Below are 57671 nucleotides of genomic sequence, written 5' to 3' on the forward strand. Positions count from 1 at the left end.
TCCTTCCCCATCTCGGACATCGAGGTCTTCCACACGGACCGCGGCAGCGAGTTCGACAACGCCGAGATCGACCTGATGCTCGAGGCCTTCGGCATTGAGAGGTCGCTGTCGGCCAAGGGCTGCCCCTACGACAACGCCGTCGACGAGTCGACCAACAGGATACTGAAGGCCGAGCTCGTCCACCGCGAGACGTTCGGCACGACGCGCGAGCTCCGGGCCAAGCTCTCGGACTACGTGCACTGGTACAACAACTTCAGGATCCACTCGACGCTGGGTTACATGTCTCCGGTCGAGTTCAGGGAGGCGGGGCTGTCCCTCCCGGAATCGTCCAAATAGGTGTTGCCAATCCAACGCGGCGCTCGACATGGAGCGCGCGATCGAGGCGTCCCTGGAGGAGAACTGCCCCGCGCTGCTGGCGATGTACGGGTGCGGGCCCGTGAGCGCCGCCAAGCTCGCGGTCGCGGCCGGGGACAACCCGGACAGGCTGCGCTCCGAGGCGTCGTTCGCGGCGATATGCGGGGCCTGCCCCGTCCCCGCCTCGAGCGGCAAGACCGTGAGGCACAGGCTCAACAGGGGCGGCGACCGGCAGGCGAACAGCGCGCTGTACGAGATCGCGAGGCAGAGGGTCATGCGCGACCCCGAGACCGCCGAGTACGCCGAGAGGGCCAGGGGGCGGGGAAAGAGCGACAGGGAGGTCATGAGGTGCCTCAAGCGCTACGTGGCCAGGGAGGCGTACCGGGCGCTGATGCACCCGCACGAGGTCAGGAGACCCGAGGACGCCTCGGAGCTCGTGGCGGCCAGGCGCGCGGCGAAGGTCAGCCAGGTGAGGGCGGCGACCATATTGGGAACCAGCGAGAGGTGCATCTCGATGCTGGAGAGGGGCCAAAGGGAGCTCAAGCCCATAAGGAGGGCCTACGAGGCATGGGTCGAGGCCGGACTTCCGCTCGATTGGGACAGGCAGGCCTTCGAGGCGGAGCGAAAAATGGATTCTAAAAAAGGCCTTGCCAAATAGGAGCGTCAGCACGAAGCCCCCTTATCCGCAGCTCCGAAGGAGCAGGATAAGGGGGCTTCAAGTGCGAGGACGCATTCAGAGGGAAACCCGTCGGGCCCCGGTGAGAGCCACAGGGCTATCGATTACCCCGTGTTCTGCAGACCTGCCGAGACGCCGGTCACAGTCGAAAGAATCAGGCTCATGTACTCGGCCTTCTTCTCCTCGGCCATCTCGTCCTGGTTCATACGCACCTCGCGAAGGGCGCGGACCTGGGCGATGGACAGGGCGTCGACGTAGGGGTTACGCACGCGAACGGCACAGCCGAGCACGCGACGACGCTGCAGCGGCCACTCGTCACCGACGATGGCAAGGACCCACTTACGGGTGAGCTGCATCTCGGTAAAGACCTTCTTGGACAGATCATCGCGGTCGCCCAGATGCAGATACATCTTGGCAATGCGCTGATCGGTCTTAGCAATCGACATCTCGATGTTATCGATAAAGGTGCGGAAGAACGGCCACTCCTGGTAGGCAGCCTTGAGCTGGTCAAGATCGCCCAGCTGCTCGCAGGCGGTGCCCAGGCCGTACCAAGCGGCCAGGTTAATGCGTGCCTGGCTCCAGCTGAAAATCCACGGAATGGTACGCAGGTCGTCGAGCGACTTGGCACCCAAGCCGCGCTTGGCGGGACGCGAGCCAATCGGCAGCAGACCGACCTCGGTCAGCGGCGTCACAGTCGAGAACCACGGTGCAAAGTCCTCGGTGTTCAGCAGGTCCAGATAGCGCTCGTGGCTTGCGGCGTTGAGTTTCTCGGCCATATCCCAGAACTTCTGCGTGGTCTCGGTGTTGGTCTTCTCGACGCTCGGGGCCGACTGCAAAAGCGTTGCGGCGGCAACGGACTCAACATGGCGCTGAGCCAGCGTGCGGTTGCCGTAACGGGCAAAGATGACCTCACCCTGCTCGGTGAGCTTAAAGAAGCAGTTGACCGAACCCTTGGGCTGCGCCAGTACGGCCTTGTTGGCCGGGCCGCCACCACGGCCCACGGCACCGCCGCGACCGTGCATGAGCACCAGGTCGATATCGTTCTTCTCGGCCCACTTGGCGATGCGCTCCTGCGCGGAGTGCAGCGCAAGCATGGCCGTGGTAGGACCGGCATCCTTGGAGGAGTCGGAGTAACCCAGCATAACCTCCATGCGGCGGTTGGTCTGGGCAAGACGCTTCTGCACCACGGGCAGCGTAAGCATCTGGTCGAGCACGTCAACACAGCCCTCGAGGTCCTCGAGCTGCTCGAACAGCGGGATCACGTCGAGCTCGGGAACGTCCTCCTCGTGTGCGAAGGACAGATGGGCCAGCTCAAAGACGTCGGCCACATGCTGGGCACTCTTGGTAAACGAGATGATGTAGCGGTGTGCCATCTTCTTACCGTAGCGCTTTTGGATGGAGCCGATAGCGCGGAAGGTGTCGATGACCTCGCGCGTCATGGGCTGCAGGTCGCCATGGATACCGTTTTCGTGGATGTCCTTGAGGGCGCGGGCATGCACCACGGAGTGCTGACGGAACTCCATCTCGACCATATGGAAGCCGAAGGACTCGACCTGCCAGATGATGGTCTGCACCGGGCCGTAGGCGGCACGGACGGCACCGCAGGCAGCCAGCGAACGCTGAACGACGCGCAGGTCATCCAGGAACTCGTCGGCGCTGTGATACATGGTGTCGGTGATACGGCGTACGGTGGCGTTCAGACGGTCGGCCATGACGAGCATGACGGCGCGATGCGGCTCGTGCTCGGAGATAAGCTCGGCGCGGGCCGTGTAATGGGCACTCATCTCGACCTGATGGTTCCACAGGTTGATGAGCTCGGCAGACGGCTTGCTGTAGGTGGCCTCGAGCGTGAGGTTGCGGCCGATGCGGCGGCACTTGTCCTCGAGCTTGAGCACCATGTGGGTGAAGTACTTGGCGGCGACCTCACGGCTCACCTTGGCGGTAACGTTGGGGTTACCGTCGCGGTCGGAACCGATCCAGCTGCCGGGATGGAAGAACGCCGGGCACAGCGGCGGCACGGTACCGGCCTTGTCACCCAGCACCCAGTCGTCAAAGCGACGATAGATGACGGGGATGACGTCGAACAGCGTGTTATCGAAGATGTCGATGATGGTATCGGCTTCCTCGACCGGCGTGGGCTTCTTGAGCGCGATGGGGCTCGTACGCACCAGGGCGTCGATCTCCTGCAGCATATGGCGCTCGTTCTCCACCAGGTCGGAGCCGCCCAGACGCGGACGCTCCTCCAGCAGGTTAGAGATACGGCGAATCTTGCCCTCGACGGCCTTGCGACGTGCCTCGGTGGGATGCGCGGTAAAGACGGGATGGAACTCAAGCTTGCCGAGCAGCTCGTTGGCGCCCTCGACACCCATCTCATCCACCAGCTGGTGATAGGCGACGGTGAGTTCGTTGGCGGGATCGACCTCGGTATCGGTCGATGCGCCGGCCTCACGCTCGCGCAGCTGCTTCACACGGTAGTTCTCCTCCGACAGGTTTGCCAGATGGAAGAAGCTCGTAAAGGCGCGGACGATAACCTGCTGCTTATCGAGCGGTAGGCTGTCGATCAAATCGACGACCTCGCGAAACGCCACAGCAGTGGGCTCGTCGGCGGTGGGCACGCCCTGCTCGTCGACGGCCTCGTCGGCGGCACGGCTACCGGGGTTGCCGGCATTGGCCACGATCTCGGCCGACAGAATCTTGTCGAACAGGTCCGCGATCTCGGGATCATACTCGCTAAGCACACGGCGCTCCAGGCGCAGGAACAGCGCAAGGTTGTCGCGCAGCTCCTCGGGAATCTCAATCTCGGCGAGACGCTCCCTGGACTCGGCATTCGAGCCGATTCGGTTAACGAGGCGGTTGACCACGGCAGCGACGCGCGCCGCGGCTTCGGGTACAGACTGGTTGCTTAGGTTCTCAGCCACGTTTCCTCCCATTCCTCCTTCTATGCACGTAACATGCGGTATTCATTATAGGCACTTGAGAAATACTTTCGACACTGATTGCGCTTTACCACACAAAAGTATTTTCTGCATTGCAAGGCTTTTTGCCCCAAATGGTCGTATTTCTCGGTGGGCGGCATATGCAAACGGGGACATTCCGCATAAAAGCGAAACACCCCCGTAACAATCGTTCGCCGCGAGCGGGACGCGTTAGCGGACCCGCAGCTCAAAATGATGCCCTACAGGCGCTCGCGAACCGACTCGACAACGTTGGACAAATCGACCAGTACCTCGTCATGGCTCTGCATGTCGCGCACCTTGACCTTGCCGGCGGCAAGCTCGTCGCCGCCCAAGACCAAAATGAGCTTAGCGCCCACCTTGTCGGCCTGCTTAAACTGAGCCTTGAGCGAACGACCCTGATAGTCTGCCTCGGTCACGATGCCTGCGGCGCGAAGCTTCTGCGTAATGGCAAAAACGTTCTGACGCAGTTCCCTGCCGGCGTTGGCAACGTAGACACACGGAGCCTCATCGGCACCCAGGTCGCTGCCAAAGGCCTGCAGGGCCAGCAGGGCGCGCTCAAAACCGACGGCGAAGCCGACACCGGCTGTGGGCTTGCCGCCCTCGAGCTCGACCAGGCCGTCGTAGCGGCCGCCGCCACCGATGGAGCCGACGCCGGCGCCGGGGGCCTCGACCTCAAAGACGGTACGGGTGTAGTAGTCCAGGCCGCGCACCAGGGTGGGATCCTCGACATACTCGATGCCGGCGGCATCCAGATAGCGCTTGACCTGCTCGTAGTGCTCGCGGCACTCGTCGCACAGGTTGTCACCCATCAGCGGGGCCTCGGCCATGATCTCGCGGCAATGGTCGTTCTTGCAGTCGAAGGCGCGCAGCGGGTTGAGCTCGGCGCGCTCGCGGCACTCATCGCACATCTCGTCGGCGTGATCGAGAATGAACTGCTTGACCTGCTCGCGATAGGCCGGACGGCACTGGGCATCACCCATCGAGTTAATGAGCAGACGGAGCTTGGAAAGATCGAAGCCCAGACGCTTGTAGAACTCCATGAGCATAATGATGCACTCGGCGTCCGCAGCCGGATCGGGAGCACCGAGCCACTCGATGCCCACCTGATGGAACTGACGCAGGCGGCCCTTCTGGGGGCGCTCGCCGCGGAACATGGCCTCGGCATAGTAGGCCTTAAACGGCGTGGAGCCCTGGGGCACCAGGTTGTTCTCCACGACGGCGCGCACCACGCCGGCAGTGCCCTCGGGACGAAGCGCCAAGCGCTGTTTGGGTTTGAGCTTGGCATCGGTGCCCTCGGTAAAGACACGCTCCAGGTTGGCGCCGCTAAACACGCGGAACATCTCCTTGCGCACGACATCGGTCGACTGGCCGATGCCGTGGACAAACACGTCCACCTGCTCGATCGCGGGCGTCTCGATGGGCTTAAAGCCAAACGGCTCGAACACGCCGGCAGCGATCCGCTGCATCTTTTGCCAGGCGCGCATCTCGGCGCCGATAAGGTCGCGGGTTCCCTCCGCCTTCTGTGCCTGCATGGGCAAACACCTTTCTTTTAGTATCGCGTCATAGGTAGTGGTCATTATACGGCACAAAAACAAAACGCGGCGACGCGTCTGACCGAACGAGGGTATGGGGGCTCGTTCGGCCAGACGTGCCGCCGCTGCAGCCGATCCGCTTTCCTCCGCCCCCCCTCGAATCACACAATCTGTTGGGGACAGAGGAAAACGGATCATTTTGTATGCCCGTGGCCGCCTTGGAAACCGAATGATGGTACGAGCATCCATTCGGCTTCCAAGGCGGCCACGGACAGAACACGGGGCGAGCAGAAAAGAGCGACGGACGTCTACTCCCCCGCCACGCTCGCACGCAGCTTAGCGGCGATGGGCTCGGATGCCAGCAGGAATACGAGCATGACCACAGAACACACCAGGCACACGATCCAGGTGCTCGCAAAGGAGCCCGTGGCATCGAACAGCACGCCCGAGACAATGGCACCCACGGTGCCGCCGACCATCTCGAGCGAGGTAATGGTGCCCGTGACCTTGCCCAGATCGGCCATGCCAAACTGCTTGGACGCGGCGATAGTGGGCGTGATGGTGCCCATGCACGTTCCGACACCAAAGCTCACGGCAGCCACGATGGGACCAAGATCGGTCGCGGGGAAGCACAGGGCGACGCAGGCGATAATGCACGCAACGGATCCCAACACGTTGCCAAAACGTAGGCCAAAGCGATCGTAAATGACGCCGAGCGAAATCTTGGCGATAACGACGGTGACCATATAGGCCGAAAGCACAGTGCCCGCCCACACGGGGTCGTGACCGCCCGTGACAATCTTGGCGCCGTTGACGGTAACGCTCGTCATGTTGGTGACCTGGTTGGGCAAGATGGCACCGTTAACGAGGCCCATAAAGAGAAAGGCGACGACAAGCAGCCAAAACGCCGGGCTCTTCTTGATGCGAGACCAACCGACGTTAACCTCGGGAGCCGTGTGCTCGTCCTTGTCGCCAGCTGTCGAGCCGGACGGATCGCCCGGGTTCTCGCCGAGCGGCTTAAGGCCTATCTCAGAAGGCTTGGTGCGGAAGGAATAGGCCGTGATGGGCAGCGCCGCCACCATGCAGATGGCCGCGAGCACCAGGAAGGCGGAACGCCAGCCAACGCTCACGATAAGCGAGCTCACGGTGGGAGACAGAACAGCGCCTCCAAAGCCCGAGCCCGAAAGTGCTATGGAGATCGCAAGACCTCGCTTGGCCGTAAACCAGTTGGCGGTCACAAGGCTAATGAGCAGGCGGGTCGAGGCGACGGCAAAGCAGCCCGAGACGGCAAAGAGCACGTAGACCTGCCACAGCTCACCGACAAAGCTCATCCCGGCAAGAACGGCAGAGGTGGCGATAACGGTAAGGGAACCCAAGATGCGACCGCTCACTTTGTCGGCAACATGGCCAATGACAAGCGAGCCGACAACGCTCACCACGGTTGAGATGGCGTTGGAGATGTTGTACTGAGCAAGGGAAATGCCCAAGTCGCTCACGATAAGCGGCTGAAACAGGCTCATGCAGTTAACGAAAATCGTGTAACACGTGGCCATGATGACAAAGCCGGAAGCCACGACGAGCCAACCGGGGAAGAATTTATGCTGCTGGGACATGGATTACTCCTTGTGGTCGGCGATATAGCCCAGGGCGACCGCCGCATAAGCCGCGGCGCCGAGCGGCAACTCGGCATCGCTAAAGCGTGCCTTGGGATGGTGCTGGGCAAAGTGCTCGTCCGTATCGGTCACAGCCGCACCGAACGTAAAGTACGCGCTCGGTATCTCGCTCGAGATAAGCGCAAAGTCCTCGCTCGCCATGGCATGGAACAGAGGCAGGAAGGCGGCCTTGGGCAACGTCGCACCCACATAGCCAAGCGAAGCCTGGGTCATATCGTCATCGAGCACGAGCGGGGGAACATCCGAGAGCGTCTCGATAGTCGCCGGCGTACGATAAGTCGTGGCAACGCCTTTGACGACCTCCGCGATGCGGGTCTTGAGGTGCTCCATGAGCTCAACGTCAAAGCCGCGCAATGTTCCCTCGAGCACGCAGGTGTCGGGAATCACATTGGCCGCTTGGCCACCGGCAAACTTACCCACGGTGAGCGCGACCTCCTTGGCCGCCGGCACCTCGCGAGCGATAAGCTCCTGGAGCGCCAGGTGCACATGCACGCCTGCCGTGATGGGGTCGATGCAGATCTCGGGACTCGAACCGTGGCCGCCCTTGCCCTGCAGCGTAATGCGGAAACCGTACACGCCCGAAAGCGCCGGGCTGCCGTAGAGCACCAGGCCAAGCGGCGACTGGCTGTTGACATGCATGGCAAAAGCCGCCTGAGGACGCGGGTTCTCGAGCAAGCCGTTGGCGATGGCAGCACGTGCCCCCTCAAAGGTCTCCTCACCCGGCTGGAACAACAGCTTGACGGTGGCATTGGCGTCGACAAGCGCGGCCTCGCGAGCCTTGAGCAGGCGCGCCGCACCAAGCAGCGCCGTCGCGTGCATATCGTGACCGCAAGCATGCATGCAGCCATTGGTAGATGCAAAGGGCTCGCCGGATTCCTCGACAACGGGCAGGGCATCCATGTCGCCGCGCAGCATAACGACCGTACCGGCCTGTTCGTCCGTGCAGACGCCATTGCCCTGGGCCACGGCGGCACCGGCACCGACAAGGCCCACAACGCAGGAACCATCGACGAGCGTGGAAAATGGGATGTCCATCTCGTTCAGGCGCGCTTGGATATACGCAGAGGTCTGTGGGAGGTCGTTACCGAGTTCGGGCATCCGATGCAGATCGTGACGCCATGCGGCAAGCTCATCGGCAAAAGCCTGAGCCTCTTTGACCAGACCGTCGCCAATGGCGGCTTGCGCCGCAGCTGAGGTCTGAAGCGCTGGTTGTGGTTGGAAATCGGACAGAGCTGGTGCCATAGATGCCCTCCAGTAAAGTTTTAGCAGCAAGCACTTTCATACTCTAAAGTGCAGGGCATAACTTTAAAGGCGACGCATAAAAAACGCCGCCCCAGAGGGACGGCGCAACAGATTGTTTACAAACGCGCTCGCGGCTTTTTACGCAAAAAGTCAAAGTGCGTCTCGCTCAAGATAATCGACAGGAAGATGAGCGCAAAGCCGGCAAGCAAACGCGAGGTGAGCACCTCCCCCATCAGCAGCACCGAGAATAGCACGCCCGATGGCGACTCCATCGAAAGCAGTAGTGAGCCCGTCGAGGCCGGGACATGCGCCAAACCCACGTTTTGGATGAGCAAACCCACGCATGTGCAGCCCACCGAGAGAAATGCCATCACGCCAATAAAGCTCGGCGTCCACACGGATAAAGGCGCCTGGGTCTCGAACGGCAGCGAAGAGATCAGGCACAGCACACCGTTGCCCGCAAACATCCAAAACGTGATGACGTTGATGTCCATCTTGCGACCGTACTTAGCGGCCACCGCCATCTGGATGGCAAAGAAGACCGCGCCGCCCAGCGTAATAACATCGCCGACATTGAACTCGACGCTATCAAGCGCCACCAAGCCAATGCCCGCCAGACACAGCAACGCGGCACCCAAGTTGTAACGGGTAAGTTTTTCGCCGCTTAGGACATAGCTCGCAAACGGAACCAAGATGCAGTACGTGCCCGTCAAAAACGCGCTTTTGCCTGCCGTGGTCTGCGCCAGGCCAATCGTCTGCAAACCGTAGGCACCCCACATGAGCGCGCCCATGCCAAGTCCAACAATCAGATTTCGAGCGTTGAAATGGGCAACAATGCGCTTGTGGAAGACGGCAAGCATGACCAGCGACGCCGGAAGAAAGCGAATGTAGAGCAGCTCGAACACCGGAATGGTATCGAGCGCGTCCTTCATGGTGGTAAAGGAATAGCCCCAGATGACCGCTATCGAAAGCAGCAATACCTTCCAGAACAGCGGCGAGCGCGCACCGGCACCGCGAGAGGCACCGCCGGCACCCAGGTCTTCGCGGGCTACAGGGCTATCGGGCATATTTTCGATTTCAATAGCGGCATGATGGGCCATAGGGCATCCTCGCGCTCGGTCTGGGCGTGGTGTCCGCACGCGCGCGACCGCATGCCGCCTCATGGTCAAATAAAAACGGGACGCGCCGGACCCCCGGCACGCCCCGCAACTGTAGCAACAATCAAGCAGCCCACGCAATTCAGCCCACTAAAGTATCGAACACAAAAGCCTCGATGCTCCGGCAACATCAGCGTTCACATTGTTGCGCTAGATTAATTTAGTACTCTCCAGCTTTTCGATAATCCAGTCGTTGGCTTTGATGACCGGACGACGGAAGACCACACCCAGGGCCAGCGACGGAATCAGATAGCTCGCCAGAATACCCAGCTCAACCCAGTACTCCATATGGTAGGCGCCAGCCATGGCGGCATGCATGGCGTTGATGCCATGGGTAAACGGCAGGAACGGATAGATCGCCTGGAACACGGGGCCGGTCATCTCGATGGGGAATGTGCCGCCCGAACCACCGACCTGCATGACCAACAGCACGACAGCGAGCGCCTTGCCGATATCGCCAAACGAAACCGTAAGCGTGTAGACGATATTGGAGAACACGAGACTCGCGATCCAGCCCGCCAACACAAACTGCAGCGGGTTGTCGCACTGGATTCCAAAGAACAAGATATCGCCGGCGCACACGAGCGTCGCCTGCAGCAAGGCCAAGCCGCCAAAGAACAAGTAGCGGCCCAAATAGATCTCGTGCAGGCGTACGGGGATGAGCTCGTTGATAAGCTCATCGTCGACCGAGACCTTCATCATGGCTGCCAGCACAATCGAACCCACCCACAGCGACAGAATCGTATAGAACGGCGCCATGGCCGAACCGTAGTTGCGGATCGGATAGACCGGCTTGCGGTCGAGCGCGACGGGGCCGGAAAGCGACACGGCCAAACCCTCGGGATCGTTGCCGATCATCGTCTTAATCGTCGCAAGATCATCCGACATCAAGGCACCGTCGAGCTCGTCCTTAAACGCGCCGATCTTGTCCGACGCCTCGCCCAGCTGATCGGAAACCTTGTTGACCAGCTTTGCAGCCTTGGAGAGGCCCTTTGCCAGCGAACCGGATGCATCGGTCAGGCCGTCTACGGCGCTATCCAAATCGCCCGAGATACCATCGAGCGAGTCTAGAATGCCCGAGACGGTCTTCTTGAGCTCCTTGGCCTTAACCGAGAACGTGGAATCGTAATCGGATTTGGCGCCCGCAATGCCGGCCTTGGCATCGGCGATGGCCTGATCGACCTCGGCACGCGTGCTGTTGACCTCTGCCATGCTGTCAGAAAGGGACTTAGCAGTTGCCGTCAGGTCCTTGGCGTTGTTGCGATACTCCACCGCGATCCTGCCCAGCGATGTTGCTACAGACTTAAGGCTCTCCTGGAGCTTTTCGTCACTGACCTGCTCGGCAAAGCCGCGGAGCTGGTCGGCCGTGGCGTCGATATCGTCGGCACGTGTATTGAGCGCCGCCGCGGCATCGTTGAGCTGGGACACCGTAAGGTCCACATGCTGGTTTGCGGTGTCGAACGCCTTCGCGAGCTCGGCAGACACATTGTCGAACGAGCCCGCGCTTCCGTCAATCGCCGAGTCAACGGCATCGTTGGCGGCCTTGAGCGCTTCCTTGGAATCATTGATGCCGCTCTTGGCGTGTTCCATCAACTGCTTGGTCGACTCATCGACGGTACCCGTCTGCTGGAGCATACCGCTCGCCGACGTCAGCGAATCGGACGTGGAGCTCAAAATGCCCGCAAGCGACGTTGCGCTGGCCTGAACGCCCTGCAGGTCCTGGACCGAATCGCCGAGCGTCGAGGACAGGTTGGCGATAAAGTTGCTGACCTGGTCGGTGCTCATGTAATCGAGCAGGCTGGACACCGTCTTAAGACCGATGCTCGTAATGGTCTCGGTAAAAGTTTCGTTAACCTGGCTTTGAACGGCGTTCGAACCCTTCTCGGTCACGATCTGCGCGATGGCGTTGGCCTTCTGGTTCTCGTAAAACTCGATATCGGCGTGCTTCACCTCAGTCGAGAAAAGCGTCATCATGTCGGCGCTAAACGTTTTAGGGATAACGACGGCAGCGTAGTACGCGCCCGACTTAACGCCCTCGATCGCCTTATCGCGGTCGTTGAGGACAACCCAGTCGAAGTTCTCGTTGCCGCGCAGGGTGGCGGTTACGTTTTCGCCCACGTTGACCTCGACGGGAATCAGATCGCTCTCGTAGCCCTCGTCGGTGTTGACCACGGCAATCTTAAGATTGCCGGTGTTGCCGTACGGATCCCAGCTGCCGGCGATGTTAAACCACGCGTACAGACACGGCACGATAATGAGGCCCATCACGACAATCAGGCCGATCACGGAGCGAGACACGTTTTGGACATCGCGCTTAAACAGATGCAGGATGTTCTTCATTTATGCCTCACCTCCTTTGGAGTGCTTGCCAAGCGCGGTGGTATCTCCATCATTTGTGGCTGTGCTGTCGCTGCCCTGAGATTTATGGTGCGATCCTATATGCGGCAAGCGGCCCGCGGACTGATCGCCGCCCTTGGCACCACGCTCGCTGGCGTTGAGGCCAAACATGTGGCGGGCGGCAGGAATGGCGGCCGTGTGTTCGCGCATCTCGCGACGCAAGTCCTCATCCGAAAGCGCCGAGATGCGCATCTGGGTATTGAGGCTCGCGCGGATATATTCGATATTGATAAGCCAGCCGCAGATAGCAATAACCGAGATGATCCAAATGACAAGCAGGATGATCTTGCCGTTATTGTCGATATCGAGAACCGTCGACAGGACAAAGAGCAGGACCTGAACGCCCACCACGGCGGCAAAACCGCCCTTGATGTAGTAGGGGTAACGGTGCTCAAAGGTCACCGCATGGTCGAGCAGTTCGCGACGGTACGAATCAGAATCGAGCATGACACGCATGGCCGTGCGCAGCGAGTAGCGCTGGCGCGGCAGGTCGTTGGACTCGCAAATCATCATACCGGTCGTGGAAAGCTGTTTATCAAAGAGCAGGTTAAGGTTGAGCAGCAGCGGACGCAGCTGCAGGCCGATAAAGAGCGCCACGATCAAGAACACGCCCAGAATGCACAGGTTAAACAGGTAGTTGAACGAATACATGCCGCCGACCGTCTCGCGCAGCAGATTGATGCCGTAGGTAAAGGGCAGCAGCGGATGCAGCCACTGGAAGAAGCCGGGCATCATCTCGATGGGGTACATGCCCGAAGAGCCCGGAATCTGCACAATGACCAGGATGACGCCGATCGCCTTGCCGATATGCTTAAACGTGGTGGACAGCGCATAGATGATATTGACGTAGGTGAACGAAATGGCGATGCCGCCCAGCACGAACAGCAGCGGGCTGACGCACTGCACGCCAATCACCAGATCGCCTACCGTAACGATAATGGCCTGGAACGCGCCCAGGATCACCAGTAGCAGCCAGCGGCCAAAGTAGCCCTGACGCGCGGTAAAGCTGCCGATGCCTTCGCGGTCGACCTCGAGCTTGTAGATAGCGATAAGCACGTAGCCGCCCACCCAAAGCGCCAGATTGGTATAGAAGGGAGCGATGCCCGAGCCAAAGCTCTTGACCGGGAAAATTGACTTGGAAGTCAGCTCTACGGGAGATGCCATAAAGTCTGCCACGTCATTGACGTCGACACCCATCAGTTCAGCCAGCTCGCCCATGGACTCGGAGGTCTGCAGCGCCGCAATGTCGTTGGCGGCGGTTGCGAGCTTGTCCTGGACCTTGGCAAGCGAGGCATCGGTCTGGGACAGCGTGGTCTTGGCCTGACCGAGCGTAGCGTTGAGTTGCGAAAGTGTACCGCGCGCACTTGCAATAGCAGGCGTGAGGCCAGACACGATTCCCGTCAGATCACCCGAGACGGCGGCAAATGAATCAAGCGCGCTCGAGGCCTTCGGCAGCGCGTTTTGACCCAGGTCCGTCTGGGCCTGGCCAAGGTTAGTCGCACCGGTCTGGATTGCGTTATTGATAGCGTCGCTGGCACCCGAGACAGCCGCGGCGTCATTCGCCATGGCGCTCGACTGCGCAGACAGACTATCCTTGATGCTCTGAAGCTTTTCATTCTGCTCGCGGAGCAAATCGATGGTCGATACAATGCGCGCGTCAATTTCCTCGGAGCCTGTCGACGTGTCATTAACGAGAATTTCCAAGTGCCCGATAACGGCCTTATTGTGGTCGATCGTCGCCTGGAGAGACTCAAGCGAGTTGTCGATACGGGTGGTCGTAGATGTGACCGTGCCCGTCAGCTTGCCAATCGCAGCGTTCGCGGAGGCTGACGTCTTGGTGAGCGCAAGGCTGCCTTCCGAGAGCGCCTTGGAGAGCGAGGTGATGGAATTACCCGCCGTGGCGCGCGCCTCGCCCAGCAGGTCGTTGCCCTGGGAGATCGCCTGCGTCAGCGACGGCGCCTGACCCTGTAGACCGTCAAGTGCTGCATCTGCCGAGGCAATGGAACCACTCGTCTTATCGATGGCGGCATTCATGTCGCCAATCGAACCACGCACCTCGCCCAAGGTATCGGATGCTTCGGACACCGAACTTGCCAGCGAATCCTGGGTCTGGGTTGCCTTGTCCTTTAAATCGACTCCGGCATCCTTGGCGATACCGGCAACAGTCTCGCCCGCCGTGGAGACAAATTCCGAGTTGATCTGCTCCTCGATGGTGCTTGCACCGGTGTCGGTAACCTTGGGCGCAATAGCGCTCTTCTTCTCATTGACGTAGTACGTAAGCTTGGGCTGATGGTAGTTGCCGTCGAGCATCGAAACCAGGTTATCCGAGAAGTTCTTGGGGATTACGATGGCCGCATAGTACTCACCGCTCTCGACGCCCTCTTTAGCATCGGCCGCCGAATCGACGAAGGTCCAGCCCAGCCGATCGTTCTCCTTGAGCTGATCGACGACCTTATCGCCCGCGTTGAGCTCGCCCACCAAGTCGTTTTGGGTGCCCTGATCGTTGTTGGCGATGGCAATCTTGATACCCTGGGTGTTTCCGTACGGATCCCAGTTTGCCACGATGTTGTACCAGGCATACAGCGAGGGAATAACGCACACGCCGAGGGTAACCACCAGGGCGACGGGATTCACAAGCAGTCGCTTAATGTCGCGCTTAAATATCGCAAAGGAGACCTTTGCATCGGATAGTTTGCTGCCGAGACTCACGCTTGGACCATCCATCCTGTCGTTGAATCGAATCGTACTATCGATAACCATTGTACGAAGGCGTTTTAACGTCTCGATGCACAATGGTATTGAGTTTTGCGGGTAGCAATATACTACGAAGATGAGTTAGCGTACAGTTGTACAGTATCTTTAATTTCAGCAGGTCACAAAACCACAACCCGCACAAATTAGCAACCCAACTAGTCATCGGGGACGTTCTTAAACGACCAGTCAAACAAGAACGCCCCCAATGACTACTTAGGATCACGAAAGCGTCGCTGGTTGAGCATAAGTCAGCGAAAACGCCCCTAAGCGAGCAAGGTGACGTGAAAGAGGAGGGAAGCGTACTTCGGTACGCGACCGACGATTGAACGTCAGATTGCCGCTTAGGGGCGTTTGCAGCGTCGACCGGTCTGCCGTTCGTTAGAACGGCAGAACCAATAGGTTCGTTAGAACGGCGGAACTGAGGGCAGCGTCGAGCCGTTCCGCCGTTCGGCAGAACGGCGGAACCAATTACATAAGCTCGCAGACAGCCGCCGCGAAGGCAACGGGGTCCTCGGGCAAAATACCCTCGACGAGCAGAGCCTGGTCATAGAGCAGGCCGGAGTACTGCTTGATCTTGTCGGCGTCGCCCGCCTTCTGAGCAGCGACGAGCTTGGCAAAGACCGGGTGCTTGGCGTTGAGCTCGAGCACGCGTTGGCTCTTGGGCATACCGTCGGGCGCACCCTCGGGACCCTTCTGAAGCACCTTCTCCATCTCGAGCGAAAGCGGACCCTCGGTGGTGATGCACGCGGGAGCATCGGTCAGGCGCGCAGAGACGGCGACCTTCTCGACCTTGTCACCGAGTGCCTCCTTCATGGCGCTAAAGAGGTCCTCGTTCTCCTTAGTGGCGTCCTCGGCCTCCTTCTTCTCGTCCTCGGTCGCCAGGTCAAGATCGCCGGTAGCGACATTCTTGAGCTCCAGGTGACGATCTTCGACCTCGGGCTCGGCACCGTCGGCAACAGCCTTCTCGGCAGCCTCGCGGGCAGCGTCGTCCTCGTAGATCTTGGGCATATCGACGGCAACGTACTCACGCATAGCCTGGAACGTGAACTCATCCACATCCTGAGTCAGCAGCAGCACGTCATAGCCGCGGTCGAGTACGCCCTTTACCACGGGCATCTTGGTCAAGCGCTCACGCGAGTCGCCGGCGGCGTAGTAGATGGCCTTCTGATCTTCGGGCATGCCCTTGGCATACTCGGCCAGGGTAATCATCTTCTGCTCCTTGGCAGACCAGAACAGCAGCAAGTCGGCGAGCTCATCGGCCTTCATGCCATAGCTCGAATAGATGCCGTACTTAAGGCCACGGCCAAAGTTCTCAAAGAACTTCTCGTAGGCCTCGCGGTCGTTGTCACGCATATCCTCAAGGTCGGCGGTAATCTTCTTTTCCACACGCTTGGCGATGGCCTTGAGCTGACGGTTCTGCTGCAGCGTCTCGCGCGAGATGTTGAGCGACACGTCGGCGGAATCCACGACACCGCGGACAAAGTTATAGTAGTCGGGAAGCAGGTCGTCGCACTTCTCCATGATCAGGACGTTGGAGCTGTAGAGCGCCAGGCCCTTCTCGTAGTCCTTGCTGTACAAATCGAACGGCGCGCGGCCCGGCACAAACAGCAGGGCGTCGTACTCGAGCGTACCCTCGGCGTGGAAGCTGATGGTGCGCGCAGGATCGTCAAAGTCGTGGAACGTAGACTTGTAGAACTCGTCATAGTCCTTCTGCTCAACATCGGAGCTGCGCTTCTTCCAGATCGGCGTCATGGAGTTAACGGTCTCGAGCTCCTGGTAGTCCTCGTACTCGGGCTTGTAATCCTCCGGCGCGTCCTCGGGCTTGGGTTTCTGGCGGCTCTTGGAGACCATCATTTGGATCGGGTAGCGCACATAGTTGCTGTACTGCTGAATCAGGCTCTTGAGGCCCCACTCGGTCAGGAAGCGATCGTAGGTCTCGGCCTCGCCATCGGCGTCGAGCTTCTCGTTCTCGCGCAGCGTCAGGATGACATCGGTGCCGTGCTCGGCGCGCTCGCCGTCCTCGATGGTATAGCCCTCAAGACCGTCGGATTCCCACACATGGGCGACATCCTCGCCATAAGCGCGGCTGACCACCTTCACATGGCTGGCGACCATAAAGGCCGAGTAGAAGCCCACGCCAAACTGACCGATGATGTCGACATCCGAACCCTGCTGCTCGGCGTTCTCTGTCTTAAACTCCTCGGAGCCGGAATGGGCGATGGTGCCCAGGTTGCGCTCGAGCTCCTCGGCGGTCATGCCAATGCCGTTATCCGAGATGGTAATGGTGCGGGCGTCTTTATCAAAGGAGACGCGAATAGCCAGGTCGCCCTGGTCGAGCTTGACGCTCGGATCCTGCAGGCTCTTAAAGTTGAGCTTGTCGACGGCGTCGCTCGCGTTAGAGATAAGCTCGCGCAGGAAGATTTCCTTGTTGGTGTAGATGGAGTTGATCATGAGGTCGAGCAACTTTTTGCTCTCGGTCTTAAATTGACGCATGTGCAGTCCTTTCGCGCTACCCCCGTCCGCAAAAACAGCCCGGTTGCCCGAGCCGTATCGCAGACCTGCTATGTTCAGACTTAGATTTTATAACCCATTAGCGCGCATATATACATGCGGAATCGAAAAACTGTATGTCCGAGCACTCCGATGCGCCAATTGCCAAGAAGTGTCCCCAACTGCCGACAGAAAAGGAACGTCCCTATCTGCCATCTACGCGCTTGGCCATCCAGGCATGGGGTTGGCCCTCGTCTTCGTAGTCAACCGGGGCAATTTGTGTGTAGCCAGCCTTTTCATAGAGCGGCAACACGTATTCCTGCGCGTGCAGCTTAATAAGTTTAGCGCCGGCATCGCGTGCGCATGTATCGCTGGCCTCGACGATCGCGCTTGCCAACCCGCGACGACGCATAGCCGGCAGCACGGCGACGCGCCCCATAATGTAGGTCTCCCCCGCGGCGACGCCTTCGTCCAAGTCGCACGCCGGTGGCACCGGAGCCTCCGCATCTGCCGCGCGCTCCAGCTCCTCGGGAAACACGCGCGAGCAGCCGGTGAGTTGGCCATCCACATACAGCGTCACATGGATGCAGCCCGGGTCCTCGTCAATCTGGTCAAACTCGTTTTCATAGCCTTGTTCGTCCATAAAAACGGCGCGGCGCACCAGCGCCGCGTCCTCAAAGCAACCTGTCTTAAGTTGGATATCCAAGGCGGCCCCTTTATCGGTGTTCTTCGCCTTAGCCATGCCTATTTACCACCTTTCATAGCCGGAATTCGGCCAACAACGGGAATACCCAGGAGCTCTTCTGCCTCTTCGGCACCGCAGATACGCATGTTGAGTATATCTGCCAAAACAACGTAGGCAATTGCGATAAAGACGCCGGCAAGGAACGCAACGGCAACATACAGCAAGCGCTTGGGGCCGCTCGGAGACTCAGGGGTCTTGGCTTCATCGACCACGTTAATGCTCTGGGCGGCGCCAACATTCTGAGCAACCGTGCTTACCGAGTTGGCCATTGCCCTTGCAACCTTGGCCGTCTCCTTGGCATCGGTACCCGTCACCGAAAGCGTAATGACGCGCGTCGTGGTCTCGGACGAAACGGCAATCTTGTAATCATCCAAATCGGAAAGGCCCAGATCCTTGGCAGCACCGCTCTTAACGCTATTGCTGTCGAGCAGCGTGGCGATATCGTTGGAAAGCATCTGGCTCGCCGAAAGGTCGTTATAGCTCATCTGACCGCCGTCGGTCTTAGCGAGAATGCACATGCTCGCCGTGGCGGTGTAGGTATTGTCCATCATGGCAAAGGACGCGATACCCATGACGATCGCACAGACCACCGGAAGGGTAATAACCAGCTTGAGATGCTTTTTAAGCAGCTGGAACAATTCGAGAAGGGTCATGCAGCGTGCCTTTCAGTTCCCGAGTTCGTATTGACAAAACTGTCCATTTGTTATCGCATATTTTCCCATGTCCAAACTCTATACATAAGCTACAGCGCTTATAACAATGTTGCGCAACAATAACGCCGCACCGGCAACCCCGATGCGGCGTTTACATCAAGGCCAGCGGCCAAGCGCTATGCAAACGGCTCTTTCTGCTGTGCGGGAAACGTTACCGTAATGGTGGTTCCCACGCCCGGCTCACTCGACAGGTCAATCGCGGCGTGATGGTACAGAGCGGCGTGTTTGACGATCGCCAAACCCAGGCCGGTTCCGCCGCGCGCCTTAGAACGACTCTTGTCCACGCGATAAAAACGCTCGAACACTTTACCCTGCTCCTCGGGCGCAATACCGATACCCGTATCGGCAACAGACAGGTACGGATGACCCTCGTCATTGGTCCCGCAGCGCAGCGTGACCGTACCGCCAGGTCGGTTGTAGCGAATGGCGTTGCTTGCAAGGTTGTAGATCAGCTCGTCAATCAGGCGCGGCACGCCTTCGATCACCATGGGCTTCGTCTCGTGCCCAATGGTCACATTCGACTGCCGGGCAACTTGCTCAAGACGCTGTTCCACCGTCAAAATGGCGCGAGAGAGCTCGATGGGTTCTGTGGACCCAATGGGCACCGCCTCGCCCTCGGATGCTCGCTCCGCCTCGTCCAAGTTGGAAAGCGTAAGAATGTCGTTGACAAGCGCTGCCAGGCGGCCCGCCTCGCGATAGATGCGGCCACCAAAGTTGCGCAAGTCGTCCTCGCCCTCAACCATGCCGTTTGCAATAAGCTCGGCATAGCCCGAAATCGCGGTAAGCGGGGTCTTGAGCTCATGGGTGATATTGGCCGTGAACTCGCGGCGCATTCGGTCGTTGTCCGCTAGCACCGCCATTTGGCGCTTGAGTTCCTGGCGCTGCGACTCGATACGCTCAAGCATGGGGACCATCTCGGCATAGGCGTGCTCATAGCTACGGCGTGGGTGGTCCAAATCCACCTCTTGCAACGGCGCGATGATTGCACGGGACTCGCGGCGCGCCATAAAAAACGAGAGTACTGCACCCGCTGCTGCGATAAGCAGCATCGGCGCCACCATCGACAGCAAAATCGCCGCAACGCCAGGCTGGGCTTGCGCCAAGCGGACAACCTGGCCGTTATCAAGGGCGACGGCGCGATACAGCATAATCTCGTCGAGCGTAGAGCTTGCGCGCTCCGCGGAACCCAAACCACTCTCAAAGGCCTCGATGACCTCGGGGCGATCGCCATGGTTGGGCAGTGAGGAAGGCGACGCCTCGTTGTCGTAGGCAACCGATCCATCCTTGTTAATCAGCGTGATGCGCAAGTCCTCGCGATCGAGGCTACGCAAGAACGGGATGGGCTCCTGCTGTTCGTCGAGGGCGGCAGCAATGAGCTCGGTTTCCTGCGCCAGATTGGCACTCGTGGCATCCGCCAAGGTGTTTTGCACAAAGAACGCACCCAGCACCGTAAACGCCACGATAACCGCCATGGCGCAAACAAAGATCGTCACAAAAACGCGGTGCGACAGCGTATGTTTTCCCTGGGGGGCGAAGACCACGGGTTACTCCTCCGATGCGGTGGCCGCGGTGTCGTCACCTTCGGCACCGTCACCGGCAGAAGGCTCGGCCAAGCGGTAGCCCACGCCGCGCACGGTCTCGATGGCACTGGCATGCTCGCCCAGTTTTTGGCGAAGCGTCTGCACGTGCACGTCAACGGTGCGCGAACCGCCGTCGAAATCCCAACCCCACACGCTCTGCAGCAACGACTCACGGGTAAAGACCACGCCGGGCTTGCGCATAAGGTACTCAAGCAGGTCGAACTCACGCAGGGTGAGCTTAAGCGGCTCGCCGGCAACGGTTACCTCGCGATGGCTGGGCGAAAGCACGATATCGCCCACGCTGAGCACATCGCTCGCCTGCTTGACCATGCCGCCGCGACGCAGCAGTGCGCGGCAGCGGCTCGCAAGCTCCATGAGCGAAAACGGCTTAGTCAGGTAATCGTCGGCACCGCCATCGAGCGCCATCACCTTGTCGAGCTCGGTATCCTTGGCGGTAAGCATCATGATGGGCACCGTCTCCGTCAGGCGATCGGCACGCAGGCGACGCATAATCGCCAAGCCATCGGTATCGGGCAGCATGATATCGAGCAGCACGGCATCGGGCACCCGCCGCGCCACGGCAGCCTTAAACTCACCGTCGCACGAAAAGCCTTCGGCCTCGATCCCCTGCTTGCGCAGTGCATAGACCGTCAAATCCCTGATGTTGTCATCGTCCTCGACGTAATAGATCATGTTGAACCCCTTTGCGGCCGGCATGACCGCATCTTAATCCTAAAGGTACCTTTACTAGATGGTATCAGCCAAAACGTCCCGTCAAATAATCCGCCGTACGCGGGTCGGTAGGATTTTTGAAAAGCTGAGCGGTGGGCGCGTGCTCCACCAACTCACCTAGCAAGAAAAACGCGACGGAATCGGATATGCGCGCCGCCTGCTGCATATTGTGTGTAACGACCACGAGCGCGCAGGTCTCTTTGAGCTCGCAGGCCAGCTGCTCCACCACGAGCGTCGACACGGGATCGAGCGCCGAGGTCGGCTCGTCCATCAGCAGAATATCGGGCCGCACGGCAAGCGCACGGGCGATGCACAAACGTTGCTGCTGTCCGCCCGAAAGCCCCAGACCAGACTCCTTGAGTTTGTCCTTGACTTCGTCCCACAGGGCAGCGCGGCGCAGGGAATCCTCGACCAGCTCATCCAGCACAGCGCGATCGCGCACACCCATACCGCGGGGGCCATAGGCGACGTTGTCGTAGATGCTCATGGGAAACGGGTTGGGGCGCTGGAACACCATGCCCACGCGCTGGCGAAGGCGGCAGATGTCGTAATCGCCCAGGATATCTTGACCATCGAGCGCAATCTTGCCCTCGATGCGGCAGTCCTTGATGCCGTCGTTCATGCGGTTAAAGCAACGCAGCAACGTCGACTTGCCGCAGCCCGAAGGACCGATAAACGAGGTAATCTGCTTGTCGCGGATCTTGATGGACACATCCTTAAGCGCGTGGTGATCTCCATAGAACAGGTCGAGGCCCTCGACATCGATGCGCGTCGGCGAGGTGGCAAGGTCCTCTGCCGTGGGGCGAGTCGCATCCCCAACTTCGCGCTCATGCGCGGCCTCGGCCTGCGCTTCCATTAGCTCCTCGAGCTCCGTGGGCCCCACAGCCGCAGCAGCCGTCATACCGCATACCTCCACATCGATATCAAATCAGCAGTATCGATAGTAAAAATCGCAGCTCATATATGCGTGAGGGTATTGTCAAGTATTTGTAAGGACCTCCTCGATACGCGACGGGCAATCATATCGACCGTGCACACCCAAGCGTCCGCCCAGACACGAAGATAAACCGCACGCGCCAAACCCCAAGCGACACAGCCGGTAAACGATATACTCTAGAGCCAAAGGAGACCATCCCGTCGAAAGCGAAATCAGTGAAGCATCTCACCCCTCTTGTAAAGCGTTCCGCGCAGCTGACCGTTGGCCTTGCCTGCGCCGTCGCCCTTGTCGCCGGCATTCCGTCCGTCGTCGGTGCCCAAGTGCTCACGACCGATAACATCTGCGGCAAAGCCGCCGATGCACGCGGCATTGCAGCCGAAGACCTGCCCGATATCGATGCCTCCAATGCGTTTGTCATGGGTAAAAACGGCACCGTCTACTATGCCCGTAGCGCCGACGAGCAAGTCAAAATCGCCTCTATCACCAAGGTCATGACTGCAATCCTCGCGGTCGAGAACTGCAAAATGGACGAGAAAATCACCGTGAGCAACGCGGCGGCAACCGTAGGCAACTCGACCGCGGGACTCCTCGAAGGCGACGAGCTCACCGTCGAGCAAGCGCTGCGCGGCCTGATGATCCCCTCGGGCAACGACGCCGCCATCGCGCTTGCCGAACACGTGGGCAAAAAACTTGACCCCAAGACCAAAGATGCCGTCGCTACGTTTGTAAAAGCCATGAACGAGCGGGCCAAGAAGCTCGGCTGCACGGGAACGCTCTTCGAGAACCCGCACGGGCTGGATTTTGACGAATGGGCCGGCGATATGCATTCAACCGCACACGATGTGGCATTGATGATGCAAGAGGCCATGAAGGACGACACGATTCGCGAAGTCATGGCGAGCAAAGATCCCTGGATCGAAGTGACGGGCGCCGACGGCTCCGATCATTCGCATTCCATGGATACGCACAATGTTTTATTGGACCAAGACGGCAATATCGGCGGTAAGACCGGCACCACCGACGATGCCGGATACTGCTTTGCAAGCGCCTACAATCGCGATGGCGACGAGATCTATACCGTTGTCTTGAACTCCAGCACCACCGACCAGCGTTTTGCCGATACGGCCACACTTGCTAGTTGGTATTACGACCACAAGGTAACGGTCGAAATCGCCAATACGCAAAAGAAGACCGCCAACGGAAATCCGCTGATGGCACGTGTCAGTCAAACCGACTGGACAGACAAAACGATCGACGCCACGCTTGCCGACCCCACCGCGCAGGCAACGGTGTTCTCACTCGCCGGCGAAGTGACCGAAAAGGTTAGCTACGATGACCTTTCGGGCACGGTGCATGTTGGCGATAAGGTGGGCAGCGTTACGCTTAAGCAGGACGGCACCAAGATTGCCGTCATGGACCTGGTTGCCGACGAGGAAGGAACGGGGCCCAATCCCATCGAGTGGCTGCTCGTGAAGCTCGACCGCCTGGGCCGCCGCATCGACAACCGCCCGCTCACAGCCGAGAGCGAGACCGTAGCCAAGGCTCCTGAGGTGTAGGGCCAAAGCGTTATCACATCGAACCAAATGAGGCGTCCAACGGGGCGCCTCATTTTTTGAGGGTTCGAATCCCCAGCTAACGTTCTCCATACCAAAAAGGGCCCCTTACGGAGCCCTTCTTCAAATTCGTACTGGCGGAGAGCTGGGGATGTCTGGGCATGCTGCGCATGCCCTCCGGCTTCAAAGCCTGGCGGCTTTTCGCCCACGGGCTACAAACGCTTTCGCGTTTGCTTAACGCCCGTGCCCTCTCGGGTTCGAATCCCCAGTTAACATTCTTCTAATCAAAAAAGGGCCCAAATGGGACCCTTCTTTCAAGTCATACTGGCGGAGAGCTGGGGATTCGAACCCCAGATGCCCTTTTGGGGCATACTCGCTTAGCAGGCGAGCACCTTCGGCCTCTCGGTCAGCTCTCCGTAACAGCCGTTCCATAGTAACCAAACACTCGAATCCGGGCAAGGGGAAATTTTGATAATTGGCCGGCAGGCTTTCCTCCCCCATAAATCAAACCCCTATCCCAACGACCGGCTGAGGGAGCCGAGCTCATCGTTTCCCATCGTGCGCCACATTTGGAAGATGCAGACGCGTGCCAGGAAAAAGAACCCGTTATCAACCAGCTGCACAGCAGCGTCTGCCAGCTGGTTGGACACGGCAGGCACCGGCGGCAGTTCGAGCCCCGCCTTACTGATGGTCTCAACCGCTTCCTCGAACGTCGGTGGCTCATTGACACCCATCTCGTTCATAAGGCCCTGCATTTCCTCCAGTGCATTGCTACCCGACTCCTCGCCGCGCGGTACCAAGCGGTAGCACGCCAACGCCAGCTCGAGCTGATCGCAGTTCCAGTAGGCAAACGCTAGGCGATAGAACAGGTAGCCGATTGAGGAACGGTCACTGGCAATGCGCAGGCCGTGGCGCGCCACCTCAATGACCTCGTCATAGCGCTCCAGACGCGCCAGCACGTTGATGAGTGCAAAGTGCGATTGCATGGATGAGCGCGCCAGATCGTAAAGATGACGCACCTCGGGCAATGCCCGCTCAAAATCCTCCTGCTCGGCGTAAAAGCTGCAAATCTCATGCTGGGCAAAGTACAGCGCATCGGGAGCGCGCAAAATACGAACGGAGCGGTCTTCCTCCATTACCGGCAGCACTATACGCACCAGCTGGTTGTCGCAAAACTGCGTCTGGACCGGTCCTGTCGCCAAAAGCTCGGCAACGGCGCACTTGGCCTCCAGCTCCTCAACAAGACGGGAAAAGCCCTCAAACGCACCCGCGCGGTCGACTTTTGCCTGCTCGCGCAACTCAGCGACGCGCGCCACATACGGGTCATCGCCCTCCTCCATAACCTCAAGCTCGTCAGCCGTATCGGCAAGCAGCAGGTCGCGCAACGCCGGCGGCAGCGAACGGTGGTCGTCACGCGGGCGGGCATGAACCTCAGCGGGCTCAATCGCATCCGGCGCGTCCGACTCATATGCCTCAAGCATGCGCTTGCACGGCATATCATCCATATCCATGCTTTCAAAATTCTTAGCGGCGGGAACGCAATTGGCCAGATAGGCCGCACGCCCAAAGGAATATGTTGCAATGATGCGCTCGCCCTGCTCGCCATCGGGAGCCGCAATCTGAACGTAGCAGCGCGTAATGCGAGCGCCCGAAGCAAAGCAAGCCGCTGCGAGTGTAAGCGCAATGCGCGCATCGTGCTCGGTGGCCCATGCTGCGCGCTTAGGCTCATCCACCTCGCGCCAGGCATCATCTTGAGCATCGTATTCGCGCTGCGGCAAAGCATCGACAACCGTGCGGCCAAATCGAACCAGCATGATGCCCTCGGCGACGTTCGCTCGATAGATGTAGTCGAGCCGCGTGACCACGTTGAGTGCCTCTACGATACGTGCAAAGCGGGTGCGAACGTCCCACTCGCCACCCGGCTGGCACGCAACCGTCCCCGGTTTGGCCCACGGGTTGTCATTCGACAGCGTTTCGAGCAGGCGAGGAACGTCGTTTGTCGTCTTGCTGATATGCCATAGATCAAAGAGCGAGCAGCCCTCAAAGCTTGGCGACGAGGCAACGGGGCCCAACCCTGCCCCAATACGCTCAAGGATGCCGGAGAGGCGGTTAAGACGACACTCGATAGCAAGCAGCATGTCAATCTCGTCTTGGTCCAGCAGGCTACGATCAAAATTGAGATAGAACAGCTTTGAGCGGTCGATACGCGCTAGACCCATCTCGGACTTGGCAGCGATGGTGCGCAGTCGGGGCAAATCGACCTCGCTCATAAGGGCGGCGGCATAACGCTCGATACCGCTCGGATTATCGGCATGGTCAACGCGGTAGAGCAGCGTCTCGATAGCATCGGGGAGCGGTGCCGTGTTAAAGCCCAAAAACACCTCGACCGGCTCGGGCAACTTTACGAGTTTGATCTTGTTGGCGGTGTTTTTTATACCCTCATCGAGCTCGTCGGCAGGTACCGTGTTCGCAAGAGTGTTGTTGGGGTCGGCAAATATCACGTAGCGCAAGAACATCGAGGCCATAAACTCGCCATAAGGGAGAGCACGGCTCGAATTCCATGTCTCGTGGTCGGACTGCTCACGCATTGCCCCTTCGGGAGAGCCGGCCGTTCGCGCGCAAGCGCGCATTGCGCCGTTGGCTCCCCGCACCAAAATCTCGCCAACACTGGAATCGGACTCGTCAAGGACCAATTTCATGTCGGGGTTCTTGGGCAATGGCACTTTCTGAACAGGGCCGTCAACCTTATAGACCTCACCTGACACGCTCACGTAGCCCAAAAGCGATATGTGGCTTTTGCCTACGAATTCGACGACATAGCAAGACTCTTTAGGATCCTCGCCAAAAACTTTCCAGACAACACCATACGAGCGCCCCGCGGGTTGCTCCGGCATCGATGGAAAACGCTTTTTGGGGTCGAGAAACCTGAGCTTGTATGTCGGACGCTCTGCCACGAAATATCACCCTGATCGGTCGTATAGCGAAGGAGTGGTCGCGGACGGACCGCGACATCTACTCGGAATCTTACACGAGTCGATAAGAAATAGTCTCCCGCGGGCGGAGGCGCACGATTCCAGTCGAATGTCTGGGGTCGAATGGCGGCGTAAAAGAAAAGCCCCCGTTGCCGGGAGCTTTAAAGTCAATTGGTGCGGCGTATAGGATTCCGCGCATCCGCTTCGCGGATCCGCACCGGCTTCGCCCGCCTGCCGGCGCGCTCGCCCGCTCGCTAAAAACGCTCCGCGTTTTCTTTACGCTCGCGCCTCGACCGAGGTTCGAATCCATGCATGGCTTCCAAAAAAGAAAAGCCCCCGTTGCCGGGAGCTTTAAAATCAATTGGTGCGGCGTATAGGATTCGAACCTATGACGTTCTGATTCGTAGTCAGACCCTCTATCCAGCTGAGGTAACGCCGCAACGCACGGATTATTATGCACGCGAGGCCCCGACGGGTCAAGCGACAATTTGAAAAAATTTTACGATGTGGTGATTATGCTGCTCGCGCCTCGACCGAGGTTCGAATCCATGCATGGCTTCCAAAAAAGAAAAGCCCCCGTTGCCGGGAGCTTTAAAGTCAATTGGTGCGGCGTATAGGATTCCGCGCATCCGCTTCGCGGATCCGCACCGGCTTCGCCCGCCTGCCGGCGCGCTCGCCCGCTCGCTAAAAACGCTCCGCGTTTTCTTTACGCTCGCGCCTCGACCGAGGTTCGAATCCATGCATGGCTTCCAAAAAAGAAAAGCCCCCGTTGCCGGAGGCTTCAAGTTCGATTGGTGCGGCGTATAGGATTCGAACCTATGACGTTCTGATTCGTAGTCAGACCCTCTATCCAGCTGAGGTAACGCCGCAGCGCAAGACATATGAAACCATTTTAGTTAATTGGAGTCAAGCACAATCTTGATTTTTTTCTAGACCATTTTCCTCATGCAGCTCCGCATGTATCACCGTTTCCCATACGATCGATTGGCTTTTCAACCACATCGAACCCAACACCGAGTTCCTTCAATAGCGAGCGCACCCGCTGGGCGCAATCATACTCGGCAAACGAGATACTCAGCATGCGTGCCACCTGGTTAGAAGTCCCGACTCCATAGAACCGTTCGAGTGTTGTAAGCCCTTCGTGCGTCACAAAGGTCTCAACTACATGTGGTGACTCCTCAAAGCACCATTGGGTCAACGGACCCTCGCTCGTTTGCCTCACCACCAAGCCACCCATACCCGATGGCTCACACGTAACTAGCAGGTGCTCCCCACCTTCATCGCTCTCAAACAAAACTACCCGCTCATCAAACAGGTCCATCACATCCCCCTTCTCTCGCTCGTATCTAGTAAAAGCATAGCAGGTAGACGATCGTATACAGAACATTTGTTCGTGTATTTTCTATTGAGCTGTCCGCGCGACATGGTAAGGCTCCGCGCACAAAAAAGGCGCCCCGGATAGGGGCGCCCCCGCAAATCGCTTATGCAGCAAACCTACGCGACCGGCTCGATCTTCTCGAGGCCGCCCATGTAAGGACGCAGAACCTCGGGGATCGTAATGGTGCCGTCGGCGTTCTGGTAGTTCTCCAGAATGGCGGCCATGGTGCGGCCAGCCGGTAGACCGGAACCGTTAAGGGTGTGCAGGTAGCGCGAGCCCTTGAAGTTCTCGGGATCGCGATACTTGATGTTGGCGCGGCGGGCCTGGAAGTCGCCGCAGTTGGAGCAGGAGCTAATCTCCTTGTAGGCGTTGTAGCTCGGCAGCCAGACCTCGATGTCGTAGGTCTGACGGGCAGAGAAGCCCAGGTCGCCGGTGCACAGGCTAATCACGCGATACGGAAGACCCAGCTGCTGAAGCAGGAACTCGGCCTCGGCGGTCATGCTCTCGAGCTCCTCGTCGGACTCCTCCGGCTTGGCAAACTTGACCATCTCGACCTTGTCGAACTCGTGCTGGCGGATGATGCCGCGGGTGTCGCGACCAGCAGAGCCGGCCTCCTCGCGGAAGCAGGGGGTGAAGGCGGTGTAGCGGCGCGGCAGGGTGTCGGCATCGAGAACCTCGCCGGCGTGCAGGTTGGTAAGCACGACCTCGGCGGTGGGGATCAGGAAGTTATCGCCCGAGACATGATAGGCGTCGTCCTCGAACTTGGGCAGCTGGCCCGTGCCAAACATGGTCTGGCGCTTGACGACGATGGGCGGCCACCACTCCTTAAAACCACGGCTGGTGTGCGTATCGAGGAAGAAGTTGATGAGGGCGCGCTCCAGACGGGCGCCGGCGCCACCGAGAACGGTGAAGCGGCTACCGGAGAGCTTGTTGCCGCGCTCGAAGTCGAGGATGTCGAGGTCGGTGCCCAGATCCCAGTGCGGTTTAAAGTCGAAGTCGAACACGCGTGGGGTGCCCCAACGACGGCGCTCGATGTTCTCGTCCTCGTCCTTGCCGTACGGGGTGGCCTCGCAGGGAATGTTGGGCAGGTGAGCCATAAAGTCGTACTGCTCCTGCTCGAGAACGGTGCGGCGCTCGGCCAGACCGTCGATCTTCTCGTTGACGGCGCGCACGGCCTCCTTGGCGGCCTCGGCCTCGTCCTTCTTGCCCTCCTTCATCAGGGCGCCGATCTTCTTTGACTCGGCATTACGCGTGGCCTGGAGCTCCTCGACCTCGGTGATGACGGCACGACGCTCATCGTCGAGCTCAAAGAACTTCTCGCGATCCCAAGACGTCTGGCGGTTAGCCATGGCGGTATCGATGGCATCGGGGTTCTCGCGAACAAACTTGATATCAAGCATTAGATCCTCCGGCGATATACATTCCATTTAGGTTGCAACCTTGTACATGTATGGGCAAGTATATACTTATGAGCGTTTACGACCCAACTCAACTACGCAAGAAGGCACCCAATGGACGCAGTTTTTTCCTTTTTGTTTGGCACCCGCACCGGTTTTGCCATCCTTTTCGCCGGCGGCATCCTGCTGTTTGCGATTCTTGCCTTTGTAATGGAGAAGCGCACCCATAAGCTCTACGTCGACCGCGGGCCCAAATCCGAAGAAGATCAAGACAGCTTCTGGGACTAACCTGCCATTTAGGGACAGGTTTATTTTGGTCGGTTTTATCTGGGCAAACGCAAGCGCCCCGCAACCGGTATCAACCCGGTTGCGGGGTGCTTTTCGCTATAGAGATAAAACCGCAGGAAAAACCTGCCAAAATAAACCTGTCCCTAAATGGCAGGTTTACTGAAGGGTGGCGTCGATGGCCTTGACCAGGGCGCTGCGCATGCCGGCGTCCTCGAGCGCGACGACGCCCTTGATGGTTGCGCCGCCGGGCGAGCACACGGCATCCTTCATCGCCGCAGGATGCTGCCCAGTTGCAAGCTGCAGTTTCGCCGTACCCAGAACCATCTGGCTCACAATGCGATAGGCGTCGGCGCGCGGAATGCCGTGCTTGACGGCCGCGTCGCCCAGGGCCTCAATCGCCATGGCAACAAATGCCGGGGCGCAACCGCCCACGGTACCGCCCACAAACAGCAAGCTCGTATCGAGCTCAACGACAGTGCCAAGCTTTCCGAGCAGGTCGAGCACCACGGCACGCTGCTCGCCGTTGAGCGTAGAGGACTTCTCGCAGGCGATGACGCCCTCGCCCACCGAAACCGGTGTATTGGGGACCGTCGAGATGTGCGCGACACCCGGCAGGACCTGCTCCCACTTGGCACTGTCCCAAGTCCAGGCGACCGAAAGGACGACCTTATCGGCAAGAGTATCCTTGAGCGGAGCGAAGACCTTCTCGATCATGTACGGCTTGACCGCAGCAACCACGATATCGGATACAGCGACAACCTCCGCCGCATCACGACAGGCAAGTATCCCACGCGCCTCACAGCGCTCAACCAGGGCATCGTAGCGGCCCGCGCAGGCACACATGTCGCTCGCAGCCACACCGGCGGCAATCCAGCCATCGGCCATAGCACTCGCCATATTGCCAAAACCGACAAATCCAATCTTCATATCTCATAGTCCTCTCAGACAGGTTCTTCAAATCGAGAGCTATTGTCCCACGGCATTGTTTCGTGTTGCCGACCTATTTGTGATACGGCTCACCACGGCTAATCTTGCAGGCGCGGTAGACCTGCTCCAGCAGCACCACGCGCGCCAAGTTATGCGGCAAGGTAATGCGTCCAAAGCTGAGCATTTCGTCAGCTCGTGAGCGAACATCGTCGCTCACGCCGTCCGATCCGCCAATCACAAAGGCGATATCGCTGTTGCCTCGCAACATAAGATCATCGAGCCGCGCCGAGAGTTCCTCACTCGAGCGCTCTTTGCCCTCAATGGCCAGCAGAATCACATGCGCTCGGGGCGGCAGGGCTGCAAGAATCGCCGCTCCCTCCTTGTCGCGCGCGGCATCCACGCCGCCCGCCTTGGCCGGGTCGATATCGGCCACCTCGCGCATATCCACCTTGGCATAGGCGCCCAGGCGCTTGGTGTACTCGGCGCAGGCATCCTTCCAAAAACGCTCTTTGAGCTTACCGACGCATACAACGGTGCACTTCACGCGCGCCTACTCCTTCGAATCGTTTTGAACTTTGCCGGCGGTCAGCATCTGCTCGAACATAGAGGCCGACTGCGAAAAGTCGCTCGGCAGCACGACCGTCGATGTTTTACCCGTGCGAGCGAACTCCGTCATCATCTCGGACCATTGCGTAAACATGAACAGCTGGTTGGCCTCATCGTTGCCGACGCCCGTCTCCTGGATAATCTCGAGCGAATCCTTGATACCCAGCGCGATGGCCTTGCGCTGGTTGGCGATGCCTTCGCCCGCCTTTTCCATTGCCTCGGCCTCGGCGGTCGCCTCGGTAACGCGCTTGATGCGGTCGGCCTCAGCGAGCTCCTGCGCAGCAGCGCGCTTACGCTGGGCGGCGTTGATGTCATTCATAGAGTTCTCGACCTCGGTCGGCAGCGCGATCTTGGTGATGAGCGTCGACACGAGGGTAAAGCCGTAGGCGGCCATCTGCTCGGATACGGTGGCGTTGACGTCCTTGGCAATGTCATCCTTCTTGGCAAAGACCTCATCAAGGGTATAGACAGGGATGGAAGAGCGCAGGGCATCGGTAATGAAGTCGCGCATCTGGTCGACGGGCTCCTGCAGCATGTAGTAGCTCTTGTAGATGCCCGAATCTGCCGGGCCGGCTCCCATGTCATAGCTCACGTGGTACTGAGCAGAGACCTCAAGGCCGATAGTCACGTTGTCCTGGGTCTTAACGTCGATGCCAAAACCGTTTTTCATGGTGCGCAGACTCACCGTGGCGGCCTTGCGGTCGATCACGGGCACCTTCATGTGGAAACCCGCGTTGACGATGCGGTTAAACTTGCCCAGGCGCTCGATGATCACAGCATGCTGCTGTTCAACGACATAGCAGGCGTTGGGAAGCAGTAGCAACAAAATGATGATGGGAAGTAGAAGGCTCGTAAGGGCAGCGATAATACCGGATAACAGCATGGTCTCTCCTCCGATGGGCACACGTTGGCACTAGGATACCCGCACAAAGCAGCCATGTGACACCATCAGGAGGCCCATAACAAAAAAGCTCCCATTGCTGGGAGCTCTTTCAATCAATGGTGCGGGCGAAAGGACGTCCGCGTATCCGCTGCGCGGATCCGCACCGGCTTCGCCCGCCTGCCGGCGGACTCGCCAGCTCGCTAAAAACGCTCCGCGTTTTCTTGACGCTCGCTCCTTCGCAGGTTCAAGTCCCTGCGATGGGCCCATAACAAAAAAGCTCCCATTGCTGGGAGCTCTTTCAATCAATGGTGCGGGCGAAAGGACTTGAACCTTCATGGGGTTGCCCCCATACGGACCTGAACCGTACGCGTCTGCCAATTCCGCCACGCCCGCGTGCAGGAATTAGAATAACGGAGCGCCACCGTGAACGCAAGAACTATTTTTGAAAAAGTTTGCAGGCATTGTCCCACGCAGCTTGCGCAATTGTCTCTGCTTTCTCTCCAGTACGATCGACACGGTCGTTGACCAGCGCGTTTGCCGTGATGGAAATCATTGCCGGCTCACACTCAAGACCGCGAATGGGCTCCGGAGCCATATACGGGCAATCCGTCTCGAACAAAATACGGTCGAGCGGGGTCGCCGCGAATGCCTCGCGCACATCATTGTTGCGCTTAAAGGTGGCCGCGCCGCCATAGGCGATATAGCAGCCCAAACCCACAAAGCGCTCCATCGTGGCGCGATCCTCGCCAAAGCAGTGCAGCACGCAACCGGCCTGAGGCACACCCACCTCGCGCAGCACGTTGTACGCATCCACATGCGAGGAGCGCTCCTCGTCCGTGTCCTCATGACGCAGATGCAGCTCTACCGGCACATTGCGGCGTACGGCAACCTCGAGTTGGCGCGCCATACAGTCGATCTGCACGCTGTGGGGCGCCGGCGCGATGCCGTCGTCGTAATCCATGTGGTAGTCCAGACCGATCTCGCCGATACCGACGCATAAGGGATCATCAAGCGCAGCAACGACCTGTGCATGAATGTCATCGGTATAGTCCGGCGCGCCATAGGGGTGCACACCGGCGAGATACTTTATCTGCGGAATATCCCGCATCGGCAAAATCTCGCGCACCAGCCAGTCGCTATAGTCCGTCACGCTGCGTTTGTCGGCAATGGGATCAAAGATCGTCACCAACAGGTCGACGCCTGCAGCCTTGGCGCGCACAAGCGTCTCGGGTACTTCCTTGCCCCAAAACGAGAGCAAGTGCGCGTGCGTATCGGCAAGCGGCGCCAAGGGCACGGGGCAAGCAACCGTCTTCTTTTTCTTGGTAAACGTCACGCGCTCGTCATTAGGCATCATGGATTAGCTCCTGAGCCAGACGGACAAAATCGGCAACGCCAAGCGTCTCGGCGCGTGTGGTGGGCGCGATGCCGCAAGCCTCAAAGGCGGCATCGAGCACGTCCTTGGCAAAGCCGTTGGCGCTCATGGAATTGCGGATGGTCTTGCGACGCTGAGCAAACGCAGCGTCAATCACGCGGGCCACAAACTCGCGATCAAGCCCCTCGGGCGCTACGCCGTCGACACGGTCGATGCGCACGACGGCCGAATCCACATGCGGCGCCGGCATAAAGCAGCGCGGCGGCACCTCAAAGCGACCCGTCACCTGCGCATACAGGCCGAGCTTTGCCGTATAGCCGCCGTAGGTCTTGTTGCCCGGCGTTGCGGCAATGCGATCGGCAACCTCCTTTTGAACCATGACGACGGCGCGCTTGAGCGCGGGCATCGTCTGGAAGAACTGCAGAATGATCGTCGCTGCCACGTTATAGGGCAAGTTCGCGACAAATACCGTCGGCTCACCGCCCGCGGCCTGCTCAATCTGCTCCGAGCACACCTTGAGCGCGTCGCCCATGATAAAGCGGAAGTTGGCATAGTCGGCGGCATGGGCATCGAGCACCGGCTCGAGCTCGGGATCGGCCTCAATCGACGTGACGCACGCCGCCTCCTGAAGCAGCGCAAGCGTGAGCGTTCCAACGCCCGGACCGACCTCGAGCAAGCGCTCATCGCCCGCAAGTTCGGAAAGCTCGCAAATACGCTCGATCACATGGTTGTCGATCAGGAAGTTCTGGCCCAGGCGATGCTTGGTCGCAAGGCCAAACTCCTCCAGCAGCTCCCTTGTTGCCGTGGGGTTTGCCAAAGGCGAAGTTGTCATAGTTGCCTCCTTAGCATGGTGGCGGCGTCTTGAAACAAAAGGGCATGGACCGTTGCGGCCATGCCCTTACACCTAAACAGCAGATTGCCGATATGGCGCTCGCGCGGTCTTTACGCCAGACGCGGGAACAGCGGATCGCCCTTCTCGACGGGCTGACCACCGGCAAGCAAACCCCAAGCGCAAATGCCCTTGAGGTCGTCGCTCGCGGCCTCGTCCTCGCACGACAGGCGGCGCAGGGCCTCGGTAGAAGTCTGGGGCATGAGCGGCATCAGCAGGTAAGCGGCAATGCGGATGGCCTCGAGGAGGTTGTAGATCACAAACGCCAGCTCGTCGGCCTTGGCCTCGTCCTTGGCAAGTGCCCAGGGCTCGGAGTCCTCGATGTAGTGGTTGGCGGCGTGGATGAGCTCCATAACCTCGTCTTTGGCTCCACCGTAATCGAGCACGTCCATCTTGGCCATGTAGCGCTCGGCCAGGCCATCGGCGATCTTTGCCAGCGGGTTATCGAACGCATCGAACGATGCGGGCTTGGCGGGCGCGCAACCATCAAAGTACTTACCGCTCATGTTGAGCGAACGCGAGATGAGGTTGCCCCAGCTGTTAGCGAGATCGGCGTTGTAGACCTGCTCCATGCGATCGAAGCTGATAGCTCCGTCGGTGCCGGGGACCACGTCGGTCATAAAGTAGTAGCGATAGCCCTCGACGCCCAGCATGTCGATAACATCCTGCGGGGCAATGGCGTTGCCACGGCTCTTGGACATCTTCTCGGCCTTGCCAGTCTCGGCATTGCGCACGGTCAGGAAGCCGTGGGCAAAGACGTGCTCGGGCAGAGCCTCGCCAATGGCCATGAGCATAGCGGGCCAAATGACGCAGTGAAAGCGAATGATGTCCTTGCCCACAATGTGGAACTGCGCAGGCCAGCGATAGGCCAGCTCGGCACGGGCCTCGTCGGTGTCGACACCGTAGCCGACAGCCGTCATGTAGTTGAGCAGCGCGTCGAACCACACATAGGTCACATGGCCCTCATCGAACGGAACCTGGATGCCCCAGTCAAAGCTCGTACGGCTCACGGAAAGGTCGTTGAGGCCGCCCTCGACAAAGCTACGCACCTCGTTCATGCGGAATGCAGGCTCGACGAAATCGGGATGCTCGTCATAGAGCTTGAGCAGCTTGTCCTGGAAAGCGGAAAGCTTGAAGAAGTAGGACTCCTCCTGCACGCGCTCGAGCGGACGATGACAGTCGGGGCACAGGTGCTGGCCGACGCTGCCGTACTCCTCGTCACCCTTCTGGACCTGCGTGTCGGTAAAGTAAGTCTCGTCGGGCACACAGTACCAACCGTCGTAGCTGCCCTTATACAGGTAGCCAGACTCCTTCATGCGCTCCCACAGATACTGCACCGCATGATGCTGGCGCGGCTCGGTGGTGCGGATGAAGTCGTCGTTGGAGATCTCGAGTTTGCTCCAAAGCTCCTTGAAGTGCGGAGCCTGGCTGTCGGTCCACTCCTGCGGCGTCATGCCATGCTTGGCTGCGGCCTCGGCGACCTTCTCGCCGTGCTCGTCCATGCCGGTCAGGAACTTGACGTTATAGCCAGCGGAGCGGCGATAGCGAGCCTGAACGTCGGCGATGATGGTGGAATAAGCCGTGCCCAGATGCGGATCGGCATTGACGTAGTAGATGGGGGTCGTGATAAAGAACGAAGGCTTGCTTTGATCCATGGGGTTTGTCCTCCAGAAAAACGTTGCATACAGGGGATGATTCTAACGCAAGGGCTGGATATCCTCCATCTATTGCATATTGAGCACCATGGCATAGACATCGCGTTTGCGGCGTGAATACTTCTGAGACAGACGCTTGGCCACCGCAGAGGCGGGCTCCCCCTCCTCGAGCGCGGCGCGGATATCCTCGCGCAGGGCCTCGTCGGGATCCGCTGCCGCTGCGCCAACCGGCACGATGCCGGTCTCCTCGTCTTCACTCGGTGGCGCGATGACCAGCGCAATCTCGCCCTTTACTTCGCCGCGAGCACGCAGCCCCTCGGCAAGCTGGGCGGCGGTCCCGCGCAAGACCTCCTCGTGCAGCTTGGTGAGTTCGCGGCAGACGGCAACCTCACGCTGGGGAAAGACCTCTGCCACGGCCTCGAGCGTCGCCACGATGCGATGTGGAGACTCGTAGAAGATGAGCGCGCCGGGCACCACGGCAAGGCGCTGCAAACGGCGTACGCGGTCGCCGTGCTTTCGGCCCAAAAAGCCCTCGAAGAAAAAATGCTCGCAGGGAATGCCGGACGATACGAGCGCCGTGACGCAAGCAGAGGGGCCGGGAATAACTTCGACGGGCACATCGGCCTCGCGCGCCGCCTCGACCAGCGCCTGGCCGGGATCGGACACGCTCGGCATGCCGGCATCCGAGGCAAAAGCGAGGGTCTCACCCGCCAGCAGGCGGTCGACCAGACCGGTGGCGCGGCTGGCGATCACATTCTCGTCACAACGGACAAGCGGCTTGGAAATGCCCAGGTGCATCAGTAGCTTTGAGGTCACGCGCGTGTCCTCGCAGCAGATCGCATCGGCGGCGGCAAACGCCTCGCCAACGCGCGGAGACAGGTCGCCCAGGTTGCCGATGGGTGTTCCGACCACATAGAGTTTGCCCGTATGGGCGCTGTTTTGCGTCATATCAACCTATTCAATCATGCCGCGCTCGAGCGTACCGAGCGCCGCGCGGGCGTCCCATGCTGCGATGCGTTTCTCGGTCTTCCACGTTTGGAAGAACCAACCGGCAGCCGGCGCAAACGAAGCCAGCTGATTGGCGATAAACACGCGCTCGTAGGCATTGCGGCCCTCGGGCGTAACCGACGAGTTGGCAAAGATCGCCGCGCCCGACCATTCGCCCACCAGCACGGGGAACCCAGTTGAAATCGCTTCTTTAAGCTCGCGCTTGTTACGCGAAATCGCCGTCGTCAGCCCGCGGGGGCTCGTGATGTCGAGCGCATGCTCGTCGCGGTAATGGTACAGGTGAAGGTCCATGTAGACGTTCTTGTACTTGGCGCCGCGCATAAAATGCTTCCACTCGCCGGGATGTCCTGAGGACGAAAAGACGACGATCTTATCCTCGGGCATATACGAACGGACGAGCTCGTAGGCATCGCGATAGAAATTGCGCAGGTAGTGGGCCGGAATGCCATCCGTCATGGTAAAGAGACTCTTGCGGACACTCATTCGAGGTGCATCCAGCAGCTCAATGCCCAGAAGGCTTTCGGCTTCGCCGTAGCGATCGGCCAAACGCTCCAGCACGTCGAGCGCAACGTGACGACCGTTGGTGGACGAATGCCACTCGGCAACAGCCTCCGGCGTGGTGGGCGAATCGTTGGAATCGCCCTGGCCACCGGGCACAGTCGCTAGATCGAGCAGCACGCGAATGTCGTACTTGGCAGCCCACTCAATTGCACGGTCAATGTAGTCGATAACCGAAATGTAGGACGCATCGGACTCCTGCGAGCCAAAGGCATACCAGGGCACCGGCAAACGCACGGCATTGAGACCAATCTGCGCCATACGGCGAAAATCATCTTCGCTTACGAATGTCTCATAATGGCGACGCATGCGCTCGTTATAGGCAGCAGTGCCCATGGCTTCTTGCAGTTCCGCCGCATTGGACGCACCTGTCGCCGCGTACAGCGACGGGGTCACCCAAGGCTCGGGAATAAACCAGCCAGAGAGATTAACGCCGAGTATCCTCTCCATCACGGCCCCCTTCGAATCGTGCAGGGCGAACCCGCATCGTATTGCATAGGAAAAGTATCGTTTTGAGTATACCCGCGCACACGGACAGCCGATCGAACGGTCTGCAAAGTGGCGCAAAAGTAGGAGTAATGTCTGGGCGGGCACACCCGAGATGGTACGCCAAGATGTGCACGCGCGCCGAAGGCAGGCGCCGGAAGGCGCATCCCGTTTTTTTGCTCAATAATGGAATGCATTTTCCGCCAGCGGGCCCAACCGGAAAGCATGTCCCGTAATTTCACGTCATTCCGGGTCGCATTTTCCCAAGCGCCCCTAAAGCGGAAAGCGCATCCCGCTCAGGATTGAAATTCTGGGATGCGTTTTCCGCGGGTCCACATAAAAGAAAAGGACCTCTTTGCAGAGGTCCTAGTCAATTCAAGGTGGCGGGGAAGGGAATCGCGTCCGCGCGCTGCGCGGACGGACCGCTGCGGCGCTTGCGCGCCTTGCGAGCTACGCTGGCAAACGCTATCGCGTTTCCTCAGCTCCGCGCCCTCGCGGGGTTCGATTCCGTGCGGGGGCTACATAAAAGAAAAGGACCCCTTTGCAGAGGTCCTAGTCAATTCAAGGTGGCGGGGAAGGGAATCGAACCCCTGACACGAGGATTTTCAGTCCTCTGCTCTACCAACTGAGCTACCCAGCCATTTGAGGTGTGCCTTGTTTCAAGGCTTGATTAGTATAACCAAGGACGCGCTCCGGTCAACCGAGAATTTGAAAAAAGTTTTTGGACACCGCCTCGGTTCTGTAAAGCAGCACGTCAGAGACATCAACCGGCCGCAAGAAGTTTTTCGCTCAGGGCCTTCAAGCCTGCACTCGTTGCAAGACAGTGGGCGATACAAAGATTGAAGGGCGTTCCAGCACCGCCCAAGCACCGGGACAGGAACACATGCGCCAGGGGCGGACATTTTCGTAGCGTGCAAGGATATTGCCGCTGCAATCAATAAAGGCAATGTCGATGGGATAAGCCATAAAACAGGTGTGAACCGAAGAGCAGCACGGAAACGCCATGACGAGCGGCAGTCCGTCAGCCGTAATCGGCACGCGGCCCAGCATGCCGCGCAAGCGTGCGCCAAACGATTCTGCCACCATAAACTCTGCCGGCGACCAACCGAGCCTATTGAGCGCACGCGCGTAGGCGATATAAGACAAGACGGCGCTCACATGACCACCCCCGGTCGCCACGGATCGACCGTAACCGCGCGCTCGTGCGACAGCTTCGCCGGCGTCCCCAGAGAAACGCCGGCAATGCTGAGCAATCTAGGCCACGGCTCATAGTACATGACGCAGGCATAGGTCCTAAACGTCCCGGACAGAGAGAGCAAGCCGCCGTCAGACGACGCCGAGCTCTGCTCGCTCGAGACCTCGACCTGCAGATTATAGCCCTGCATAGCCGCCTGAATCTCGGACTGGACACGCATCGAGGCATCGACAGAGCTCTTGTCGCCCTCCCCTTCCGGCGCCACAGCGTGCGCCAGCACGATATCGGGCACCATGCGATCGAAGCGCGCAACGGCGCCAGCAAAGACCATGACGTTGTACACAATGAGCGCAAGCGCCAGCAAAACGGGAGCGACCACGGCCATCTCGACCGTCGCCTGGGCGCGCTCCTCGTACAAGACTGCACCAACGCCCATTACGATCCACCGCCCAAGGCGCCCGCCAGCGTAGCGACATCGACGGTAAGCGGGATGGAACCACCGCCGGGCAACGGAATCTCCGCAAGTGTGAACACCGTACCGCTAATGGTGCGTTCGACTTGATATTCCAACGCCTCGCAGAGCGCCTTGGGATCCGTCACGCCCAACGGAATACTTCGCAGTTTGTCTTGCGCTTGAGAGAGACCGGCAATGTCAGACCCCGGACTCTTAATGACGTTAGCGGAATCGGTCAGCACCGGCTTTCGCAGGCGCAAGTCGCACGGTTCCAAACCCAGCGCCGCCACGGACGCCGAAACGGTATCGCCGAGCCACGATGCAATGGAGCCCAACGCGCCGCTGCCCCCTCCTAGGTCTTTAATCATCTCGTCCATAAGTTCGTCGGCCGAACCTTGGATGTCTCCGTATCCCACAAGCAGGCGTCCCCAAACATCCATGACGCCATCGAGTACGCCGGCAACGCCGCCCGAGCGCTCTTCCAGTGTCGAGAAAAACCGCGAGAGCACGTTGTTTTGCGCCGTCGCGTTGTCGGGAGCCAAGACCGCGGCAGAGATTGCACCGCGACTGCCGAGCGTAACCGGCTTATTGAATGAAGAGTTGAGCTTACCGGGACTGGTCATATCGCCCGAGACCGCAAAGGAGACCACGCCGTTTCGGCCGGGCGGGGCGATACGCGGCCGCTCGCCCGAAAGCGCCTTGATGGCCTGGTCAAACGCATTGCCCGCACGGTCGGCCTCATCCTCGGTCTGACGCTCAAGTTCGAGTTCTTTGTTGCGGCAGTCGACGTAGTCTTCCAGGGCATCTTTGAACTTGTCAAAGTGGTATTCGAAGCCGTTTTCGATAGAAGTCGAAGGCGCTGCAACGGCACCGAGCGACGAAACGCCAAAATGGCATCTGTTGCATCTGTCCTGCCCGTCATAATCGGCAACCGAGGCTAACCCGCCTGGCGACCCCTTCTTATAGTTGGGGCAACTCGTTCCGTAATGCAGATACGTCTTGTCATCGATGGTACTAATTGGCCACGCCGCATCGGTATAGAGTTCCGTCGCTCGCACCTCTTCAGAGTTGCGCGGCAACAGCGGGATATGGGAAGTGACTTCATCTCCGTCCTCGGTTACATATGCACGATTGACCTCTGTACTCGCATAGGTGTAAAACGCCTCGCGCGCCGCCGACTCCGCCTTCGTCTCGACGCTTGAGCCCTGAGGTGCCTCGTTTGCAAGGCGCGAGCGGTAATAGGCCTTCGCGCGATCGAGCGCCACTTGCGGCTCCCATGTGACACTCGAGGCATAGTGCGGATTCTCAATATCCGAAAGCTTTGCCAAGCTCCTCGCGCGTTCCCACATGCACGAACAGCTTCCGACTGCGCCTCTGTCCGATCCGCCGCAGTCGGCAAGCCAGGCGCGTTCCTTGGCCTTTGACGTTTTCTCGGACGCTTTCTTCAGTTCCTTGGCAGCATAGTCAAGGTCTTTTGAGGTGCTCTCGATGGCATCGGTCGAGATTTCTGACCCCTCGAGCGCAACAAAGTCCGACTCCGATGTCCTGGGCACGGCGAGCGCTGTGCCGGTATAGGTCACGTTATCGGTATCCTGCGCCGAAACAGCCTGCGTAGCTCGCGCGGCAACCAGATATGGCAGAGCCGTTTCGACTTTTTGCAAACCCTCCGACGCACTTTTGGCAAACCTATTGCGCGTTTTAATAATCTCAATCCCGGTATCGACCATATCGCTTGCGGCTATTTTCCCACCCGGCACCAGCATGGCAACCAAGCCGGTGCCGATTGTGGCAAACCCCGCCAGGCCCAAGCTCAAAATGCTCGCATCCACCACCGTGGCTGCTGTATGGTAGGACGATATCACGTTGGCACCCGCCAGAGCACCGCTATCGGCCGCCACCTGGGTATCCCCGGCACGCGACATACTCCATATCGCCGCCGTCGACGAAAACAGCAGCGTAAGCACCACAAGTATGACGACCGCCGAAGAAAGCGTAGTGTAGGCACCGTCCTCGATAAACAAGTCGATACCGGAGCGGCCCATGAAGCCGCCCCGCTTGCGGCGGGCATTCGACCGGCAACGGCACACGAGCCCTCGCATCATTCGCAGCAGGCGACGCCTAATCCCACGCGGCAATCCACGAATCATAGTCTCCCTCCAGCCATCCGGGACGCGATCGATACGAAACGTCGACTTTCAACTCAACATTCCCTCCTCCCCCCACATTGCCCATGGCCTGCGCGAACGCGCCGATCACGGGCAGCGGCTTTACATCACCCGCGATAGATACAGACGAAACGCCCTCTGCGCCCGCTCGGCCAAGCTCGATATCCCACGACAACGGTCCGCCGGCGTGAAAGATCGAGACATCGGGCACCGCGGAGAGACGGCGGCGGGCAAACTCCTTGAGGTCGTCGTCCTCCGCCGTCGTCGTGGTCATAAGCCGCGCCGTCTCGGCGGCGGCAGACTCCATGACCGCGCGCGTATAGAGCAGGCACACCGGCTGCAGCGCAAGCAGGATGAGCGTCAAAAACGTCGGCAGCAAAAAAGCGGCCTCGACCGTGGACTGCGCCCAATCCTCGCGCGCGATATCAATAGAGTGCGATGTCTTTGGCGCCTGCGGCGGCGTCGATAACCGATGTCGAGGCGACGCCATGGGACGCCGCCCGTGCAGCCAACGCCGCCAAGCGTCCGTCGGTGCCGGCGCGCCAAAGCCCCGCAATCGCCAGCACAATGGAAAGCAGCGCCATGGTGACGATGGCGTACTCAACGGTCGATTGGGCAGACTCCTCGCGCAAAACGTCAAGCATTTCACGATCCCTCCTTTGACCCCGATGCTTGCGGAACCAAGCGCACCGCGCGTAAGCGGCACGAGGCGTCGCCGGCATCCGCGGCAACCGTCACCATGTCGACCCAGCCGCGCCCATCGCGCACGATGGCGCCCCATACGTTGCCCTTGATGTCGAGGTAACCGCTTAGGGCGAGCTGGGCTGTGGGCACCTCGCGATAGACACGCAACAGGTCCGCGGCAGCCTCGGTCATCGGTCGCTCCTCGGCCCATGTCAGCCGGGCTGCGACTGCGTTGTCCGCAGATGGACCCGCCGCAGCATCCGCCCGTTCGTCGAGGGCGCGCAGAAAAGTTTGTGCCGTGACGGCGGCATCCCTGTCGGCCGTGTCCCGCGCTTTGTCATCGGGAGGCGCCACCGCGCCCGAGCTCCCATCCGCGACGGCCCCAGAACGCTGCTGTCGCACGGCATTCAGCCCCCAGAGCGTCGCCGCTATCGCCACAATCAGGCAAGCGAGCACCAGCAGCACGCCAACAGAATGCCCGCCTTCTACAGGCTGTTGATGCCGTCTTTGATCGCGTTCCATAGCTTTTCGACGTTGCCCTTAAATGCAACGATGGCAATGATCGCGATTACCACGAGCACGCCGACCAAGATGGCGTACTCGGTGGTACCCTGCGCGCTTTCCTCCTGTACCAGCGCCTTGGCACGTTGACAGGAACGCATTGCACGGTAAAGCGTCCGGCTCCAAACCCTACCCATAACGTCAGCCATTTTGTTCATGTATTCCTCCCTACATCATCCCGCCTGCTCCCAGCAGCGGGCCCAATATGGATAACAGCAGCGCCGGCAAGATGAGCGTGCCGGTGGGAATCAGCAGCTTGACGGGCGCTCGTTCAATCTCGCGCTCGACCGCGGCACGATGGGCGGCGCGGATCTCGCGACTTTGGGCAGCAAGGGTCTCGGCAAGCGGGGCACCCAAGGCGAGCGCTTGACCCACCGTAATGGCAAAGGTCTCGAGCGCCCGCACGTCCAGGTCCTGCGCGGCCGCCAACAACTCGTCCTCGCGCGCTCCCACGCCCACCTGCCACGCCATGCATGCCCGTTCAAGCCGAACAGTCAGCGCCGATCGACGATTGGCGCAAAAGATCTCGAGCGCCGCATCGAACGAAAGGCCGGCGGAAAGCCCCAGGCGCACCACATCAATCATCTCGGACACCTCGCCGAGCGAAACCTGCGCTGAGTTGTCCACGCCAAATGCGCCCCTCACCCGCGCAATAGCGGCATCGATCACCGAATGGGCCGCAGCAACGACCAGCACCGCCTCGCCCCTGAAAATCTCCATGGTCTTGCGCACATCCGAGCGCTCCAGGCCCGTCGCGACAAATACGCCGAAGGCGCACAGGCAAGCCGCGGCGGCAACCAGGGCGCTCACAGCTCCACCCGCATAATGCGTCGGATAACCATTAGGGCGACGCCGTTAAGGGCAAGCCCCAGAACCACGGCACCGGCGCCTACCGGCGTTGCGAGACCGTAGCGAAAATCTGCCGAAAGCAGGGCCAGCACCGCGCACATACCCGCCGGCATCGCCGCGACCATATGCGCCGACATGCGCGCCTGCGACGTTTTGACATCCAGGCGGCGCTTGAGCTCAATACGCTCCCCCACCATGCTCGACGCCTCGGACAGCAGATCGGCAAGCGGGGCACCGGTCCGCTGCGACACCTTGAGCGCCAACGTGACAAGCGAAAGCCCGGGGGCGTCGATGCGGACAAGCAGGTCGTCGAGCGCATCGGCAGCCGAAATGCCACAGTCGATCGCCGCCGCCACCCGCAGAAACTCGGTATGCACCGGCTCTTGCGCGTGAGCGCCCACAAACCGCATACCCTGGGCCAGCGAATGTCCCGAGGCAAGCGACATGGAAAGTGCCGTAAAGGCCTCGGGCATGGCTTCCTCCACATCGCGCTGCTCGCGTCGGTGGTCAAAGATGTCGCGTGCGGCGCCCGCGGCAAAGGGCGCAACCGCTCCCAAAACAAAGCCGATGGGCGATAGCGACACCACGGCAAGTGCAAGGCAGCAGACGCCACTCGATAGCAACAGGAACGCTAAGCGTGAAGCATCATCCTCAACGACAAGACCGATGCGGCGCACGGGAGCCAACGATGCCCACGAACGGGCGATCTTTTTCAGCAGATCGTTTTCCACCAGCTCGCGTGGCAGCTTCTCGGCCACCGATTCAAACATATGGCGCACCAGCTCCGCCGGCGGCACCTGCGGCACATGAGGCTCCACTCCGCATACCGTCGCGACCGAAAACCCGGCAAGGCCCCCTACGACGAGGGGCACAACGACCTCCATTCGTCCACCTCCTCCTGCGTAAGCGTTCCCGAGCGCAAGCCCTCTGCGATAAACGGCGGCTCGCGGTTGAGGGTCCAGGTGCGCTCGGCGGCATCGAAGGTCACGTAGCGCTCGAGTTCCACGCCACCCGACGCGCCGCGTCGCACCCCCGAATAGGAGGACACAAAACGCCGGCCGTCCGCATGGCGCTCGGACATCACGATGCCGTCGAGCGCCATAGCGATTTGTTCCTCGATAAGCTCGCTCGGCAGATCGATGCCATAGCGCGCAAGCAGCGTCAAACGCACCACGGTCTCTTGTTCGGTGCCCGCATGAAGCGTGGTGAGCGACCCATCGTGCCCGGTGTTCATGGCCTGCAGCATGTCGCAACATTCCGCGCCGCGCACCTCGCCCACCACGATGCGGTCGGGACGCATGCGCAGGGCGTTGGTCACCAGGTCACGGATCGTCACCGCGCCCTCGCCCTCAATTGATGCCTCGCGCGCCTCCAGGCGAACCACATGCGGGTGATGTGCAAACTTGAGCTCGGCGGAGTCCTCGATCGTCACGATGCGCTCGCCGGTTGATATCTCGCACGACAGCGCGTTGAGCAGCGTGGTCTTGCCCGATCCCGTGCCGCCCGCAACCGCCAAATCCTGCCGCAGCGACACCGCACACGAAAGCAGCTGCGCATACCAAAGCGGCAGCGATCCCAGCCCCACGAGCTCGTCCAGCGAACAGATGCGGTCGGAGAACTTGCGGATAGTGAGGATCGGCCCATCGATCGCCACAGGCGGGATCACCGCGTTAACGCGATATCCCGTCTTGAGGCGGGCGTTGACGATGGGGCTGCGCTCGTCGATGCGCCTGCCCAGCGGCGAGATAATGCGGTCGATGAGCACACGAATCTGCTCATCGTCCTCAAACGCATGCTCGATGGGATACAAAACGCCGCCGCGCTCAAAGAAGGCCGAGCGGCAGCCGTTGACCATGATCTCGGTAACGGTGTCGTCCTCGATGAGCGGCTGCAGCGGCCCCAGGCCCACCACGTCATCCAAAATCTCATCGATGATGGTCTCGCGCTCGGGCGTCGCCAGATCGGTCGGCTCCTCCACGTTGAGCGCCGCCTCCACCGCGGGACGTAATTCCGAGCGGGCAAGCACCGGGTCGATGTAGGCGCTGATACGCGCCACCTCGTCATAGCCCATGCGGTCCATCACGGCGCGCTTGGTGCGGCGCTTAACGGCACGGTGACGTCCCGCATCGACAGGCGCCGTCGCCGCTGCCGCACCGGCTGCTTTAATTCTCGTTTGCAGGCTCATCGGCAATCACCCTCACGCGACCAGGGAAGGCGGATGCGCGGGCGTTCGGTGCGCGTTGCACGGTCGGCGACCATATCGCTCCAAGGGCCGACGGCGCACCCCAGTTCCACGAGCATCTCACGCGTGGCCTCGCGCACGCTGGTCGCAAAAGCGCTGGTCTGCCCCACTGCCTCGTCAGCGCGCCCAAACGCCATGAGCGCGGCGAGATCCTGCCCGCCATCGGCGATACGAATCTTGGAGCTCAACGCACAGGCAATCTCAAAGCGCATGGCGACATCCTCGTCCGCCCCACGCGCGCCAAATCGGTTGAATACGGCGCTCATGCGCGTGCGCGGCACGCCCACACGGCTCGCCAGCTCAATGACGCGCGCTGCAGACGTCGCGGAAGAAACTGCCGCATCACCCACGACAAGGCAACGGTCGCACGCCGCCACCGCAGCCGCCACGGCATCGCCCCAAAAGACCGAGGTATCGATAAGGACCACGTCGGACTCACGACGCAAGATGTCGAGCAGCAGCTCTACCGGACGCGCCATGAGCTCGGCGCGCTCGGGCGCTGCGACAGGCCCCCAAAGCGTAACGCCTGGGGCAACGCGCATCGATGCAGCGACCACGTCTGGCTCCGCAAGTGAGCCCGCGACCGACGGCTCGATAAGTGTCGCCATGTCATGTGGGGCATCGGCGCCCAGCAAGTCGTAGAGATTTCCAAACATTAGGTCCAGATCGAGTACGGCAGCTCGCAGACCCAGCAACGAAGCGGCATGCGCCATCGTGGCGACAATCGTCGATTTGCCACAGCCGCCCGAACCCGAAATGGCGCAGATGACCGGAGCTCGATGCGATGTCGACGCAGTGTCTGCCAGCGGTGCAGGGGCTGACGACGTGGGCGGCAACGTCCCCGTCTCGCCAGCCGCACCCAAGTGCTGCGTCCACGCCGGCACGGCAGGCTGCTCAAACTGTAGGGGCGGAACTGGGGATTCCGCTGTCACGTCGACGTGCGGGCCATCACCCGCGACAAGGCCCTCGACCTCATCGAGTCCATCGGCCAGGCTCACGCCGTGCACGTATCCCATATCTACGGCCAGGAGGTCTTCGCCATACGGCACCGACGCTCCGACGTCACCACATGCAAGGGGGCCCGGGGGGCGCCGAACATGCTCGGCTTCCGCTTTCCCATAGTCATCAACACGCGGGCCTCTTGTAGCGCGAGGCGCCCCGGGTTCCCTATCAACAAAAACATCGGGCTCAGGCGACACGCCCCAATCGGAATCAACCGCTCCCTCGCCCACATGTCCGCTGCCGCATATGCTGTGCGCAGCGATGACCTCGGTCGCCCCCGCGCGAAACAGCCCCTCGATATCCGACGGATCGAGCGCCTCTATCAACACGACGACGCGGCTCACGCGTCCTTCGGCAGTCAGGCGCGCGACGGTCTCTCGCACATCTTTAGTATCAAACAGGGATGCCGCGATAATGGCAGCGCCACGGCGCGAAGGAAACGCCCGAGCCATAGACACCAACCCGTCTAGGTCGCCCACGCGAAGCACCTGCGCGCCCGCATCGCGGCCCTCGACTTCCTGCTGCAGCAGTCCGTAATCGCCACACGCGCAGCACGCAAGCCAGATCGCCTTCATCACTCGTCGCCTCCGCTCTTTTTGCCGCGTGCCGTGGCGGGAATCGTCAAGCTGACCGTTCCCTTGCCCGAGGCTCCCAGCAATTCCTTGACGTCTTTGGGGTCGGCCGCCAGCGTCACCCACTCGACCTTGCCTTCGCGCGTGGCACCGGCCTCGTCGCTGGTATCGATCACATACGCGCCGCACAGCCGGTCGGTCACGCCGTCTTTTTGCACGTACACATCCACGTAGCTGCCCACGCCTGCGGCTCCGCCCACCGAATGCTCGGCATCGACCGCCACCGAAACGGCAACCTTGCCCTTGGGCACCTCGAGCGTATGGCTCTCGGCTTTGGTGTAGACATCGCAGACCACGGCATTTTTGGGAATACGCGAGGTCGTCACGTCGCCACGCACCTGGCGCAGCTCGGTCGCCGCATCGCGCGGCAGCAGGCTCGCGAGCCACTCTTGGGTTACGACATTGGTCTCGTCGAGGGTCTCACCCACATCGATATCACGTGCGGCAACGCAAACTTCGACGCGATCGCCACCGTATTTGGCCAAGGTTTCGGCCTGGGCCTGCTCGGCCCGCGAACGAACCGATGACCCGTAAACCATGCAGAGTGCCGCGGCGAGCACGCCCGCTGCCAGACTGATGGCGATGCGCTTGCTCTTGTTCACGGCAGCTCCTCTCAAGACAGCACTGGGCGGATGGGATGCCCGTACCACTATTGTCCGAGCGGCCAAGCAACAAAACAGCGCGATCACCATCTTGGTTTTAAGTGTCAAACCAATTACCAGCCAAGAGCTGACCAACCCGTCAAGCCCGCGGCAAGGTTTTGGTCAGCGCGTCGGCAAAACGCTCATTTAAGGGCGCATCGCCAGTAAAAAAGCCGCCTCCCGCACAGTTGGAAGACGGCTGTCATAGATAAATTCAATTACAGATGGACATCGGGATCGAGCATTTGGGCACTCACACGCATGGATGACGCCAAGTTTTGGAACGTTTCCAGGCGCAGGCTATCGATCTGCCCGGCATCGGCGGCATCGCGAACGGCGCAGCCCGGTTCGTGGGTATGCGTGCAGTCGCCAAACCGACACGCACGCGACGCCTCGACGATCTCGGGGAAGGCACGCGCTAGGCCCCGCTCGTGACCAACGAGTGGCAAACTGCGCAGGCCCGGAGCGTCGGCAATGACGCCGGCGTCGCCCGGCAGCGCCACCATCACGCGCGCGACCGTGGTATGGCGGCCTTGGTCGTCGCGCTCGCGCACGCCACCGGTAGCCAGCGCATCGTGGCCCAGCAGCGCATTGAGCAGCGTCGACTTTCCGGCCCCCGACTCACCCAGGATCATGGCGCACGTTCCCGCCGGCACACAGGCGCGCACCTCATCCAAACCACGGCCTTCGGCAGAGGACGTCACGATCACGCGCACGTCCGGGCCCACCAGACGGCGCACGCGATCCAGATCGCGCTCGAGTTCCGCGGCCTCGCAGCGGTCGGCCTTGGTAAGCACCACCACCGGCTCGGCATCGCAGTCGAGCGCCAAAACCAGCGAGCGCGCCACGCGGTCGAGCAGCACCTCGCCGGCGCCAAGTGCCTGCACGATCAGCACGCTATCCACGTTGGAACAAAGCACCTGACGCTCGCCGCGGGCGCGGCCACGCCAACGCTCAAAACTCGTGCGTCGCGGCAGGACGCATTCGATTACGCCCATGTCGTGCCCGGGTGCACGACGCACCGCCACACGGTCGCCCACAGCCGGCAGCAGCACCTCGTCCTCGCCACGCGACTTGGCAAACCCCACGGCATGCTCGGCACGAAAGGTATCGTCGGCCGTCGCCACCAGCGGAAACCCGCGATCTAAGCGCACCACGGCACCCAGCTGCATCTGCTCGGGCTCCTCGGCGTGGGCGCAAAAATCGTCAAATGCTGCCTGCTGAGCCGCGGCGACCGGCAGATCGCCAAACGCCGGAACATCCTGCAGCGCATCGAGTCCCGGCACGCTCGCCAGCAGCTCCTCGGCAGACGCGGGGGCTTCGGTCGCAAGCTTCCGACGACGATCACGCTTGGCCCGCGCCCCCGTCGTCTTTTTCTTCGCCTTAGCCCTAGCCTTGCCCACAAGCGCCTCCCAGCACCACAAATCACAACTGAGCAGGTATTTTAAATCAAAAAGAGCTGGCCGGGCAAAGCCCTAACTCAAAAAGAGCCGGTCGAGCAAACGCTCGACCGGCTCACAAACTTTCCCTCAGCCCTTTATCATCCGCGCGGGAGAAAAGCCAGCAAGGATGCCGCAGGGCCCGCCCGCCGGGAGGGGTTTCCTAAGGGCACATCCCGCAGCCGCAAAGCGGCGAGGACGTGCCCGTGGAAACCCCGCAGGCGGTCGGGCCCGGACAGGAACGCTACTCTTTTTCGACCGCGCGCATGATCGCCTTGTAGATCTCCATCAGCGGAATGATCAGGAAGGCAAGGCCCAGCGCGGCGATAACGCCCTTGAGCTCAAGCGTCACGGGGCCAAAGAACATCTCGGCAAGCGTCGGCTGCACGGTTACGATCACCGTCAGCACCAGCGCCAGCGCGGCAGAGGCCCACAGCCACTTGTTCTGCTTCTTCATCTTAAACAGCGACGTGCGGCGGCTGCGCATGTTAAAGCAGTGGAAGATCTCGACCATGTTGAGCGTGATGAAGGCCATCATCACGCCTTCCTCGTCGGCGACGCCGGCGATCATGTCGGAGATGTGGATGTAGCCCATATCAAAGTACACGCCCACAAAGAAGCTCGCCAGCACCAACGCGGCAATGATCAAGCCCTGGACCACGCAGTCCAGGCCCATATTGCCGGCAAAGACGCCGTCCTTGGCGTTGCGCGGCTTGCGCTTCATGATGTCGCCCTCGGCATCCTCCATGCCCAGCGCGAGCGCGGGGAAGCAGTCGGTGACCAGGTTCACCCACAGCAGCTGCACCGGCTGGAAGATGGTAAAGCCGATGAGCGTGGCGATAAACACCGAGAACACCTCGGCAAGGTTGGCCGAAAGCAGGAACTGGATGACCTTGCGGATGTTGTCGTAGATGCGGCGACCCTCTTCGCAGGCACCGATGATGGTGGCGAAGTTGTCGTCGGCAAGCACCATGTCGGCGACGTTCTTGGTAACGTCGGTACCGGTGATGCCCATGCCGACGCCGATGTCGGCACGCTTGATGGACGGGGCGTCGTTGACGCCGTCGCCCGTCATGGCCACGATCTGGTCGCGCGACTTCCAAGCCTCGACGATACGGGTCTTGTGCTCGGGCTGGACGCGGGCGTACACGCCGTAGTCCTCGATGTGCGCGTCGAGCTCCTCGTCGCTCATGCGATCGAGGTCGGCACCGGTGATGGCATGGCTGCGATCGGCGACGATGCCCAGCTGCTTGGCAATGGCCACGGCGGTGTCGATGTGGTCGCCCGTGATCATGACGGTGCGGATACCGGCATCGTGGGCCTCGCGGATGGCGTCGGCGACCTCGGGGCGGACCGGGTCAATCATGCCGGACAGGCCGCAGAAGACCAGGTCGTGCTCGAGCGCGGCGGGGCTGCAGTCGCTCGGGACCTCGGTGTAGGTGCGGCTTGCCAGCGCCAGCACGCGCAGGGCCTCGTCGGCCATGGCCTTGTTGGCGGCCACGAGCTCGGCACGACGCTCCTCGGTCAGGGGGACGACCTTATCGCCCTCGTAGATGTGGGTGCACAGGCCGATCACCACGTCGGGCGCGCCCTTGGTGTATTGCTCGTACTCGCCGTCCAGGGTCTCAACGACCACGGACATCATCTTGCGGCCCGAGTCAAACGGGGCCTCGCCCACGCGCGGGTGCTCGGCAGTCAGACCAGTGAGGCCCGCCTTTCCGGCATCGTTGACGAGCGCGCACTCGGTCGGCTCGCCCACGGCCTCGCCCAGTTCCTCGTCCCACTGGGCATCGGAGCACAGCGCCATACCTGCCAGGAACTTCTCCTTAGGCGCAGCGAGCTCGTGCTTGACGACGGTCATCTTGTTTTGGGTAAGGGTACCGGTCTTGTCGGAGCAGATGGTCTGCGTGCAGCCGAGAGTCTCGACGGCAGAGAGCTTGCGGATAATTGCCTGGCGCTTGGCCATCTTGGTCACGCCAAGCGACAGCACGATGGTCACGACGGCGACCAGGCCCTCGGGGATGGCAGCGACGGCGAGCGAGACGGCGACCATAAAGGTGTCGAGCAGGGCAGTCGGGTCGGTAAGGACGTTGCCCACGCCGTGGCGGACGATGTCGACGCCAAAGATCACGACGCAGATGACGATCACCATAATGGTGAGGATACGGCTGAGCTCGGCGAGCTTCACCTGCAGCGGCGTGAGCTCTTCCTTGGCCTCGGCCAGGGCACCGGCGATCTTGCCCATCTCGGTATCCATGCCGGTGCCGACCACGACGGCGCGGCCACGGCCGTACACAACGGTGGAGCCCATGTAGCACATGTTCTTGCGGTCGCCGAGCGGCACGTCATCGGTGCCCGCGGCAAGCTCGATCACGTTGGCGTGCTTCTCGACCGGCACGGACTCGCCGGTGAGCGCGGCCTCTTCGATCTTCATCGTGGCGCTCTCGAGCACGCGGCAGTCGGCCGGGACGGAGTCGCCCGCCTCGAGCATGATCACGTCGCCGGGTACGAGCTCGGCGCTCGGCAGGTGCACGAGTTTGCCGTCGCGTAGAACCTTGGACTGCGCCGCGCTCATCTCCTGAAGCGCCTCGAGGGCCTCCTCGCTCTTGGCTTCCTGGACCACGCCCAGCACCGAGTTGACGATAACGACGAACATGATGATGGCGACATCGGCAAAGTCCGCCTCGCCCTTAACCATGCCCGTGAGCGCGCTGATAACGGCGGCAACGATCAACATGATGACCATGGGGTCGGCCATCTGCTCAAAGAAACGCTTCCACAGCGGCGTCTTCTCGGCTTCCTCAAGCTTGTTAGGGCCTGTCTTGGCGAGGCGCGACGACGCCTCGCCGTTGCTCAGGCCGAGGTTCTCATCGACACCTTGGTCGCTGAGCACCTCCGCCGCGGCGGACAGGTATTCCTTTTGCATATAGAGTCCCCTCCTGGGATTCGGGCCACTCAGCAGATTGATGCCCGATCATAATTCCCAGGAGAAGGGCAAGGGCTCATCAAGGCTGCCGTGCTGAGCGGCAGTTGATAGTGGAGCTATGGTACCCCAAAGCGACGCGTCTAGCCAAAACAATCCATTTGGAAATATGGTCCGTATGCAACGATGCGGACCGTGTGATGCTCAATACTGATAAAACGTTTTTTCTTAGGCGCGTCGCCAAACTAAAATATCGCCCAGATAGCAGCGGTTAGAGCGGTTGGTAAAGTTTTTTCATATACCGTTTTTTCCTTAAAAAATGAACTTCTAATTCGGCATACGGTCGATTTTTTGGGGTATTCGGTCGGTATTTCGTTATAATCAACTCAGTTTTATTTCTTATGGTTTATCTATCGGCGCAAGACGATGTCAGATGGAGGTCTGAATGTACAAGCGCACTAAGATTGTATGCACCATGGGTCCCGCCTGCGATAGCGACGAGACCATCCGCGAGATGATCAAGGCGGGCATGAACGTCGCCCGTTTTAACTTCTCGCACGGCTCCTACGACGAGCACCACGGTCGCATCGAGCGCGTCCGTCGTATTTCCAAGGAGCTCGGTATGCCCGTCGGCATCCTGCTCGACACCAAGGGCCCCGAGGTCCGCACCGGTCTTCTGGTCGACGGCAAGAAGGTTGCCGTCAAGACCGGCGACAAGATCGTCGTCACCGCTCAGCCCACGTCCGAGGATTTCCACGGCACCGCTGAGCACATCTCCCTCGACTACCTGGCTCTGCCCTCCGAGGTCGAGAAGGGCTCCCTCATCCTGATCGATGACGGCCTGGTTGCTCTCGAGGTCGAGTCCGTCGACGGCCAGGACATGACCTGCGTCGTCAAGAACGACGGCCTGATCGGCGAGCGCAAGGGCGTCAACATGCCCAACGTCAACATCTCGCTGCCCGCCATCACCGAGCGCGATCGTCAGGACATCCTCTTTGGCCTGACCGAGAACATCGACTACATCGCCGCTTCCTTCATCCGTGACGGCGAGTCTGTCCGCGGCATCCGCGAGCTTTGCCGCGAGAACGGCGGCGAGCACGTGACGATCTTCCCGAAGATCGAGTGCGCCCTGGGCGTCGAGAACTTCGATGAGATCCTCGAGGCTTCCGACGGCATCATGGTCGCCCGTGGCGACCTGGGCATCGAGATCAAGCCCGAGCTCGTTCCGCACATCCAGAAGGAGATCATCGCCAAGTGCAACGCGGCCTACAAGCCCGTTATCACCGCTACGCAGATGCTCGACTCCATGCAGCAGAACCCGCGCCCGACGCGCGCCGAGGTTGCCGACGTTGCTAACGCCATTTACGACGGTACCGACGCCGTCATGCTGTCCGGCGAGTCCGCTGCCGGTAAGTACCCGGTCGAGGCCGTCAAGATGCAGGCCAGCATCGCTCTCGAGACCGAGAAGTACCTCCCGGCTCACGCTCCGCTCGAGGTTCCGACCGATGCTCACGGCACCCGCGTCGTCAACAACGTTGTGGGTATGTCCGCTGTGAACATGGCCACCACCGTTGGCGCCAAGTGCATCACCGTGCCGACGACCACCGGCCGTACCGCTCGCCTGATCTCGCACTTCCGTCCCAACATGCCGATCTGCGCGTTCTCCCGCCACGAGTGGGCCGTCCAGCAGATGATCATGTACTGGGGCGTTATCCCGCACAAGGCCGAGATTACCCAGGGTACCGTCAACGGCACGATCGTCAAGGCGATCGAGACCGCTAAGGAGCTCGGCTACGTCGAGGCCGGCGATTTGACCGTCGCTACCGCCGGCGATCCCCGTATGAGCGTCCAGCTTGAGGACAAGGTCTCCTCGACCAACGTCGCCTACGTCGCTCAGGTGCGCTAAATCGCACTTGCAAGCACATTTGCATTAAAAAGGGCCCGGAAGGCTTTGCCTTCCGGGCCCTTTTTAAGACCTACTTCATATGCCGCTTCATCGATTTGTGTTCAGTCGCGAACCTTTCCGATGCCGAGCGCACCACTAAAGACGCCCTGCGACGGGGAGCTGTTGGTCAATTGGGATGAACTGTTCACCGCGAAGTCAGCCGGCTAGCAGCTAGCGATCAGAGGGGCTGCGGGGACGTCAGAAGCGGCAACGCGGGCGGCAAAACCCGCCTCGGTTAGCTCGACGACCTCGGTAAACGTTACGTCAAAGAACTCTTCGGTCAGCAGACGGTACGGCGGATGATCCGGATCGCCGGGGTTTTCGCGCACAATCTCGTGCATAACGCCAATGGTCTTGAGCACATACTCTTGTGGAATCGAATACTGACCAAACTGGGCCGCCGCGGTATAGAGGCGATCGGTCGCACGCGGGATAGAAACGATGCCGAGCGTCTTGCCAAACCAGTCAAAGTCTCCCTGCTTCTTAATGCGGAACTCCTCGCACGGCTTGCCGCCGCGCGCCTCGAGATATTGGTTCACGCGCGTGTTCCACACGGTATCGGCCACCAGATGCGACCAAACGCCCAGCGTCAAATCGAGCAGCGACTGCGCCACGTCATCGGGCGCGAGCGAAAACTCGGCGGCGCCGGGGCCGTCAACCGGCTCGGCGTCTTTGTAGCGCTGCGGATAGTGCACCCGATTGAGCCTTTCACGCTCTTCGACAATCGAGGTCGCTGCAGCCGGCGCACCCGCCGGCGCGCCTTTAAGCAACGGCGCCACATAGGTGTCCCAAAACTCATGCTCGCGTGGCTTAGGAATGGGCTCGGGCTTGGCAAAGTGCGTGATGCGATACGGGATGGGGTCGGCAATACCGGGAACCATGTAGCCCACAAAAATGTCCGGAACCACGCTGCCAAACAAAAAGGCATTGCGGTCGCGAACGTTATCGGCAAGCGCACCGGCACGCGCCAGAAGTCGTTCCGTCTGAGCGATATGAATATTCCAACTTGGCATAGCTACCCCCGTAAAAACCCGGATAACTATACCATTCGCAGCAAGTCACGCGCGCGGCCGCAACCCCACTATGCGGCAACTATTCTGCTGCACCGTTTTCGGTTCCATATGACGGCACGGGAGCCTCGACCACGTGGTGATATCGATCGATATAAATCGCACGGGCCCCAAGACGTCGTACTAAATCCTGATGATGCGTGCTCATCAAGACCGTCTTACCGGCAGCAACATAAGCCAGTAGAAAGTGGACCACGATGTCGCAAGAGTCCTCGTCAAGTCCGTTGGTAGGCTCGTCGAGCACCAGAATATCGGGGTTCATCGACACGACGGCAGCCAGCGCCACACGCTTCTTTTGCCCACCCGAAAGCTGATAGGGCGAGGCATCGACCAGATCGGCAACCTGAAACAGCTCCATGGCATCACGGACGCGGCGCCCGAGCTCGTCCGCCGAAAGCCCCATTTGAGCCGGGCCAAACGCGACCTCCTCGCCGACCGTGGCGCAAAAGAGCTGTGCATCGGCGTTTTGGAACACGAAGCCCACGCGCTGATGGAACCGCTGGGCCGTCGCGGAATCCTTGAGATATGCCGCATCGACCACATGTCCATCAAACAGGTACGTACCCGCATCCGCAAGCTCAAGGCCGTTGATAAGCCGCATGATCGTCGTCTTGCCGCAGCCGTTGGGTCCAAGCAGCGCAACCAGCTCACCACGATTAACCTGCAGCGACACGCCATCGACCACCGTATGGCCCGCATAGGAAAACACCACGTCGCGAAACTCGATGAGCGGCGTGACCTTGGCGCCGGCAGCACCGCTCGCACCCATCGCACCATTTGTATCGTTTACCAAAACGTCGCCCTTCCCTATTCACATCGACGGCTTGACCGCCCGCGCTACAGCACCGCGCACAACACGGCGAGCAGCACCACAACGGCCGCATAGACCGCGTCGCGCCAGCCAAATCCGTTCCGTGCAGGCGCCGGATATGCGCCGGCAAAACCGCGGCAAAGCATAGCCTCGTCCATCGCGCGGCTGCATTCCATCGCCTTGATAAAGGTCATGCCCATGATACCCGCGATCGAATCGGTACGCGAAAATCCTGCAGGCGCGCGGCCCACGCTGCGCAGCATGACCGATTCGCACAGGTCGTGCGCCGTGCGGCCCAGCACCTCGATGTGTTTGAGCGCCATATCAAACGTAAAGATAACCTCGTCGGGCAGGTGCAGCATCTTAAGCGCCGCCGACATGCGACTCCAGGTAAGCGTCCACGAAACGCCCAGCACCAGCGTCACGTTAATGAATGTCTTGAGCGCAATCTTGAGCATGGAGCCCGTGGCAGAAGCACCCAGCAGCAGGGCGGGCAGCGCCAAAACCACGGCAAACCCCGCGGCAGCCAACGCCGGCACAAAGGTCGCGTGCAGCCCGTGTACGGGGCGCACCGCAACGAGCACCAACGCGATCGCTGTCATCAGCATCAAGTACAGCAGGCTCTGCGTCAGGCATACGCACAGGACGCAGACGAACATCCCCACCAAACGCACTGGCGCCGAAACGGAAGATAGGGCGCGGTCGATAATCGACCCGCCCTTATGCACGCCGCCACCTAGGCGAACCCGCTCAAGCAGGCTCGCCAGGTGCAGGACATTCTTTTGCATCACACGATGCCGAGCCCCCGCGGGCTCGTATCGCTGCTCGACCGCAAGCCAGCTAGGCAGCTCGGCTATTGTCATGAGCACCGCTTTCCTTGACCGTTAGCGAGACCAGACGGAATGCGATGGTGAGCACCGCCACGCCAATCACGCCCGAAAGAATATACATCGCGGCCTGGCCGGCAAAGCCAAGGCCCTGCTCCTCGGAATAGGCCTGCAGATAATCGCCCGTGGGCAGGGCATCGGCAAAGGTCGGGGTATCGAGACCGACCGAAGTCTGCAGACTGTCGTCACCAGCCTCCTGAACGGCGGTCGCGGCGCCCTCAGCGTCCCACTCGCCCCAGGCGTCACCCGTGGCAAGCAAG

Annotated in this window: 47 protein-coding genes, 5 tRNA genes and 1 pseudogene (1 of these 53 running past the window's edge); 6 read left to right on the plus strand and 47 right to left on the minus strand. The window is 60.3% G+C overall.

Annotated elements, in window-relative coordinates:
• Positions 1 to 336 (plus strand): IS3 family transposase (locus tag ACQRCA_RS04555; RefSeq protein ID WP_427719021.1); only part of this gene is annotated, 336 nt, incomplete at its 5' end.
• A 100-nt stretch (positions 337 to 436) separates the two neighbouring features.
• Positions 437 to 626 (plus strand): annotated as a pseudogene (locus ACQRCA_RS04560) (transposase); the annotation flags it as partial.
• A gap of 508 nt (positions 627 to 1134) precedes the next feature.
• Here the strand turns inward: ACQRCA_RS04560 and ACQRCA_RS04565 are convergent.
• From ACQRCA_RS04565 to pstB, 13 genes are all read right to left on the minus strand, one after another.
• The gene (locus ACQRCA_RS04565; protein ID WP_370450652.1) at positions 1135 to 3948 is read right to left on the minus strand and encodes a phosphoenolpyruvate carboxylase; all 2814 of its coding nucleotides are present in this window, start codon (positions 3946 to 3948) and stop codon (positions 1135 to 1137) included.
• A gap of 257 nt (positions 3949 to 4205) precedes the next feature.
• Positions 4206 to 5519 (minus strand): histidine--tRNA ligase, encoded by a 1314-nt coding sequence (hisS, locus tag ACQRCA_RS04570; RefSeq protein WP_427719024.1) that lies wholly within the window; start codon positions 5517 to 5519, stop codon positions 4206 to 4208.
• Positions 5520 to 5827: 308 nt separating this feature from the next.
• A complete protein-coding gene (locus ACQRCA_RS04575; protein WP_427719026.1) occupies positions 5828 to 7132 on the minus strand; it encodes an MFS transporter in 1305 nt (434 codons plus the stop codon).
• Positions 7133 to 7135: 3 nt separating this feature from the next.
• Positions 7136 to 8434 (minus strand): M20 family metallopeptidase, encoded by a 1299-nt coding sequence (locus ACQRCA_RS04580; RefSeq protein WP_427719028.1) that lies wholly within the window; start codon positions 8432 to 8434, stop codon positions 7136 to 7138.
• Between the two features lie 116 nt (positions 8435 to 8550).
• Positions 8551 to 9534 carry a DMT family transporter gene (locus ACQRCA_RS04585; RefSeq protein ID WP_427719031.1) on the minus strand — a complete coding sequence of 328 codons (984 nt, stop codon included), beginning with the start codon at positions 9532 to 9534 and terminating at the stop codon, positions 8551 to 8553.
• A gap of 207 nt (positions 9535 to 9741) precedes the next feature.
• Positions 9742 to 11931, minus strand: coding sequence for a YhgE/Pip family protein (locus ACQRCA_RS04590; RefSeq protein ID WP_427719034.1), 2190 nt, complete (start codon positions 11929 to 11931; stop codon positions 9742 to 9744).
• Positions 11932 to 14697: a YhgE/Pip family protein gene (locus ACQRCA_RS04595; protein ID WP_427719036.1), complete on the minus strand. Its 2766-nt coding sequence runs from the start codon at positions 14695 to 14697 to the stop codon at positions 11932 to 11934.
• A gap of 513 nt (positions 14698 to 15210) precedes the next feature.
• Positions 15211 to 17235 (minus strand): molecular chaperone HtpG, encoded by a 2025-nt coding sequence (htpG, locus tag ACQRCA_RS04600; protein WP_427719038.1) that lies wholly within the window; start codon positions 17233 to 17235, stop codon positions 15211 to 15213.
• A gap of 202 nt (positions 17236 to 17437) precedes the next feature.
• Positions 17438 to 17974, minus strand: a complete 537-nt coding sequence (locus tag ACQRCA_RS04605; protein WP_427719041.1) for a GNAT family N-acetyltransferase — start codon at positions 17972 to 17974, stop codon at positions 17438 to 17440.
• Between the two features lie 2 nt (positions 17975 to 17976).
• A complete protein-coding gene (locus ACQRCA_RS04610) occupies positions 17977 to 18630 on the minus strand; it encodes a YveK family protein (RefSeq protein WP_427719044.1) in 654 nt (217 codons plus the stop codon).
• 176 nt (positions 18631 to 18806) lie between these two features.
• The gene (locus ACQRCA_RS04615) at positions 18807 to 20231 is read right to left on the minus strand and encodes a sensor histidine kinase (RefSeq protein ID WP_427719047.1); all 1425 of its coding nucleotides are present in this window, start codon (positions 20229 to 20231) and stop codon (positions 18807 to 18809) included.
• Positions 20232 to 20234: 3 nt separating this feature from the next.
• A complete protein-coding gene (locus ACQRCA_RS04620) occupies positions 20235 to 20963 on the minus strand; it encodes a response regulator transcription factor (protein ID WP_154517679.1) in 729 nt (242 codons plus the stop codon).
• Between the two features lie 64 nt (positions 20964 to 21027).
• A complete protein-coding gene (gene pstB / locus ACQRCA_RS04625; RefSeq protein WP_427719049.1) occupies positions 21028 to 21903 on the minus strand; it encodes a phosphate ABC transporter ATP-binding protein PstB in 876 nt (291 codons plus the stop codon).
• Between the two features lie 251 nt (positions 21904 to 22154).
• Between pstB and ACQRCA_RS04630 the strand changes: the two genes are divergently transcribed.
• Entirely contained in the window at positions 22155 to 23495 is a 1341-nt protein-coding gene (locus ACQRCA_RS04630; protein WP_427719051.1) for a D-alanyl-D-alanine carboxypeptidase family protein, read from the plus strand.
• Positions 23496 to 23817: 322 nt separating this feature from the next.
• On the opposite strand, the gene ACQRCA_RS04635 is transcribed toward ACQRCA_RS04630, so the two are convergent.
• The 6 genes from ACQRCA_RS04635 to serS all read right to left on the minus strand — a co-directional run bounded on the left by ACQRCA_RS04635 (position 23818) and on the right by serS (position 29242).
• Positions 23818 to 23908 (minus strand) — tRNA-Ser (locus ACQRCA_RS04635).
• 96 nt (positions 23909 to 24004) lie between these two features.
• Positions 24005 to 26191, minus strand: a complete 2187-nt coding sequence (locus tag ACQRCA_RS04640) for a tetratricopeptide repeat protein (protein ID WP_427719053.1) — start codon at positions 26189 to 26191, stop codon at positions 24005 to 24007.
• 635 nt (positions 26192 to 26826) lie between these two features.
• Positions 26827 to 26903: transfer RNA gene (locus tag ACQRCA_RS04645), tRNA-Arg, on the minus strand.
• Positions 26904 to 27256: 353 nt separating this feature from the next.
• Positions 27257 to 27333, minus strand: a tRNA-Arg gene (locus ACQRCA_RS04650).
• Between the two features lie 74 nt (positions 27334 to 27407).
• Positions 27408 to 27785: a hypothetical protein gene (locus ACQRCA_RS04655; protein WP_427719055.1), complete on the minus strand. Its 378-nt coding sequence runs from the start codon at positions 27783 to 27785 to the stop codon at positions 27408 to 27410.
• 173 nt (positions 27786 to 27958) lie between these two features.
• Positions 27959 to 29242, minus strand: coding sequence for a serine--tRNA ligase (gene serS, locus ACQRCA_RS04660; RefSeq protein ID WP_427719058.1), 1284 nt, complete (start codon positions 29240 to 29242; stop codon positions 27959 to 27961).
• Between the two features lie 111 nt (positions 29243 to 29353).
• On the opposite strand from serS, the gene ACQRCA_RS04665 reads away from it, so the two are divergent.
• Positions 29354 to 29527 (plus strand): DUF6724 family protein, encoded by a 174-nt coding sequence (locus tag ACQRCA_RS04665; protein ID WP_195838594.1) that lies wholly within the window; start codon positions 29354 to 29356, stop codon positions 29525 to 29527.
• 156 nt (positions 29528 to 29683) lie between these two features.
• Here the strand turns inward: ACQRCA_RS04665 and proC are convergent, their stop codons facing one another.
• The 22 genes from proC to cpaB form a co-directional block, all read right to left on the minus strand.
• Positions 29684 to 30454 carry a pyrroline-5-carboxylate reductase gene (gene proC, locus ACQRCA_RS04670; RefSeq protein ID WP_427719061.1) on the minus strand — a complete coding sequence of 257 codons (771 nt, stop codon included), beginning with the start codon at positions 30452 to 30454 and terminating at the stop codon, positions 29684 to 29686.
• Between the two features lie 73 nt (positions 30455 to 30527).
• Positions 30528 to 30998 carry a 23S rRNA (pseudouridine(1915)-N(3))-methyltransferase RlmH gene (gene rlmH, locus ACQRCA_RS04675; protein WP_370450649.1) on the minus strand — a complete coding sequence of 157 codons (471 nt, stop codon included), beginning with the start codon at positions 30996 to 30998 and terminating at the stop codon, positions 30528 to 30530.
• Positions 30999 to 31004: 6 nt separating this feature from the next.
• Entirely contained in the window at positions 31005 to 31943 is a 939-nt protein-coding gene (locus tag ACQRCA_RS04680) for an SPFH domain-containing protein (RefSeq protein ID WP_117848150.1), read from the minus strand.
• 306 nt (positions 31944 to 32249) lie between these two features.
• Positions 32250 to 32336, minus strand: a tRNA-Leu gene (locus ACQRCA_RS04685).
• A gap of 43 nt (positions 32337 to 32379) precedes the next feature.
• Positions 32380 to 33297 (minus strand): TatD family hydrolase, encoded by a 918-nt coding sequence (locus ACQRCA_RS04690; RefSeq protein WP_427719064.1) that lies wholly within the window; start codon positions 33295 to 33297, stop codon positions 32380 to 32382.
• Positions 33287 to 34147, minus strand: coding sequence for a 16S rRNA (adenine(1518)-N(6)/adenine(1519)-N(6))-dimethyltransferase RsmA (gene rsmA / locus ACQRCA_RS04695; RefSeq protein WP_427719066.1), 861 nt, complete (start codon positions 34145 to 34147; stop codon positions 33287 to 33289). The genes ACQRCA_RS04690 and rsmA overlap by 11 nt, the downstream gene beginning before the upstream one ends.
• Before the next feature lie 110 nt (positions 34148 to 34257).
• The gene (metG, locus tag ACQRCA_RS04700) at positions 34258 to 35859 is read right to left on the minus strand and encodes a methionine--tRNA ligase (RefSeq protein ID WP_427719069.1); all 1602 of its coding nucleotides are present in this window, start codon (positions 35857 to 35859) and stop codon (positions 34258 to 34260) included.
• Between the two features lie 69 nt (positions 35860 to 35928).
• On the minus strand, positions 35929 to 36807 hold the full coding sequence (gene rsmI, locus ACQRCA_RS04705; protein ID WP_427719071.1) for a 16S rRNA (cytidine(1402)-2'-O)-methyltransferase: 879 nt from the start codon (positions 36805 to 36807) through the stop codon (positions 35929 to 35931).
• 6 nt (positions 36808 to 36813) lie between these two features.
• On the minus strand, positions 36814 to 37875 hold the full coding sequence (locus tag ACQRCA_RS04710) for a glycoside hydrolase family 5 protein (protein ID WP_427719073.1): 1062 nt from the start codon (positions 37873 to 37875) through the stop codon (positions 36814 to 36816).
• 603 nt (positions 37876 to 38478) lie between these two features.
• Positions 38479 to 38551, minus strand: a tRNA-Phe gene (locus ACQRCA_RS04715).
• A 158-nt stretch (positions 38552 to 38709) separates the two neighbouring features.
• A complete protein-coding gene (locus ACQRCA_RS04720) occupies positions 38710 to 39069 on the minus strand; it encodes a DUF192 domain-containing protein (protein ID WP_427719076.1) in 360 nt (119 codons plus the stop codon).
• A complete protein-coding gene (locus tag ACQRCA_RS04725) occupies positions 39066 to 39542 on the minus strand; it encodes a hypothetical protein (RefSeq protein ID WP_427719078.1) in 477 nt (158 codons plus the stop codon). Before ACQRCA_RS04725 ends, ACQRCA_RS04720 begins: the two co-directional genes overlap by 4 nt.
• Complete coding sequence (locus ACQRCA_RS04730) at positions 39542 to 41602, minus strand: hypothetical protein (protein WP_427719081.1); 2061 nt, start codon at positions 41600 to 41602, stop codon at positions 39542 to 39544. Before ACQRCA_RS04730 ends, ACQRCA_RS04725 begins: the two co-directional genes overlap by 1 nt.
• A 76-nt stretch (positions 41603 to 41678) precedes the next feature.
• Complete coding sequence (locus tag ACQRCA_RS04735) at positions 41679 to 42215, minus strand: TadE/TadG family type IV pilus assembly protein (protein WP_427719083.1); 537 nt, start codon at positions 42213 to 42215, stop codon at positions 41679 to 41681.
• The gene (locus ACQRCA_RS04740; protein WP_154517649.1) at positions 42151 to 42369 is read right to left on the minus strand and encodes a hypothetical protein; all 219 of its coding nucleotides are present in this window, start codon (positions 42367 to 42369) and stop codon (positions 42151 to 42153) included. Before ACQRCA_RS04740 ends, ACQRCA_RS04735 begins: the two co-directional genes overlap by 65 nt.
• Position 42370: 1 nt before the next feature.
• The gene (locus ACQRCA_RS04745; RefSeq protein ID WP_154517646.1) at positions 42371 to 42601 is read right to left on the minus strand and encodes a hypothetical protein; all 231 of its coding nucleotides are present in this window, start codon (positions 42599 to 42601) and stop codon (positions 42371 to 42373) included.
• A gap of 293 nt (positions 42602 to 42894) precedes the next feature.
• Positions 42895 to 43128, minus strand: coding sequence for a hypothetical protein (locus ACQRCA_RS04750; protein WP_427719148.1), 234 nt, complete (start codon positions 43126 to 43128; stop codon positions 42895 to 42897).
• A gap of 10 nt (positions 43129 to 43138) precedes the next feature.
• Positions 43139 to 43780, minus strand: a complete 642-nt coding sequence (locus tag ACQRCA_RS04755; protein WP_427719087.1) for a type II secretion system F family protein — start codon at positions 43778 to 43780, stop codon at positions 43139 to 43141.
• On the minus strand, positions 43777 to 44703 hold the full coding sequence (locus tag ACQRCA_RS04760; protein WP_427719089.1) for a type II secretion system F family protein: 927 nt from the start codon (positions 44701 to 44703) through the stop codon (positions 43777 to 43779). The genes ACQRCA_RS04755 and ACQRCA_RS04760 overlap by 4 nt, the downstream gene beginning before the upstream one ends.
• Positions 44676 to 46004: a CpaF family protein gene (locus tag ACQRCA_RS04765; RefSeq protein ID WP_427719092.1), complete on the minus strand. Its 1329-nt coding sequence runs from the start codon at positions 46002 to 46004 to the stop codon at positions 44676 to 44678. Before ACQRCA_RS04765 ends, ACQRCA_RS04760 begins: the two co-directional genes overlap by 28 nt.
• Positions 46001 to 47638 (minus strand): AAA family ATPase, encoded by a 1638-nt coding sequence (locus ACQRCA_RS04770; protein WP_427719095.1) that lies wholly within the window; start codon positions 47636 to 47638, stop codon positions 46001 to 46003. The genes ACQRCA_RS04765 and ACQRCA_RS04770 overlap by 4 nt, the downstream gene beginning before the upstream one ends.
• A complete protein-coding gene (gene cpaB / locus ACQRCA_RS04775; protein WP_427719097.1) occupies positions 47638 to 48297 on the minus strand; it encodes a Flp pilus assembly protein CpaB in 660 nt (219 codons plus the stop codon). Before cpaB ends, ACQRCA_RS04770 begins: the two co-directional genes overlap by 1 nt.
• On the opposite strand from cpaB, the gene ACQRCA_RS04780 reads away from it, so the two are divergent.
• Positions 48284 to 48487, plus strand: coding sequence for a hypothetical protein (locus ACQRCA_RS04780; protein WP_195838599.1), 204 nt, complete (start codon positions 48284 to 48286; stop codon positions 48485 to 48487). The genes cpaB and ACQRCA_RS04780 overlap by 14 nt on opposite strands.
• Before the next feature lie 67 nt (positions 48488 to 48554).
• On the opposite strand, the gene rsgA is transcribed toward ACQRCA_RS04780, so the two are convergent.
• Together rsgA and ACQRCA_RS04790 are read right to left on the minus strand one after the other, a co-directional pair.
• Positions 48555 to 49508, minus strand: a complete 954-nt coding sequence (rsgA, locus tag ACQRCA_RS04785) for a ribosome small subunit-dependent GTPase A (protein ID WP_427719146.1) — start codon at positions 49506 to 49508, stop codon at positions 48555 to 48557.
• Positions 49509 to 50019: 511 nt separating this feature from the next.
• Complete coding sequence (locus ACQRCA_RS04790; RefSeq protein ID WP_427719101.1) at positions 50020 to 52701, minus strand: cation-translocating P-type ATPase; 2682 nt, start codon at positions 52699 to 52701, stop codon at positions 50020 to 50022.
• 442 nt (positions 52702 to 53143) lie between these two features.
• Here ACQRCA_RS04790 and pyk point away from each other — a divergent pair, with 442 nt between their 5' ends.
• Complete coding sequence (pyk, locus tag ACQRCA_RS04795) at positions 53144 to 54604, plus strand: pyruvate kinase (RefSeq protein ID WP_427719104.1); 1461 nt, start codon at positions 53144 to 53146, stop codon at positions 54602 to 54604.
• Positions 54605 to 54807: 203 nt separating this feature from the next.
• On the opposite strand, the gene ACQRCA_RS04800 is transcribed toward pyk, so the two are convergent.
• The 4 genes from ACQRCA_RS04800 to cbiM form a co-directional block, all read right to left on the minus strand.
• The gene (locus ACQRCA_RS04800; RefSeq protein WP_427719106.1) at positions 54808 to 55656 is read right to left on the minus strand and encodes a hypothetical protein; all 849 of its coding nucleotides are present in this window, start codon (positions 55654 to 55656) and stop codon (positions 54808 to 54810) included.
• A gap of 79 nt (positions 55657 to 55735) precedes the next feature.
• Positions 55736 to 56506, minus strand: coding sequence for an energy-coupling factor ABC transporter ATP-binding protein (locus tag ACQRCA_RS04805; RefSeq protein WP_427719108.1), 771 nt, complete (start codon positions 56504 to 56506; stop codon positions 55736 to 55738).
• 44 nt (positions 56507 to 56550) lie between these two features.
• Positions 56551 to 57387: an energy-coupling factor transporter transmembrane component T family protein gene (locus ACQRCA_RS04810; protein WP_427719111.1), complete on the minus strand. Its 837-nt coding sequence runs from the start codon at positions 57385 to 57387 to the stop codon at positions 56551 to 56553.
• Positions 57365 to 57671 carry the end of a cobalt transporter CbiM gene (gene cbiM / locus ACQRCA_RS04815; protein ID WP_427719113.1) on the minus strand. 779 nt of this gene lie beyond the right edge of the window, so only the last 307 of its 1086 coding nucleotides appear in the window; its start codon lies beyond the right edge, outside the window; it ends in the stop codon at positions 57365 to 57367. Before cbiM ends, ACQRCA_RS04810 begins: the two co-directional genes overlap by 23 nt.

Origin of the sequence: Collinsella sp. SGI.095, assembly GCF_050314535.1 — a bacterium.
Lineage (GTDB): Bacteria > Actinomycetota > Coriobacteriia > Coriobacteriales > Coriobacteriaceae > Collinsella.

Coding starts and splice junctions, on each gene's coding strand:
- hisS (WP_427719024.1), bottom strand. CDS start 5,519: ATGCAGGCACAGAAGGCGGAGGGAACCCGCGACCTTATCGGCGCCGAG.
- ACQRCA_RS04575 (WP_427719026.1), bottom strand. CDS start 7,132: ATGTCCCAGCAGCATAAATTCTTCCCCGGTTGGCTCGTCGTGGCTTCC.
- ACQRCA_RS04580 (WP_427719028.1), bottom strand. CDS start 8,434: ATGGCACCAGCTCTGTCCGATTTCCAACCACAACCAGCGCTTCAGACC.
- ACQRCA_RS04585 (WP_427719031.1), bottom strand. CDS start 9,534: ATGGCCCATCATGCCGCTATTGAAATCGAAAATATGCCCGATAGCCCT.
- ACQRCA_RS04590 (WP_427719034.1), bottom strand. CDS start 11,931: ATGAAGAACATCCTGCATCTGTTTAAGCGCGATGTCCAAAACGTGTCT.
- htpG (WP_427719038.1), bottom strand. CDS start 17,235: ATGCGTCAATTTAAGACCGAGAGCAAAAAGTTGCTCGACCTCATGATC.
- ACQRCA_RS04605 (WP_427719041.1), bottom strand. CDS start 17,974: ATGGCTAAGGCGAAGAACACCGATAAAGGGGCCGCCTTGGATATCCAA.
- ACQRCA_RS04610 (WP_427719044.1), bottom strand. CDS start 18,630: ATGACCCTTCTCGAATTGTTCCAGCTGCTTAAAAAGCATCTCAAGCTG.
- ACQRCA_RS04620 (WP_154517679.1), bottom strand. CDS start 20,963: ATGATCTATTACGTCGAGGACGATGACAACATCAGGGATTTGACGGTC.
- pstB (WP_427719049.1), bottom strand. CDS start 21,903: ATGACGGCTGCTGCGGCTGTGGGGCCCACGGAGCTCGAGGAGCTAATG.
- ACQRCA_RS04640 (WP_427719053.1), bottom strand. CDS start 26,191: ATGAAATTGGTCCTTGACGAGTCCGATTCCAGTGTTGGCGAGATTTTG.
- ACQRCA_RS04655 (WP_427719055.1), bottom strand. CDS start 27,785: ATGGACCTGTTTGATGAGCGGGTAGTTTTGTTTGAGAGCGATGAAGGT.
- serS (WP_427719058.1), bottom strand. CDS start 29,242: ATGCTTGATATCAAGTTTGTTCGCGAGAACCCCGATGCCATCGATACC.
- ACQRCA_RS04665 (WP_195838594.1), top strand. CDS start 29,354: ATGGACGCAGTTTTTTCCTTTTTGTTTGGCACCCGCACCGGTTTTGCC.
- proC (WP_427719061.1), bottom strand. CDS start 30,454: ATGAAGATTGGATTTGTCGGTTTTGGCAATATGGCGAGTGCTATGGCC.
- ACQRCA_RS04680 (WP_117848150.1), bottom strand. CDS start 31,943: ATGCTGTTATCCGGTATTATCGCTGCCCTTACGAGCCTTCTACTTCCC.
- ACQRCA_RS04690 (WP_427719064.1), bottom strand. CDS start 33,297: ATGATGCCTAATGACGAGCGCGTGACGTTTACCAAGAAAAAGAAGACG.
- rsmA (WP_427719066.1), bottom strand. CDS start 34,147: ATGACAACTTCGCCTTTGGCAAACCCCACGGCAACAAGGGAGCTGCTG.
- metG (WP_427719069.1), bottom strand. CDS start 35,859: ATGGATCAAAGCAAGCCTTCGTTCTTTATCACGACCCCCATCTACTAC.
- rsmI (WP_427719071.1), bottom strand. CDS start 36,807: ATGACGCAAAACAGCGCCCATACGGGCAAACTCTATGTGGTCGGAACA.
- ACQRCA_RS04710 (WP_427719073.1), bottom strand. CDS start 37,875: ATGGAGAGGATACTCGGCGTTAATCTCTCTGGCTGGTTTATTCCCGAG.
- ACQRCA_RS04725 (WP_427719078.1), bottom strand. CDS start 39,542: ATGGGCGTTGGTGCAGTCTTGTACGAGGAGCGCGCCCAGGCGACGGTC.
- ACQRCA_RS04730 (WP_427719081.1), bottom strand. CDS start 41,602: ATGGGCCGCTCCGGTATCGACTTGTTTATCGAGGACGGTGCCTACACT.
- ACQRCA_RS04735 (WP_427719083.1), bottom strand. CDS start 42,215: ATGGCGTCGCCTCGACATCGGTTATCGACGCCGCCGCAGGCGCCAAAG.
- ACQRCA_RS04740 (WP_154517649.1), bottom strand. CDS start 42,369: ATGCTTGACGTTTTGCGCGAGGAGTCTGCCCAATCGACCGTTGAGTAC.
- ACQRCA_RS04745 (WP_154517646.1), bottom strand. CDS start 42,601: ATGACCGAGGCTGCCGCGGACCTGTTGCGTGTCTATCGCGAGGTGCCC.
- ACQRCA_RS04750 (WP_427719148.1), bottom strand. CDS start 43,128: ATGAACAAAATGGCTGACGTTATGGGTAGGGTTTGGAGCCGGACGCTT.
- ACQRCA_RS04760 (WP_427719089.1), bottom strand. CDS start 44,703: ATGGAGGTCGTTGTGCCCCTCGTCGTAGGGGGCCTTGCCGGGTTTTCG.
- ACQRCA_RS04765 (WP_427719092.1), bottom strand. CDS start 46,004: ATGAGCCTGCAAACGAGAATTAAAGCAGCCGGTGCGGCAGCGGCGACG.
- ACQRCA_RS04770 (WP_427719095.1), bottom strand. CDS start 47,638: ATGAAGGCGATCTGGCTTGCGTGCTGCGCGTGTGGCGATTACGGACTG.
- rsgA (WP_427719146.1), bottom strand. CDS start 49,508: ATGCAGCTGGGTGCCGTGGTGCGCTTAGATCGCGGGTTTCCGCTGGTG.
- ACQRCA_RS04790 (WP_427719101.1), bottom strand. CDS start 52,701: ATGCAAAAGGAATACCTGTCCGCCGCGGCGGAGGTGCTCAGCGACCAA.
- pyk (WP_427719104.1), top strand. CDS start 53,144: ATGTACAAGCGCACTAAGATTGTATGCACCATGGGTCCCGCCTGCGAT.
- ACQRCA_RS04800 (WP_427719106.1), bottom strand. CDS start 55,656: ATGCCAAGTTGGAATATTCATATCGCTCAGACGGAACGACTTCTGGCG.
- ACQRCA_RS04810 (WP_427719111.1), bottom strand. CDS start 57,387: ATGACAATAGCCGAGCTGCCTAGCTGGCTTGCGGTCGAGCAGCGATAC.